A 57671-nucleotide genomic window follows, 5' to 3' on the forward strand; every position below is an offset into this window, starting at 1 on the left:
ATGTGAACACTTACCAGCGCGGTGAACAGGAGTCTGTTTGGGAAACGGTTCCGCACCCCTCTCAAGATAATCAGACGTTTGGAAAACCGAATGAAGGGTTTATGAGTCTGTTTACAAAAGAAAATCAGGCTCCTGCCCCGCAGTGGCGCTACACTAATGCGACCGACGCCGATGCGCGCGCTGTTCAGGCGATGTACTGGGCAAGGCAATGGGGCTACAGCAATACTAAGTATTTAGAAAAAGCTAAAAAAATGGGGGACTTTCTCCGTTACGGCATGTATGACAAATACTTTCAAGAGATTGGAAGCGCTGCTGACGGCTCGCCTTCCCGCGGAACTGGAAAAAATGCCTGTCATTATTTAATGGCATGGTACACTGCTTGGGGAGGCGGATTGGGACAGTATGCCAACTGGGCGTGGCGGATCGGTGCGAGTCATGTGCACCAAGGTTATCAAAACCCTGTCGCTTCTTATGCACTGTCAACAGCTGAAGGCGGATTGGTTCCAAATTCATCCACGGCGCGCAGCGATTGGGAACAGGCGCTGAAAAGGCAGCTTGAACTTTACACATGGCTGCTTTCTTCAGAAGGAGCTGTTGCAGGCGGCGCCACGAATAGCTGGAACGGCAGCTACAGCGCATATCCGCAGAATGTCAGCACATTTTACGGAATGGCATACACAGAAGCGCCTGTATATCACGATCCGCCTTCTAACAATTGGTTCGGGATGCAAGTCTGGCCGCTGGAAAGGGTGGCGGAACTGTATTACATTTTCGCAGAGAAAGGTGACAAATCGTCTGAAAACTTCCAAATGGCAAAGCATGTGATTGAAAAATGGATCGCGTATTCGCTTGATTATGTGTTTGTGGGCGAACGGCCTGTTACGGATGAAGAAGGCTATTATTTAAATGAAGCGGGAGAACGCGTCCTTGGCGGCCAAAACCCGCAGATCGCCGTACAATCCGATCCAGGCGAGTTTTGGATTCCGGCAAACCTTGAATGGAGCGGCCAGCCTGATCCGTGGAAGGGATTTGATTCATTTACCGGAAATCCGGGACTGCATGTCACGACGAAGAATCCTTCTCAAGATGTCGGTGTTCTCGGCAGCTATATTAAAACGCTTGTCTTCTTTGCAGCCGGAACAAAAGCCGAAACCGGCGGCTTTACCACTCTTGGAAACAAGGCCAAAAACGTGGCAAAAGAACTGCTTGATGCAGCATGGAATAAAAATGACGGAATCGGTATCGCAGCAGAGGAAGAACATGAAGATTATATCCGCTACTTTACGAAGGAAGTCTATTTTCCGAATGGCTGGAGCGGCAAAAACGGGCAGGGCAACACCATTCCTGGTTCCAACACTGTGCCGTCTGATCCGGCAAAGGGCGGTAACGGCGTCTATATCAGTCATGCCGACCTCCGTCCGAAAATTAAAAACGATCCGATGTGGCCTTATTTGGAAAATAAATATCAGACCTCGTGGAATCCGAATACAGGCAAATGGGAAAACGGTCTGCCGACTTTTGTGTATCACCGCTTCTGGTCTCAGGTCGATATGGCGACAGCTTACGCTGAGTATGACCGTTTAATCGGAAATGCATAACAATCTGTAAGAGAATGTCAGATTGATATGCGCTTGAACGTTTGGGAAAAGGCGGCGTTCAGCCGCCTTTTTTAAATTGAGGGATTTTAGCCAGTGTTTTGCACGATCATCTAATAAAAAAGGAGTTCAAAAGTTTGAGAGAAAAATGGTTAGCCTTGTGTTTAAAGTCGATCATTCTGTTCGTTTTGATCATGGGAACCGTTCTTTTATCCACAGTTCCGAAAGCTTCGGGAACAAGCGGGCCAGCAAAGCAAGAAAAGCAGAGCATCATCACCCCGGCAGACCTTTTGGAAAACATGAGTCCCGGATGGAACCTTGGCAACACGCTGGATGCTGTTCCGACAGAAGGCTCTTGGAACAATCCGCCGGTTCGCGAGCATACTTTTGATGATATTCGCGACGCGGGGTTTAAAAGCGTCCGGATTCCGGTGACATGGGACTCCCACATCGGCAGCGCTCCCGGGTATCTGATCGACACCGCTTGGATGAACCGGGTGGAAGAAGTGACGGATTGGGCGTTGGAAAGAGAATTTTATGTCGTGTTAAATATTCACCACGATTCTTGGCTATGGATCAGCCGCATGGGAAACAGCCAGCAGGAGACATTAGATAAGCTGGGGAAAGTCTGGAAGCAAATTGCCGAGCGTTTTAAAAACAAAAGTGAACGCCTCCTGTTTGAAATCGTCAATGAACCGACTGGAATGAACGCATATCAAATGAATCTGCTTAACCGCGAGATGCTGAACATCATCCGTTCGACCGGCGGAAACAACAGCCAGCGGCTCGTGATCGTCGGGGGGCTTGAAGATAACAAAGATGAATTGCTTCATTCATTTGAACCGCCTGATGATGACCGGATTGTCCTCACATATCACTACTATTCTCCGTGGGATTACGTATCAAACTGGTGGGGCCGGACGACTTGGGGATCGGCAGCCGAAATCTCCGAGATGGAGGAGGATATCAAACCGGTTTATGAAAAATTTGTAAGGGAAGGATACCCGGTTATCATCGGCGAATACGGTACCCTCGGCGCCAATGAAAATCATTCAAAGCGGCTCTATCATGATACGTTTGTCCGCCTTGCCCACAAATATCAAATGGTCCCGATGTGGTGGGACAACGGGAATGACCAGTTTGACCGGACTGAGAGACAGTGGCGCGATCCTGTTGTTAAAGAGATTGTCATTCAGGCGGGACGCGGCGTTCCCAATGCGATCATCAAACCGGCAGATCTTTTTATAAAAAAAGGTCAAAACCTCAGCGATCAGACGGTGGACATTCAGCTGACCGGCAATGTGCTGACCGGCATTTATCAGAAATCCGAACCATTAAAGGAAGGCAGTGATTATACAGTTGATAATGCCGGAAAAACGGTCTCTATTAAGGAATCCTGCTTGGCAAAGCTGCTGAACGGGTCCGGGCAGCCTGGGGTAAAAGCGCAGCTCACTTTTACGTTTCATAAAGGAGCCAGCCAGGTTATGGATATCATTCTTTATGATGACCCGAAGCTTGAAAAAAGCGAATTCACCGTCAGTCAATCGGCAATCAGCGGTGATCTCAAAATCCCGGCTTCACTGAACGGAACGAAGCTGGCTACGGTTAAAGGAGTCGTCGATTCTACAGGAAGGCCGGTTCTTGAAGAAGTATGGTCATGGACGCCCTACTTGAACTATGACGAGGATTTTTACGAAAAAGACGGGGATTTGTATTTGAGAGAGCGGGTTTTAAAGTATTTGAAAAGCGATTCCACCTTTACATTTGAACTGTGGCCGAAAGGCGTCGAGACGGTCGTGAAGATGAAAGTCACGCCTTGAACGGCCTGCTAATCTCTGAATGGTGCCGTCCATGGATCTTCTTTATGAAAGCAGGGAAAAATAATGATGACGAAAAAGTTTTTTTTGACACTGCTGATACCGTTTTTGCTTGCGCTTTCCGCCATTCAGTTTGGCAATCCCCGGCCGGCACTAGCTGCGTCTCCTTTTGTTGTGACATCCGGAACATCGTTCATTTTAAATGGAAAAGACTTTTATTTTGCCGGGACGAATAACTATTATTTCCATTATAAATCTAAAAAAATGGTCGACGATGTGTTCGAAGATATGAAAGCGATGAAATTGAAAGTGATCCGCATCTGGGGATTTCTTGACGGCCAGCCGCAGGAAAATACCGTCATGCAGCCAAGGCCGGGCATATATGATGAATCAGGCTTTTCAAAGCTTGACTATGCCATTTATAAAGCGGGACAGACAGGGATAAAACTAGTCATCCCTTTTGTGAACAACTGGGATGATTTCGGCGGAATGAATCAATATGTCAGGTGGTTTCAGGCGGATGGACATGACGCCTTTTATACTCATCCGGACATTAAAGAGGCGTATAAAAATTATGTATCCTATATGCTGAACCGAGTCAACACATATAGTGGCGTCAAATATAAAGATGATCCCGCGATTATGGCGTGGGAGCTTGCCAATGAACCAAGGGTCCAGTCTGACAGAACCGGAAATACACTTGTCGAATGGGCGGATGAGATGAGCGAATTTATTAAATCCATTGATCAGAACCATCTTGTAGCAGTTGGAGATGAAGGATTTTATCATATAGAAGGGCACCCTGATTGGCATTACAGCGGCGGAGAAGGTGTGGATTGGAAAAGGCTGACTGCTCTTAAGCATATTGATTACGGCACATATCACCTCTATCCGGATCATTGGGGCAAAACGGCCGAATGGGGAAATCAGTGGATCACAGACCATATTTGCGATGGAAAAGAAATCGGCAAGCCGGTCGTTTTAGAAGAGTACGGCTATCAGGATAAGTCCAGAAGGGACGACGTCTACAGAACATGGCTTGAACTCATAGAAAAGCAGGGCGGAGCGGGCAGCCAATTTTGGATTTTGACCGGTATTCAGGATGACGGGACCCTTTATCCGGATTATGACGGTTTTCGGATCGTTTATCCGAGCTCTGCCGCTTCTGTCATTTCAGAACATGCGAAGCGGATGAATGAGAAATCATCCGCTTCCGAAATGCGTCAGACTAAACGCTGTCATGATTTGCAATAAAAATATGGTTATGGTATAGTTTTATTGGAAATGCTAACGATAGCCGAGGCGAAGAGTGGGGAAACCCGCTCTTTTGTATTGAACAGGCAATTTTGTCTCGACATGTTCATCGTTTTTTCTAAATCCCCTGCTTTTGAAGCAGGGTTTTTACGAGGGAGCTGATGAATGGGAGCCTGCACAAGGAGGAAAAGTATGAGTAACAAAGTGATCGATACCGTCAGCGAAATGGTCCAGCCTATACTAGACAATCTTCAGCTTGAACTCGTTGACATCGAATTTGTCAAGGAAGGTCCGAGCTGGTTTCTTCGCGTGTTTATTGATTCAGATGACGGCGTGGACATCGAGGAATGTGCCAAGGTTAGCGAAGCTCTTAGTGAAAAGCTCGACGAGGCTGACCCGATCAAGCAAAACTATTTTCTTGAAGTATCGTCACCTGGAGCTGAGAGGCCTTTAAAGAAAGAAGCCGATTTCATGAAAGCGCTCGGAAAAAACGTATATATTAAAACGTACGAACCTATTGAAGGCAATAAAGAGTTTGAAGGCGAGCTTTCCGCATTTGACGGTGAAAACGTGGAAGTCGCGGTGATGATCAAAACGCGCCGGAAAACGATCAATATTCCATATGATAAAGTAGCCAAAGCAAGGCTGGCTGTTTCGTTCAATTAATTTTTGACTGTTTAAGGGGGAAACCATAAACATGAGTAGTGAGTTGTTAGATGCCCTGACTGTTCTTGAAAAAGAAAAGGGAATCAGTAAGGACATTATTATTGAAGCAATTGAAGCTGCGCTCATTTCCGCTTATAAGCGGAACTTCAACCAGGCGCAGAACGTCAGGGTAGATTTAAATCGCGACACCGGTTCAATCCGCGTTTTCGCCCGCAAAGATGTCGTGGATGAAGTGTATGATCCGCGCCTTGAAATCTCGATTGAAGATGCCGTAAACATCAATCCGAACTACATTGTCGGAGATGTCGTGGAAATCGAAGTGACGCCGAAGGATTTCGGCCGCATCGCTGCCCAGACGGCAAAGCAGGTCGTGACTCAGCGCGTCCGCGAAGCGGAGCGCGGCGTCATCTATTCTGAATTCATCGATCGCGAAGAAGATATCATGACAGGCATCGTTCAGCGGATCGACAATAAGTTCATCTATGTCTCTTTAGGAAAAATCGAGGCCCTTCTGCCGGTTTCAGAACAGATGCCGAATGAAGTCTACAAGCCCCATGACCGGATCAAAGTGTTCATTACAAAAGTCGAAAAAACGACGAAGGGTCCGCAGATTTACGTTTCAAGAACTCATCCAGGTTTATTAAAACGTCTCTTTGAAATCGAAGTCCCGGAAATTTACGATGGAACGGTCGAGCTCAAATCCGTGGCGAGAGAAGCGGGAGACCGCTCGAAGATTTCCGTGCGCACGGATAATCCCGACATCGATCCCGTCGGCGCCTGCGTCGGACCGAAGGGTCAGCGCGTTCAGGCGATCGTCAATGAATTGAAAGGCGAGAAAATTGATATTGTTCATTGGTCAAACGATCCGGTTGAATTCGTCGCCAATGCGCTGAGCCCTTCAAAAGTGCTCGACGTCATCGTCAATGAAGAGGATAAGGCGACAACGGTTGTCGTTCCTGACTACCAGCTGTCGCTCGCCATCGGAAAAAGAGGTCAAAACGCCCGCCTGGCAGCCAAGCTGACAAGCTGGAAGATCGATATTAAAAGCGAAACAGATGCAAGAGAGCTTGGAATTTATCCAAGGGAGCTTGAAGAAGAGGAGCCGGAAGAGCTTTTCTTTGAAAGCGAAACTCCAGAATCGGATGAATAAGAGGTGACCTTTGGTGAAAAGCCGAAAGAAGATCCCGCTTAGAAAATGCGTCGTAACAGGGGAAATGAAGCCTAAAAAGGAGCTCATCCGCGTCGTCCGTTCGAAAGAAGGGGAAGTTTCCGTAGACCCGACCGGCAAGAAAAACGGCCGGGGAGCCTACCTTACTCTTGATAAAGACGTCATTTTAACTGCAAAAAAGAAAAACAGCTTAGCAAATCAGCTTCAAGCACAGATTGATGATCAGATTTTTGATGAACTGCTGGAACTGGCGGAAAAGGAGAATTAGATAAATGTCGGAATCAGAATGGTTTTCCTTGCTGGGTCTGGCGAATCGAGCTCGAAAGGTCGTGTCCGGAGAAGACCTGGTTGTGAAAGAAATCAGGCATTCGCGCGCAAAGCTTGTTTTGCTTGCAGACGACGCATCGGCTAACACGGAGAAAAAAGTAACCGACAAATGCAGGCACTACGATGTACCGGTGAAAAAAGTCGGAGATCGTATGCTTTTGGGCCGTTCAATCGGCAAAGAATCCCGTGTGGTTGTTGCTGTCACTGATCAAGGTTTTGCGAATACGTTGCTCCGAAAGCTCGATTAATTTTTTTGGGGGTGAACGAATGGCTAAAATGAGAGTTTATGAATATGCAAAAGCCATAAATGTTTCAAGTAAGGATATTATCGCGGCATTGAAAGATATGAATATCGAAGTCAATAACCATATGGCGATGATCGAAGAAAATGCGATCAAACAGCTCGATCAAAAATTCAAGAAGAGCGCTAAACCTGCGGGAAATAAAAAGGATGCCGGTACAGGCGGACAAAAGCCGCAGCAAGAAGCCGCAAAACAGAATGCCGGAAGTAAGCCAAACAAAAATCGAGACGGAAAGAAGAATAACGTGCAGAATACTCAATTTAACAATAAAAACAAGAAGAAAAACAACAACAACAATAACAAAAAGAACAAGCGCGGTAAAAATCATCAATCTCCGCAGGAGAAGCAGTTCAAGCCGAAAAAAGAACTGCCTGAAAAAATCGAATTTACCAACTCAATGTCGGTCGGGCAGCTTGCCGAAGAGCTCGGAAAAGAACCGTCAGAAATCATTAAAAAATTAATGCTTCTCGGCACTATGGCAACGATCAACCAAGATCTTGACAAAGATACCGTTGAGCTGATCGCTTCAGAATACGGCGTCGACGTCGAAGAAGTGATCGTCCTTGAAGAAACCGAGCTCGAAAAATACGAAGAGCCGGATCAAGAAGAAGACCTTGAAATCCGTCCTCCTGTCGTAACAATCATGGGCCACGTCGACCACGGAAAAACAACGCTTCTTGACAGCATCAGAAAAACGAAGGTCGTCGAAGGCGAAGCCGGAGGCATCACACAGCATATTGGCGCTTATCAGATCGAGGAAAACGGCAAAAAAATCACCTTCCTTGACACTCCGGGCCACGCCGCATTCACAACGATGCGCGCACGCGGTGCGGAAGTTACGGATATTACGATTCTCGTCGTAGCTGCAGATGACGGGGTCATGCCGCAGACGGTCGAAGCGATCAACCATGCGAAAGCGGCTGAAGTGCCGATCATCGTCGCTGTCAACAAAATCGACAAACCGACGGCAAACCCTGACCGGGTGATGCAGGAGCTGACAGAGCACGGTCTTGTTCCTGAAGCATGGGGAGGCGAGACGATTTTCGTTCCTCTTTCAGCACTGTCAGGAGAGGGAATCGATGAGCTGATCGAAATGATCCTGCTCGTCAGCGAGGTCGAGGAGCTCAAAGCGAATCCGAACCGCAGAGCAAAAGGAACGGTCATCGAAGCCGAGCTTGATAAAGGAAAAGGTTCTGTCGCAACACTGCTCGTTCAAAACGGAACGCTTCACGTCGGAGATCCGATTGTCGTCGGGAACACATTTGGCCGCGTTCGCGCGATGGTCAATGATGTCGGCAGACGCGTTAAATCGGCGGGGCCGTCAACACCTGTTGAAATCACCGGATTGAACGAAGTTCCGAACGCAGGGGATCAGTTCCTTGTGTTCAAAGACGAAAAAACAGCCCGTTCAGTCGGCGAAGCCCGCGCTACCAAACAGCTTGAAGAACAGCGCAGCGATAAAGCGAAGCTCAGCCTTGATGACTTGTTTGAACAGATTAAACAAGGCGATGTCAAAGACATTAATCTCGTTGTCAAAGCTGATGTTCAAGGCTCTGCTGAAGCTCTCGTTGCAGCACTGCAAAAAATAGAAGTCGAAGGCGTCAGAGTCAAAATCATCCACACAGGCGTAGGTGCGATTACCGAATCAGACATTATTTTAGCTTCTGCTTCAAATGCAATCGTGATCGGGTTTAATGTCAGACCTGACGGAAATGCTAAGAGTACCGCCGAAGCCGAAAATGTGGATATCCGCCTTCACCGCATCATTTATAAAGTCATCGATGAGATCGAAGCAGCCATGAAAGGCATGCTTGATCCTGAGTATGAAGAAAAAGTGATCGGCATGGTTGAAGTCCGTCAAACATTCAAAGTCTCTAAAATCGGAACGATTGCCGGAGGCTATGTAACGGAAGGTACGATCACACGTGACAGCGGAATCCGCTTGATCCGCGACGGCGTCGTCATCTATGAAGGGGAAGTCGATGTGCTGAAACGCTTTAAAGATGATGTGAAAGAAGTTTCACAAGGATATGAATGTGGTATCACCATTAAGAAATACAACGACATTCGCGAAGGCGATATGATCGAAGCGTATGTCATGCAAGAAATTGAAAGAAAGTGATCGGTTTCGTTGAATGCGAATGCATCATTTACGATGCATCATCACTCAAGGAAAAACGGGCGGTGCTGAAGCGGGTGATCACAAGAATCCGCGCAAAGTTCAACGTTTCTGTTTCAGAAATTGACTACCAGGACACTTGGCAGCGCACAAGCTTTGGTATCGCCGCCGTTTCTTCCTCTCGCGTGCAAACGGAAAAAGAGCTGCAACGGGTTCTAAGCTTTATCGACTCTTTTCCGGAAATTGAACGGACGATCACGAGAACAGAGTGGTTTTAACGTAGAGGTGGTATGGTCATGACGATGAGAGCTACCCGTGTGGGTGAGCAGATGAAAAAAGAACTTGGTGACATTATCGGCAGAAAGCTGAAAGATCCGCGGATCGGATTTTTAACAGTCACTGATGTCAGGGTCTCAGGTGATTTGCAAATTGCCAAAGTGTATATTTCCGTTTTAGGCGATGAAAAGAAACGGGAAGAAACGCTCAAGGGCCTGGCAAAAGCAAAGGGCTTTATTCGTTCCGAACTTGGAAACCGAATCAGGCTTCGCAAAACACCTGAAATCCATTTTGAGTTCGATGAATCGATCGATTACGGAAACCGTATCGAAACATTGATTCACGAGCTGAACGCAAACAAAGAAGAATCATAAGCTGAAAAAGGATAGGCGGGTGACTGCCTGTCCTTTTTAGCTCCAAATGAGAAAGGGGCGAAGAAACACGAATGTATAACGGAGTCCTTCTGTTACATAAACCGGTCGGCATGACTTCGCACGACTGCGTCATGAAGATCCGCAAACTGTTGAAAACAAAAAAGGTCGGCCATACCGGCACATTGGATCCCGAGGTGTCGGGCGTTCTCCCGATCTGCGTCGGGAGAGCAACCAAAGTCGTCGAGTATTTGACGGAAAAGTCCAAAACATATGATGCAGAGGTCACGCTTGGCTGTTCCACGGAGACAGAAGACCAGACGGGGCAAGTCACGGAAAAGAAACCCGTCTTAGCGCCGCCTGATGAACAGGCCGTGCAGAGCGTCCTGAGATCTCTTGAAGGAACGATTGAGCAAGTCCCGCCGATGTATTCCGCTGTCAAGGTAGGCGGCAAAAAGCTGTATGAATACGCGCGGGCCGGTATCGAGGTTGAACGGCCGAAGCGAGCCATCACCATCCATCATATCGAACTGACATCCGAGATTCGCCATGAGCAGGATAAAGCCCGCTTCCGGTTTGTTGTGACATGTTCAAAAGGCACATATGTCAGGACCTTGGCGGTAACAATCGGGGAGAAGCTCGGATATCCCGCGCATATGTCCAACCTGGTCAGGACCGCATCAGGCCCTTTTACCCTTGATGAATGCTTGACCTTTGAAGACGTTGAAGGCTTGATTGCTGGCGGAACATTGTCTGAAAAGCTCGTCCCCATCGAACGTGCGCTTGATCATTTGCCGAAATGGATAATTAGTGATACATTAGCTAAGAAAGTGGAAAATGGAGCGGTGCTTGAAACGCCCGGCAGCTTTTCTCATTTGACGAGCGAAGACCGCATTGCGGTCTTTACGGAAGCAGGCCGGTGCACAGCCGTCTATTATCCGCATCCGACCAAAACCGGCCTGTTGAAGCCGGCAAAAGTACTCGTGCAAAAAAGCGAACAATAGAAAAGGTGACCGTTCTTGAAGACGATACATATTTCCCACCCACACGACTTGAAGCGTGAGGATTTTCCGACATCAGTTATGGCATTAGGCTATTTTGACGGTGTTCACCTGGGACATCAGCAAGTGATTCTTACAGCAAAAAACACCGCGGCAAGAGAAGGGGTCAAAACGGCGGTGATGACCTTTCATCCCCACCCTTCTGCCGTGCTCAAAAAAGGCCGGGAGCCAAAAGATTTAATCACGCCATTGCAGGACAAAATCAGCATCATTGAAGATTTAGGGGTCGATTTTTTATACGTTGTCACATTTACCCCTGAATTCGCTTCTCTATCGCCTGAAGAATTTATCGATCAATATATACTGGGCTTTCACGTTACTCATGTTGTAGCCGGATTTGACTTTACCTTCGGGAAATTCGGCAAAGGCACAATGGAAAACTTCCAGGAGTATGCGAAAGGCCGTGTCAAAAGCACGTCTGTCGCAAAATACTCCAATCAGGACCAAAAGGTGAGCTCCACGAGAATCCGCACCGTCCTGGGAGCCGGAGACGTCGAGTACGCCGCTGAACTGCTCGGCAGGCCGTACCATGTGAAAGGCTTTGTGATCCACGGCGATAAAAGGGGCCGAACGATCGGATTTCCGACCGCCAATATCGGCCTTAAAGACACATACATCGTCCCGCCGACAGGTGTGTATGCCGTTAAAGCCGAAATCGGCGGCGCTGTCTACAACGGCGTCTGCAATGTCGGATACAAGCCGACGTTTTACGAAAAACGGCCGGGGCAGCCATCAATCGAAGTCAACTTATTCGATTTTGACCGTGACATATACGGGTCCGAAATTAAGGTCGAATGGTATAAGCGGCTGAGGAGCGAAAAAAAATTCGGCAGCGTTGACGAGCTTGTCGAACAGATTTCTAGAGACAAAGAAGAAGCGATCCGCTTCTTCAGAGAGCGGAAGCCGGCCGAAATCTAGATGTATGGAAACGGCAATACGCGTCAACAATGGTGATAATAGCTAAACTTCATCATAAATGGTTGCATTAGGCCCGCATTTCTAGTATCATATTGTCTGTAGCTTTAAAACCGTTCACTTGGCAAATCGAATCACCGGCGTTTGCTAGGTAATCGGGGCTAATATTATATGGAGGTGAAACAGGATGGCAATTACTCAAGAGCGTAAAACACAACTCATCAATGAGTTCAAAACCCACGAATCTGACACGGGATCACCGGAAGTTCAGATCGCTATCCTAACAGATCAAATCAACAACTTGAACGAGCATTTACGCACTCACAAGAAAGACCATCACTCACGTCGCGGTCTTCTTAAAATGGTAGGTAAACGTCGTAATCTTCTTACGTATCTTCGTAACAAAGACGTAACTCGTTACCGTGAGTTGATCAACAAACTAGGATTACGTCGATAATCGTAAAAAGCGGGAGGATTCCCGCTTTTTTATCGTATAAGAACGAATATCCGGCAACTCTAAAACGCGTTGTTCATATAAATGATTTTAAATGACACCGATTCATTCTTTACATAGCACTTTGCCATTGATATGTTCAATTCATTTCGTTCATAATAGGAGTAACGTAAAAACTATCCGAAGAGAGGAGTTCATATAAGAATGGGACAAGAGAAACATGTCTTTTCCATAGATTGGGCCGGCCGCAAGCTGACGGTAGAAACCGGCCAGCTTGCAAAACAAGCAAACGGAGCTGTCATGGTGCGTTATGGAGACACCGCTGTGCTCAGCACCGCAACGGCTTCAAAAGAACCTAAAACCGTAGATTTCTTCCCGTTAACCGTGAATTATGAAGAAAGACTTTACGCCGTCGGAAAGATTCCGGGCGGGTTTATTAAAAGAGAGGGCAGACCGAGCGAAAAAGCGATTCTCGCCAGCCGGTTAATCGACCGGCCGATTCGTCCGCTGTTCGCAGACGGCTTCCGGAATGAAGTTCAAGTCGTCAGCATCGTCATGAGTGTTGACCAGGATTGTTCGTCGGAAATGGCGGCAATGTTCGGATCGTCTCTTGCGCTGTCCGTATCGGACATCCCGTTTGAAGGGCCGATCGCCGGAGTGACGGTAGGCCGGGTTGACAACGAATTCATTATTAATCCGACACTTGAACAGCTTGAAAAAAGCGACATTCACCTCGTCGTAGCGGGAACGAAAGATGCGATCAACATGGTTGAAGCAGGAGCAGACGAAGTTCCGGAAGAGATCATGCTTGAAGCGATCATGTTCGGTCACGAGGAGATCAAGCGGCTTATTGCGTTCCAGGAGGAAATCGTCGCCGCTGTCGGGAAAGAAAAATCAGAAATCACCCTGTATGAGATCGATTCCGATCTGAAAGAAAAAGTGCGGGGAATGGCCGAATCAAACCTCTTAAAAGCGATCCAGGTTCATGAAAAGCACGCGCGCGAGGACGCGATCAGCGAAGTGAAAAACGAGGTTTTGGCCAAGTTTGAAGAAGAGGAACACGATGAAGACACGCTGAAACAAGTGAAAGACATTTTGTCGCAACTTGTTAAAAATGAAGTGCGCCGTCTGATCACGGAGGAAAAAGTTCGTCCTGACGGCCGGGCAGTCGATGAGATCCGCCCGCTTTCTTCAGAAGTCGGACTCCTTCCGAGAACACACGGTTCAGGCCTTTTCACACGGGGGCAGACGCAGGCGCTCAGCATTTGTACGCTCGGTGCGCTTGGCGATGTACAAATTTTGGACGGTCTCGGTGTCGAGGAATCAAAACGCTTTATGCACCATTACAACTTCCCGCAGTTCAGCGTCGGGGAAACAGGGCCGATGCGCGGACCGGGACGCCGCGAAATCGGGCACGGAGCCCTCGGGGAACGTGCGCTTGAGCCGATTGTTCCGTCTGAAAAAGACTTCCCGTACACCATCCGCCTCGTCTCTGAAGTGCTTGAATCAAACGGTTCAACTTCCCAGGCGAGCATTTGTGCAAGCACGCTTGCTATGATGGATGCAGGGGTGCCGATTAAAGCTCCGGTGGCCGGAATCGCAATGGGTCTTGTTAAATCAGGTGACAACTACACGGTCCTAACCGATATTCAAGGTATGGAAGACCATCTCGGAGATATGGACTTTAAAGTAGCGGGAACGTCCAAAGGCGTCACAGCTCTGCAAATGGATATTAAAATTGAAGGCCTATCAAGAGAGATTTTGGAAGAGGCTCTTCAGCAGGCGAAAAAAGGCAGAATGGAAATTCTTGAAAGCATGCTGAGCACATTGGCTGAATCAAGAAAAGAGCTTTCTCCTTATGCGCCGAAAATCTTGACGATGTCGATCAATCCGGATAAAATCCGCGACGTCATCGGACCAAGCGGAAAACAAATCAATAAGATCATTGAAGATACAGGTGTTAAAATCGATATTGAACAAGACGGCACAATCTTCATCTCTTCCACCGATGAAAGCATGAACCAAAAAGCGAAGAAAATCATCGAAGACCTTGTCAGAGAAGTTGAGGTCGGACAGCTTTACTTAGGTAAAGTAAAGCGGATTGAAAAATTCGGAGCTTTCGTTGAACTGTTCAGCGGAAAAGACGGTTTGGTCCATATTTCAGAGCTTGCGCTCGAACGGGTAGGAAAAGTCGAAGATGTCGTCAAAATCGGCGACGAGCTCCTTGTTAAGGTTACCGAAATCGATAAACAAGGACGCGTCAACTTATCAAGAAAAGCTGTACTGCGTGAACAGAAGGAAAAAGAAGAACAAAAATCGTAAAAAACGGTGTTTTATCTTGCTTCTGTCTTCGTCTTCAAAGCAAAAGGAAGCCTGGGTAACCCGGCTTCTTTGTTTTAAGCCGTGAAAACGGTCCGGTTCTATCTTGTCCTTTTCTCACATATTTTGTGGGGAAGGGAGGAATACAATTGAAAAGAACGATTGTTCGTGTTTCCGTTTTTTTCTTTCTTTTGCTGATGTCCTATCAGATGATGAACCGTCCGTATTCACAACATTACATAGATGCGATGAAAAAAGATGCGGTCACGGTTGCCGCTCAGAAGGACGAATTGTACCAGGAGCTTTTGCAAAAAGCGCCTGAATATGAAGTAAAGGCCCAAAATGCGAAAATTGATCAAATATGGAAAGCGATTCCCGGCTACAACGGCTTAAAAGTAAACATCGAAAAATCGTACAAAAAAATGAAACGGGCCGGAGCATTTGATGAGAAGCTGCTCGTTTATGATCAAGTGAAACCTGATGTTCATTTAGAATCCTTAAAGCCTGAGCCGATCTACCGCGGACACCCGGATAAACCGATGGTATCGTTTATTATCAATGTCGCCTGGGGTAATGAATATTTGCAGGAGATGCTTCCCGTTTTAGAAAAGCATCGTGTCAAAGCCACCTTTTTTTTGGAGGGCAGATGGGTGAAACATCACTCCGAGCTCGCAAAAGCCATCCAAAACGGCGGACATGAAATCGGAAACCATTCATACAATCATCCGGATATGAGCAAACTGACGAGAGAACGTATTTCAGAACAGCTGCGGATGACAAATGAACAAATAGAGGAAACGCTCGGCGTCAAGCCGAAATGGTTCGCCCCGCCGAGCGGCAGCTTCCGCAAAGAGGTTGTGGATCAGGCTCACAAGATGGGGATGGGAACGATCATGTGGACAGTTGATACGATCGATTGGCAGAAACCGCAGCCGGCCGTCTTACAGCAACGGGTATTAAGCAAAGTACATAACGGCGCCATGATATTAATGCATCCGACAGATCCAACTGCAAAAAGTCTTGCCGTTTTGATACAGAACCTTCATGAAAAAGGCTATCAAATCGGAACTGTTTCACAGCTGATGAATGAAAAAAGGCTTGTTGAAGAATAGGATGTGCGGCCCGTTCTTTGAATAGGAGGAACAAATTTGATTAAACGGTATACTTGTCAAAATGGGGTAAGAATCGTATTCGAAAACAATCCCACTGTCCGGTCTGTGGCCATCGGAGTTTGGATTGGAACCGGATCAAGACATGAAACACCTGAAATTAACGGTATTTCGCACTTTCTTGAGCACATGTTTTTCAAAGGGACTAAAACGCGCACTGCAAGGGACATCGCAGAGTCTTTCGACAGAATCGGCGGACAGGTCAACGCGTTTACCTCAAAGGAATATACGTGCTATTACGCCAAAGTTCTCGATGAGCATGCAAGCTATGCTCTGGAAGTGCTTTCTGACATGTTCTTTCATTCATCATTTGACGAGGAAGAATTGAAAAAAGAAAAAAACGTCGTCTATGAAGAGATTAAAATGTATGAGGACACGCCTGACGACATCGTCCACGATCTCTTGAGCAAAGCGTCATTCGGCAGCCATTCCCTCGGTTATCCGATCCTCGGCACAGAGGAGACGCTTGCTGAATTTGACGGAGATTCGCTCAGAAAATATATGGACGAATATTACACGCCTGACCGCGTCGTCATTTCGATAGCCGGAAATGTGCCGGAAGCTTTTATAAAAGAAGCTGAAAAGCACTTTGGCTCATATGAAGCCAAAGGCAAAAGAACCGGCATGACAAAACCGGATTTTCATCATGAGAAAATGACGCGCAAAAAAGAAACCGAACAGGCTCACCTCTGTCTCGGCTTTAACGGGCTGGAAGCAGGTCACCCGGAAATCTACGATTTGATCGTTCTCAATAATATTTTGGGAGGGAGCATGAGCAGCCGCCTCTTTCAGGATGTCCGGGAAGATAAAGGTCTTGCATATTCCGTGTTCAGCTACCACACTTCCTATGAAGACAGCGGCATGATGACGATCTACGCCGGAACCGGCGCAAATCAGCTTCAGCTTCTGTCAGAAACGATTCATGAAACACTGCGTGTGCTGAAAAGCGACGGAATTACACCGAAAGAGCTTGAAAACAGCAAAGAGCAAATGAAAGGCAGCCTGATGCTCAGTCTCGAAAGCACAAACAGCAAAATGAGCCGCAACGGCAAAAATGAGCTTTTGCTCGGCAAACATCGGACGCTTGATGAAATCATCGAAAAGTTGAATGCCGTCAGCCTTGAGCGTGTGAACAATCTTGCCAACCGGATTTTCACCGATGATTACTCGTCTGCATTGATCAGCCCGTCGGGTGAGCTGCCGAAATAATACCTCGTTAAAACATGCTTGTCTTTTTAGGCAGGCATGTTTTTTGTTATCGGTTCATACATCATAACAAAAGGGGGTTTTTTTATGAGGCTGAGTGAGCTTTCGGGAAAAGAAATCGTCGATGTAAAGCGGGCTGAACGGCTTGGCGTACTGGGGCAGACGGATCTTGAGATCAATGAGCAGGACGGACAGATTACCGCTCTTATTATCCCTTCTGTAAAATGGTTCGGACTTGGCAGAAAACAGGGGAATGACATCAAGGTGCCCTGGTCGCAAATTCAAAAAATCGGATCGGATATGATCATTTTGGATGTGCCGGAAAGCAGCGTGACAAAAGAAGAATAAGCAAGCCTAGAACACCCGCCCGTCCCTTGGGGCGGGCTTTTTGTTTTTCTGGATTTCAATTCACCGCTATTTCCTTTTTGTCATATGATGAAATTAGCTTATGAATTAGATCCTTGTCAAAAAAGAAGGTGAATGTTAGAGCCATGTTAACCGGATTAACGATTGCAATCATCGGCGGCGATGCAAGGCAGCTCGAGATCATCCGCAAGCTGACGGAACAGGATGCAAAGGTCTTTTTAATCGGTTTTGACCAGCTTGATCACGGGTTTACCGGAGCTACAAAACTAAAGCTGAACGAACTCGACTTTGGCACAATAGACAGCATTATTCTGCCTGTATCAGGCACATCGATGGAAGGAACGGTTGCGACTGTTTTTTCCAATGAAAAAGTGGTGTTAAAACAGGAACATTTAGAAAAAACTCCGCCTCACTGTGCGATTTATTCAGGGATTTCAAACCAGTATTTAGACGGCATGGCCAAAGGGGCAAACCGCCGTCTTGTCAAGCTCTTTGAAAGAGACGATATTGCGATTTACAACTCGATACCTACAGTCGAAGGTGCCATTATGATGGCCATACAGCATACAGACTTTACGATTCACGGCTCGAATGTGATGGTTCTCGGGCTCGGGCGGACGGGAATGAGCATCAGCCGGTCGTTCTCGGCGCTCGGAGCACGCGTAAAAGTCGGAGCGCGCGACTCCGCCCACCTCGCCAGAATCTTGGAGATGGGCCTCACTCCTTTCCACACAAACGAACTTGCAGAGCATGTTGAAAATATCGACATTTGCATCAATACCATTCCAAGCCTGATTCTCGATAAACACGTCCTCTCACGAATGACACCCAGAACATTAATTCTCGATTTAGCAACCCGTCCCGGAGGCACCGATTTTGATTTTGCTGAAAAGCAAGGCATTAAAGCGCTGCTTGCTCCGGGACTCCCCGGGATCGTCGCGCCTAAAACGGCGGGACAGATTATTGCCAATGTTTTGTGCAACCTTTTGTCTGAATTAACAACCGACCGAAAGGGGCTGTCATAATGTCGATCAAAGGAAAAAGAATCGGATTTGGTCTGACGGGTTCACATTGCACGTATGATGCTGTATTTCCGCAAATCGAAGCGCTGATCAACAATGGAGCTGAAGTGAGACCGGTCGTCACACATACTGTCAAGTCGACGGACACACGCTTTGGAGAAGGAGAAGAATGGGTCAGGAGAATAGAGGAACTGACTGGATTTAAAGTCATTGATTCCATTCCGAAAGCGGAGCCTCTCGGACCGAAAACTCCGCTGGACTGCATGGTTGTTGCGCCACTGACGGGAAATTCGATGAGCAAGCTCGCAAACGCCCAGACGGACAGTCCGGTTCTCATGGCGGCCAAGGCGACGATGAGAAACTCCCGTCCCGTTGTCCTCGGTATTTCAACGAATGATGCGCTCGGCTTGAACGGTGTCAACTTGATGAGGCTGATGGCGGCAAAAAACGTTTACTTTATTCCGTTCGGCCAGGATGATCCTTATAAAAAGCCGAATTCGCTCGTCGCCAAAATGGATCTTTTAGTGCCGGCGGTCGAAGAAGCGCTCTCCCATAAACAAATGCAGCCTATCCTGGTCCACAGTGATCAATAAATCTTTTGAAAATAAAGTTGTAACAAAAAATATCAATCACCACGGCACACATCTATGTTAAAATAAAATGTAAAATGCATAGTCAACCAATCGTTTACGACGATTAAGGTGGAAGGAGTTTTACAATTGGGCAGAGGATTACATGTAGCAGTAGTTGGTGCGACAGGCGCTGTAGGACAGCAAATGTTAAAAACACTAGAAGACAGGAATTTTGAACTGGATAAACTGACTTTATTATCCTCAAAACGTTCAGCAGGTACGAAGCAGACTTTCAAAGGCGAAGAGTACACTGTAGAAGAAGCTCGTCCAGAGAGCTTTGAAGGCGTCAACATCGCGCTTTTCAGCGCTGGGGGAAGCGTTTCGCAGGCGCTTGCTCACGAGGCTGTCAAACGCGGGGCGATCGTTATTGATAATACGAGCGCGTTCCGAATGGACCAAAACACTCCGCTCGTCGTACCTGAGGTCAATGAGGCAGATTTGCACAAGCACAACGGCATTATTGCAAATCCGAACTGTTCAACAATCCAGATGGTTGTTGCGCTCGAACCGATCCGCAAGGCTTTCGGTTTAAACAAAATCATCGTGTCGACTTATCAGGCGGTGTCGGGAGCCGGAAATGAAGCGGTAAAAGAGCTCTACGGGCAAACCGAAGCCATTTTGAACGACAAACCGTTCGAGCCTGAGATCATGCCGGTGAAGAGTGATGAAAAACACTACCAAATCGCATTTAACGCTATTCCTCAAATCGATAAATTTCAGGAAAACGGCTTTACGTTTGAGGAAATGAAAATGATAAATGAAACGAAAAAAATCATGCACATGCCTGAGCTTCAAGTTTCAGCCACATGTGTCAGACTGCCGGTTGCAACAGGGCATTCAGAATCCGTCTACATCGAAACAGACCGTGATGATGTGACAGCAGAAGATATTAAAAATCTGTTAAAAGAAGCTCCAGGCGTCGTTCTGCAGGATGATCCGGCTGAACAGGTCTATCCGATGCCTGCAGATGCAGTAGGTAAAAGAGACGTGTTTGTCGGCCGGGTGAGAAAAGACCTTGACCGCCCGAACGGCTTCCATCTGTGGATCGTTTCCGACAACCTGCTGAAAGGCGCAGCATGGAATTCCGTACAAATCGCAGAAAGCCTAAAAGCTTTAAATTTAGTTTAAGATTTCTAACGGGATGTGAGAAGAGAGTGAGGCAAAAATGAAAGCCTGCTCTCTTCTGTTACGTCCGAAATCAACTTGGAGTGAAATAAAGTGAAAATCATCGTTCAAAAATTCGGCGGAACGTCTGTAAAAGATGACCGCGGCAGAAAGCTTGCCTTAAGCCATATTCAGGAAGCGGTCAATGAAGGATACAAAGCGGTTGTCGTCGTATCGGCCATGGGCCGGAAAGGCGATCCGTATGCGACTGATTCATTGCTTGATCTGCTTTACGGCGGACAGGATACGATTACCGAGCGCGAGCAGGATATGCTTTTATCATGCGGAGAAACGATTTCCTCTGTTGTGTTCGCCAGCATGCTTTTGGAAAACGGGATTAAAGCAGCTGCTTTAACCGGTGCGCAAGCGGGCTTTTTAACGGACAACAACCATACGAATGCAAAGATTCTCGAAATGAAGCCGGAGCGGCTTGTCAGCATGCTGGCCGACCATGATGCGGTTGTCGTCGCAGGCTTCCAAGGCGCGACTGCAAAAGGGGACATTACAACGATCGGCCGCGGCGGAAGCGATACATCGGCCGCTGCGCTCGGCGCGGCGCTGGACGCGGAATTTATCGATATTTATACAGATGTCGAAGGCGTCATGACCGCTGATCCGCGCATCGTTGAAAAAGCGAAGCCGCTGCCTGTGATTACCTATACGGAAATCTGTAATTTAGCCTATCAGGGGGCCAAGGTGATCCACCCGAGAGCCGTTGAAATCGCAATGCAGGCGAAAGTGCCGATCCGCGTGCGTTCAACCTATTCAAACGAGACGGGCACGCTCGTCACAAGCCATCACAACTCAAAAGCCGGAAGCGACGTTTTTGAGCGGCTTATCACTGGCATCGCCCATGTGAAAGACGTGACACAGTTTAAAGTCCCGGCAAAAGAAGGACAATATAACGTACAGACTGAAGTGTTTAAAGCGATGGCGAATGCCGGCATCAGCGTCGATTTCTTCAATATTACACCAAGTGAAATTGTCTACACGGTGGCTGGAAACATGACCGACCGCGCCTCTGGCATCCTGAAAGAATTGGGCTATGAACCGGCCGTGACAAGAAATTGCGCGAAAGTGTCAGCAGTTGGCGCGGGAATTATGGGCGTTCCGGGCGTTACCTCAAAAATCGTTACCGCTTTATCAGAAAAAGGCATTCCGATCTTGCAGTCTGCTGACAGCCATACGACGATATGGGTGCTCGTGCACGAGAAAAATATGGCGACGGCCGTGAATGCGTTGCATGAAGTGTTTGAACTGTCAAAATAAATATGATTGAATCATGATGAGGTGAAAAAAATGAATTTCGGAAATATCGCAACCGCAATGGTTACGCCCTTTGACAAAAATGAAAATATCGATTTTCAAAAACTGTCAAAGCTGATCGATTATTTAATAAACAATGGGACGGATTCCCTGGTGGTTGCCGGAACAACCGGAGAATCGCCGACGCTTTCCGAAGAAGAAAAGGTAGCGCTCATTCAATATTCCGTCAAGGAAGCGGCAGGCCGCGTCCCGATCATCGCCGGCACGGGAAGCAACAACACGAAAGCGTCGATCAAGCTGACGAAAAAAGCTGAAGAAGCCGGCGCTGACGCCGTCATGCTCGTCACTCCGTACTACAACAAGCCTTCTCAGGAAGGCATGTACCGCCATTTCAGAGCGATTGCGGAGGAAACATCACTGCCTGTCATGCTTTATAATGTACCGGGAAGAACGGCTGCTTCGCTCGCACCGGAAACGACGATCCGCCTTGCGGAGATCCCGAATATCATTGCGATTAAAGAAGCGAGCGGCGACTTAGATGCGATTACAAAAATCGTAGCTGAAACCCCTGAGGACTTTGCCGTTTATTCAGGAGATGACAGCCTGACACTGCCGGCCTTGTCCGTAGGAGCGAGAGGAATCGTTTCCGTTGCATCACATATCATCGGACCGGAAATGCAGGAAATGATCAAACATTATACAGAGGGGAACACGGCTCAGGCTGCTTTGATCCACCAAAAGCTGCTTCCGCTGATGAAAGGGCTTTTTGCCGCACCGAATCCGTCTCCATTAAAGACGGCTCTTCAGCTGAAGGGTCTTGATGTCGGGTCCGTCCGGCTCCCTTTGATTCCGCTAAATGAAGATGAACGACTCCGTTTAAGCAGCCTGATGAACGGCCTGTAAAAAACAATACGGACGAAAACGGTCATTCTCTTTTGGAGGGGATGACCGTTTGTCATATACATAATGGTTCTTGTTTTCTAAATTTAGATTCAGGTATAATAGGGACAAGTGATGATGGACGGGTACTTAGATTAGGAGGATTACAATTTGAAAAAAAATACAGAAAATATTAGAATTATCGCCTTAGGAGGCGTCGGAGAGATCGGAAAAAACCTTTATGTCATTGAAATTGATTCTGACATATTCGTGGTTGACGCCGGTCTCATGCATCCAGAAAATGAAATGCTGGGTATCGATGTGGTCATTCCTGACATTTCATATTTAATTGAACGATCTGACCGCGTAAAGGCGATTTTTCTCACACACGGGCATGAGGAAAACATCGGCGGCGTATTTTACTGCCTGAACAAACTTTCTGTGCCTGTTTACGGAACGAAGCTGACGCTCGCCCTTTTAAAGGAAACGCTGAAGCAGTACGGTGTAAACAAAAAGCCCGATTTAAGAGAAATTCATTCAAAATCTGTTATTACATTTGAATCGACAAAGGTGTCATTCTTTAAAACAAATCACAGCATTCCGGATTCCGTCGGTGTCAGCTTTAAAACATCCCTCGGGTCCATCGTGTGCACTGGCGATTTTAAATTTGACCAGACACCTGTTTTAAACCAGACAAGCGACATCGGCGAAATTGCCAAAATCGGCAACAGCGGTGTGCTGTGCCTGCTTTCCGACAGTGCCAATGCTGAGAAACCGGGCTATACGCCTTCAGAAGCAGTCGTCGGCGGAGAGATATCCGATGTAATGTACAATGCCGAAAACCGCGTCATTATTGCCGTGTTCGCGTCTAACTTTAACCGGATTCAGCAGGTCATTGATGCCGCGCTCCAAAACGGCAGGAAGCTTGCGGTTTCAGGAAAAAATATTTCGACGATACTCCAGCTGGCGATGAAGCTCGGGTATGTCACGGCAGATGAAGATCTGTTCATCCCTGTCCAAGAAGTTAAAAAGTATCCGAAAAGAGAAGTCGCGATTTTGACAGGGGACAACCATGGAGAGCCGCTCGCCGCATTGACCAGGATCGCAAAACAAGGGCATAAGCAGCTCGACATTGAGAAAGGGGATACCGTCCTGATCGCATCCTCCCCTATTCCGGGTCAGGAGCTTGTCTACTCCAAAGCGGTCGACCTCTTAACAAGAGCGGGCGCGCAGGTCGTTTTCGCCCAAAAACGCGTCCATGTATCAGGCCATGGCTGTCAGGAAGAACTGAAGCTGATGCTCAACCTGCTGAAGCCGAAGTATTTAATCCCCGTAAACGGTGAATACAGAATGCAAAAAGCGCATTCCAAGCTTGCCGAAGAAATCGGTATGAAACGGAGCGACATTTTCCTGATTGAAAAAGGAGACGTCGTGGAATTCCGCGGACAAAACGTGAAAATCGGCGATAAAGTGCATTCAGGCAATATTTTGATCGATGGACTCGGTGTCGGCGACATCGGTAATATCGTGCTCAGAGACCGCCGTCTTCTGTCCCAGGACGGAATCTTAATCGTTGTGATTACCCTTGATAAAAAGAAAAAACATCTTGTATCAGGACCCGAAATTATCACGAGAGGTTTTGTCTATGTCAGAGAATCTGAACAGCTGATCGTTGAAGCGACGGAACTTGTCAGGGAACTCGTCAACGAAAGCACAGAAAACGCCGTCGTCGAATGGTCCGCCTTAAAACAGGCGATGCGTGACGCACTAAACCAGTTCCTATACGAAAAAACGAAACGAAAACCAATGATCATTCCAATCATCATGGAAGTATAAAACCAAGAGATTTCTCTTGGTTTTTTTTCATGCCTTTTGCGTTGAATGAAAAAAACGCCATTGTCCATAATACAAAAGAAACTCGAGAAAGAGGTGAGCCAGATGGACTCAAACCGGATACAAAACGGGGACAGCCAGGGGGAGCAGCCGGCTAAGCCGGACGCAAAAGACAGTCTCGTCAACAAAATCCAGCAGCTCGGCGAAACGACACTCCCGCAAATGGGTCAGGATACCAACATTCACTGTCTGACCATTATCGGGCAAATTGAAGGTCACGTACAGCTTCCTCCCCAAAATAAAACAACAAAATATGAACACGTGATTCCCCAGATCGTTGCAGTAGAGCAGAATCCTAAAATCGAAGGGCTGCTCATCATCTTAAACACGGTCGGAGGAGACGTTGAAGCGGGTCTTGCGATTGCGGAAATGCTGGCGTCTCTGTCAAAGCCGACGGTCTCTATCGTGCTGGGCGGCGGACATTCAATCGGAGTTCCAATTGCGGTGTCCTGCGACCACAGCTATATCGCTGAAACAGCGACGATGACGATCCATCCGGTCAGACTGACAGGGCTTGTCATCGGTGTGCCGCAGACATTTGAGTATCTCGATAAAATGCAGGAAAGGGTCATCAATTTCGTGACAAGTCATTCGAACATATCGGAAGACAAATTTAAAGAACTGATGTTTTCAAAAGGCAATTTGACCCGCGATATCGGGACGAATGTCGTAGGAAACGATGCCGTGAAATACGGATTAATCGATGAAACCGGCGGAGTCGGACAGGCGATTCAAAAGCTGAATGAATTAATCGAACAAAACAAAGGCGCCCAGGAAGGGATGATCCAATGATTCTGTATACAACAATGCCGCAGGAAATCGTGTTCGCAGGGCAGGCGGAAAACTCGAACTTAAAACAGATCGATGTCAACGGCGTGCCCCTTTTAGTCGAAATGAACGGAGAGGAAGCAAGAGTCGTCCAAGTTCTCAGCACGAACCCGATGGATTTTTTAAAACAAGAAACAGCACCTGGGCAGACGCTTAAACTGACATTTTATAAATAGCTGAAGTGTCGCAAGGATAAATATGCTATAATAGGGGAATCCAGAGGAAAATCGCAGCCGAAAAAAGGCTGCTTTCTCTTTGTTTTTACATTTTTTAACACGCAGTAAGGTGATGGAACATGGCAAAAAGAAAACGAAAATCAACAAAGAAACAAAAACAAGGAAAAAAACGGATTCATCTTAAATTTGAATTGTACGGATTAATCTGTATCGCCATCTCGATTATTGCGGTTTTGCAGCTTGGCGTAGCAGGGCAAACGTTCATTTACATGTTCCGCTTTTTCGCCGGTGAATGGTTCATCCTTTGCTTTCTCGGCCTTTTTTTAACGGGTGTGTCTTTATTTTGGAAGAAGAAAACACCCAGTTTTTTAACAAGGAGAAAAGCGGGCCTTTACTGCATCATCGCAAGCATGCTGCTTCTTTCCCATGTCCAGCTGTTTCAGCATTTGACCGAAAGGGGAATCGTTCAGTCTCCGAGCGTAATCCAAAATACGTGGGAGCTGTTTCTGATGGATGTAAAAGGCGAGACAGGATCACCTGATCTTGGAGGCGGAATGATTGGAGCCGTTTTATTTGCGGCGTCATACTTTCTGTTTGCATCTGCAGGGTCTAAAATCATCGCCGTCTTCCTGATCTTGATCGGCCTTCTTTTGATTACGGACCGTTCGCTGCAGGAGACGCTGATCAAATGGATGACCCCGGTCGCGTCATTCATTAAAAACCAGTGGCAGGCCTTTTTAGCAGACATTAAACAATTGAAAAGCAGCTCGCCCAAAAAGAAATCAGGAAAAAAACAAAAGGCGCAGAGAAAACCGAAAGTGTCTGAAGAGCCTGTACAAGAAGCGGAGCTTGATCCAGATCCGGTGATTCAGTCAGAACCGATTATTTCAAGCTTTTCCGACCGTGATGAAAAACCCGAAGTTCAAGCGTACGAAGCTCAGGCGCCTGCCCCTGCCGAGCATTCTCCTGAGCCTGAAGCCGGTGAGGACATGCAGGCTACAGGCGCGCCCGAGATCACGTTCACAGAGCTTGAAAACAAGGATTATCAGCTTCCGTCGATTCAATTGCTGGATGAGCCGAAGCACACAGGGCAGCAGGCGGATAAAAAGAATATTTACGACAATGCCAGGAAGCTGGAAAAGACGTTTCAAAGCTTTGGAGTTAAGGCGAAAGTCACCCAGGTTCATCTCGGCCCGGCCGTAACGAAATATGAAGTCTATCCTGATGTGGGCGTCAAAGTCAGCAAAATTGTCAATTTAAGTGATGACTTGGCTCTTGCGCTCGCGGCCAAAGATATCCGCATCGAAGCCCCGATTCCCGGAAAATCGGCGATTGGAATCGAAGTCCCGAATGCGGAAGTCGCGATGGTTTCCTTGAAAGAAGTGCTCGAATCGAAACTGAATGACCGGCCGGATGCAAAGCTGATGATCGGACTCGGCCGGAACATTTCCGGAGAAGCTGTATTGGCAGAGCTGAACAAAATGCCCCATCTTCTTGTTGCAGGAGCGACAGGAAGCGGGAAAAGCGTCTGTGTCAACGGGATTATTACAAGCATTTTGATGAGGGCAAAGCCCCACGAAGTGAAGATGATGATGATCGACCCGAAAATGGTCGAGCTCAACGTCTACAACGGGATTCCGCATTTGCTCGCGCCCGTCGTGACAGATCCGAAAAAAGCATCGCAGGCTTTGAAGAAAGTCGTCAACGAAATGGAGCGGCGCTACGAATTGTTTTCTCACACGGGAACGAGAAATATCGAAGGGTATAACGACTATATTAAACGGATGAATGCCGCAGAAGAAGCAAAGCAGCCGGAGCTGCCATACATCATTGTGATCGTGGACGAGCTTGCCGACCTGATGATGGTCGCTTCCTCTGATGTGGAAGACTCGATCACAAGGCTTTCGCAAATGGCAAGGGCGGCGGGAATCCATCTGATCATCGCGACGCAGCGGCCTTCGGTCGATGTCATTACAGGGGTTATTAAAGCCAATATTCCGTCAAGGATCGCTTTCAGCGTATCGTCGCAGACCGACTCCAGAACGATTCTTGATATGGGAGGCGCTGAAAAACTTCTCGGCAGAGGGGACATGCTGTTCCTGCCTGTCGGCGCCAACAAACCGCTCCGCGTCCAAGGGGCCTTCCTGTCAGATGAAGAAGTTGAAAAAGTTGTCGATCACGTCATCACCCAGCAAAAAGCCCAATACCAAGAAGAAATGATTCCAGAAGAGACGCAGGAAACGGTCAGCGAAGTGACAGACGATCTTTACGACGAAGCGGTTGCGCTTGTCGTCAGCATGCAGACGGCGTCCGTGTCCATGCTGCAAAGGAGATTCCGCATCGGCTACACAAGAGCGGCGCGGCTTATCGATGCCATGGAAGAGCGGGGAATCGTCGGCCCTTATGAAGGTTCAAAGCCCCGTGAAGTCCTCTTGTCAAAAGAGCAATACGAAGAACTCTCTTCTTAAGAAGAGAGTTCTTGTTTTACATAATTTCATTATGTAAACTGGAAAACGTCTATTTATTTATTTGACAAAACATGATATAGTTATCCTCAATTAAAGGTAATTTGAATCTGATCTGTCAGACGGAGGGAAAACATGTCGATAAAAGCTGACAATCAACGGTTATGTTTAAAAGTGATTGATCGGATAAAAGATGATATTCAAAATGGGGTCTTTTGCGAGAATGAACGGCTCCCGTCTGAGTTTGAGCTGTCAAAGATGCTTGGTGTGAGCAGAACGGCTTTGCGTGAAGCGCTTAGAATGCTGGAAGAAGAAAACGTCATCATCAGAAGGCACGGAGTCGGATGCTTTGTAAATGCCAGGCCGTTATTTCTATCTGGTATTGAGCAGCTGAACAGCGTCACAAAAATGATCGAGCAGGCAAGCATGACGCCGGGAACCATTTTTATGTCTTCACAGGTTACCGCTCCTACCGAAGAAGATATGCTCCGGTTTCAATATGCGGAAGAAACCGAGATCTTTTTGCTTGAGCGGGTGAGAACGGCAAATGGAATGCCTGTTGTCTACTGTCTTGATAAAATACCTGTGGATATCCTCCCGGAAGGCTTTTCACACGAGCAGGAATCAATGTTTGAATGGCTTGAGGACAAATCCGGCGCCGTGATCAGCTATGCTGTTGCCGATATTGTGCCGATCGGGTATCACGACACCATTTCTCAAATTCTCGAATGCGATCCTGAAACATCTTTGCTGCTGCTCAAACAGACTCATTATGACCAAAACGATAAGCCCGTTTTATATTCTTTAAACTATTTTCGGGCCGATAAATTCAGATTTCACGTCGTCAGAAAACGTTTTTGATATACGGGCGCTCGATTAGGAGCGGCTGTTTTTTTTTGCCCATTAGCGCCCATACATAAATAAGCCCGCAACACGGAACAATAACAGATGGAAATACTGATGAATTGGGTGAAAAAAAGTTGAGCAGAAAAAAAGACATGAAAAGCATTGTTGCGCTGTCTTCGGTCCCGCTTGTGATGACGCTAGGCAATTCGATGCTGATTCCGGTTTTGCCGATGATCGAAAAAAAATTAAACATTTCTTCGTTCCAAGTGTCGCTGATCATCACGGTTTACTCTATCGTGGCGATTTTATGCATCCCGATTACCGGCTATATGTCAGACCGGTTCGGAAGAAAAAAGATCATGCTCCCATGTCTTGTAATCGCGGGAGCTGGAGGAGCTTTGGCAGGTTTGGCTTCAACTTTTTTCGAAGATCCGTTTGCGATGATTTTAGCCGGGCGCGTCCTTCAAGGTATCGGATCAGCCGGCGCAGCGCCGATCGTCATGCCGTTTATCGGCGATCTTTTTCAAAATGATGAAGAAATCAGCGCGGGACTCGGAGATATAGAGACGGCCAATACTGCCGGTAAAGTATTAAGCCCGATATTAGGGGCTTTTTTAGCATCTTGGGTTTGGTACATGCCATTTTGGTTTATTCCGGTCGTGTCTCTCGCCAGCTTTTTTCTCGTCTTGTTCTTTGTTCCCAAACCGAAGGACAAAGATGATGAAAAGCAAACATTAAAAAACTTCGCAAAAAACGTACAGGAGATATTTAAACGGGAAGGACGATGGCTTGTTTCCATTTTTGTCATCGGCGGGATCATTATGTTTCTTTTATTCGGAGTTCTCTTCTACCTGTCGGATACATTGGAGAAGCAGCATCAAATTGACGGGATTGCAAAAGGAGCGCTTCTCAGCATTCCGCTGCTTTTCCTTTCCGTCAGCTCCTACCTTGCCGGAAAGCTGATCGGAAACGACAAAATCAGAATGAAGGCCTGCGTACTGACCGGCATGGTCCTGCTGTCTCTGTCGTTTGCCGGTTTGTGGTGGAACCACAGCTTTTACCCGCTGTTTTTATTTATGTCCATCGGCGGCATCGGGATCGGGATTGCACTCCCTTCTTTGGATGCGCTCATTACCGAGGGAATTGAAAAAGAAGAACGCGGCACGATATCTTCGTTTTACAACAGTATGCGGTTTATCGGGGTTGCGCTCGGACCGCCGGTTTTCGCCTATATGATGACAAATGCGGATTGGCTGATATTCATCGTATCGCTTTTGTGCGGTTTAGCCGCCTTAGCGCTTGTGCTGTTTAATATCGACCCGAAAGAAGACGAAAGTGAAGCGGCAAAGACGGTGTAAATCTGCACCGTCTTTTTCATAAGGTTTTTAGTTTCCTTAAATCTCCTCCAGTTGATATAATTACAACCATACAGTCCAAGCGCATATGCTGAAATGTGGTCATAATACATAATATAAACAAGGACGAAGGAGGTTCTATATGACATACCTTAACGAAATAAAAAGAAAGCACCGCGGATTGACAAGCCACATCGTCAAAACGGAAAAATTCAAAACCGTCTCGATTATTTTTAAAATGCTTGCTCCTTTAACAAAGGAAGATGTGACAGAGAGGGCGCTTTTTCCGCATGTGCTTTTGCGGGGAACGGGCACCCGCCCCAAAACTTCAGAACTCAGAATGTATCTTGATGAACTTTACGGCACTTCCGTATCATGCGATCTCTCCAAAAAAGGGGAAATGCATGTCATTACATTCAGGCTCGATATCGCAAACGAAAAATTTTTAAAGGATCAGACACCGCTTCTGGAAAAAGGGCTCGAGCTTTTGTCAGAGATCATTTTTTCGCCGGCGCTTGAAGACGGAGCTTTTCTGCCGCTGTACGTGTCTCAGGAAAAACGCACACTAAAGCAAAGAATACAGGCGGTATATAACGACAAAATGCGCTATTCAAATTTGAGGCTGATTCAGGTGATGTGCAAAGATGAGCCATACGCGCTTCACGTCAACGGAGAGCTTGATGATGTGGACGGCATCACGCCTCAAAGCCTGTATGAAGCTTATCAAAAAGCGGTCACAGAAGACCAGCTCGACATTTACGTCGTTGGGGATGTGGATGAACAGCAGGTGGATTCGTACATTTCCAAATACTTCGAAGTAAACGAGCGGGAGCTGAGACCCGTTCCCAAGCTTGAGCAAATCCGCGCAAAGGAGCCTCAGGAAGTCGTCGAGGATGCGGATGTCAAGCAAGGCAAGCTGAACATGGGATTTCGGACGGGAACGCATTTTACGGATGATGATTATCCGGCGCTTCAGCTGTTTAACGGTTTGTTTGGCGGATTTTCACATTCAAAGCTGTTTATTAATGTCAGGGAAAAGGCCAGCCTTGCGTATTATGCGGCTTCCAGAATCGAAAGCTTTAAAGGGCTGATGATGGTGATGTCGGGGATTGAAGTCGGCAATTATCAAAAAGCCGTCGACATCATCAAGGAGCAGTTCCAGGAAATGAAAAAAGGCAGCTTTACAGAAGAAGCGATCGACCAGACGAAAGCGGTCATTAAAAACCAGATTCTTGAAACGCTTGATACACCGTACGGCTTAGTCGAATTTATTTATCAGCAGGCTGCCGCCCAAACCGAATTTTCTCTTGAAGACTGGCTTGGACGAATCGACAACGTCAGAAAAGCCGAGATTATCGAAGTCGGGAAGAAAATCGATTTGGATACAACGTACTTTCTCAAAGGGACGGAGGGAGCATCTTGACGAAAACGATCGAATTTAAACAGCTGAAGGAATCATTATATTACGAAAAAATGCCTGGCGGCCTCGATGTCTATGTTCTTCCGAAAGAAGGATTTAACAAGACATATGCGGTCTTTACAACAAAATACGGATCGATTGACAATCAATTTGTCCCGCTCGGAAAAGAAGAAATGGTCCGTGTGCCTGACGGAATCGCACACTTTTTGGAGCATAAGCTCTTCGAAAAAGAAGACGGCGATGTTTTTCAGCAATTCAGCAGGCAGGGAGCTTCGGCAAATGCGTTTACCTCCTTTACCAGAACGGCCTACCTGTTTTCGAGCACGTCCAACGTGGAAGAAAACTTGGAAACGCTCGTCGATTTTGTGCAGGACCCTTACTTTACGGAAAAAACGGTTGAGAAGGAAAAAGGCATCATCGGGCAGGAAATCAACATGTATGACGACAACCCAGACTGGCGTCTGTTTTTCGGCTTGATCGAAAACATGTACCAGGAGCATCCTGTCCGGATTGATATCGCAGGCACGATCGAAAGCATCTCGCATATTACAAAAGACCTTTTGTACGAATGCTATGAGACGTTCTATCACCCGAGCAATATGCTGCTGTTTGTCGTTGGTCCGGTCGATCCCGAAGCGATCATCCGCCAGGTCCGCGAAAATCAGCAGAAAAAGCCGTATACAGACCAGCCTGAAATCGTTCGCAAAGAAGTTGAAGAGCCTGGAGCAGTATTCAAAAAAGAACAGGAAATTAAAATGAATGTTCAAAGCTCAAAATGTCTCGTCGGTTTAAAAAGCGCTCATCCGATGAATACGGGAGAAGCCCTGCTGAAGCATGAGCTGACCATCAACCTCATTCTCGAGTGCCTGTTCGGCAAAAGCTCCAGCGATTATGAAAGAATTTATGAAAAAGGATATATCGATGAGACATTCAGCTATGACTATACTGAAGAACACGGATTTGGTTTCGTCTCTGTCGGCGGCGATACGCCTGAGCCCGACAAGCTTGCCGAGGAGCTGAAACAAGTGCTGTTCAAGGCGAAAGAAACGATCACAGCCGAAAAGCTGGAGCTGGCTAGAAAGAAAAAAATCGGCAATTTCTTAAAATCGATGAATTCGCCTGAGTATATCGCCAACCAGTTTACACGGTACGCTTTTCTGGAGACGAGTCTGTTTGATATCGTCACTGTACTCGAATCGATTACGCTTGAGGACGTTCACCGCGTCATCCAGGAAGAAATCGAAGAAGACAGAATCACCGTCTGCAAAGTCGTTCCAAAATCATAAAGCAAGGTCTGAAAGTTCAGCGTGTCAGGAGATTTTCCGATGCACGCTGAACCTTTCTTCTTTTGAACGGAAAGGTGGAAACATAGTATGACAAAACTCGCTCTTATCACCGGTGCAAGCGGCGGAATCGGGCAAAGCATCAGCGAAAAGCTGGCGCAAAACGGGTATGATCTTCTCCTCCATTACCATACAAATGAGCAGGCAGCCGCAGCACTTGCAGAAAGGCTGTCACATACATACGGCATTCACGCCGAAATCATTCACGGCGACCTATCCGACCCCGGCGGCGCAAAAGCCGTTTCCGCTTCCATCGGCGGGCGGGCGCTTGACGGCATCGTCTTAAACAGCGGTCAAAGCTTTCGCGGGCTTGTGACAGACATGACTGATGAGGCTGTGCAGGACATGGTGCAGCTTCATGTCTCAAGCCCGTTTCTGTTGACGAGGAATCTGCTGCCGGCGATGATCAGGAAAAAATCCGGTGCCATTGTAGCCGTCAGCTCCATTTGGGGTGAAACAGGGGCGTCGTGCGAAGTTTTATACAGCATGACAAAAGGCGCGCAAAATGTGTTTGTCAAAGCCCTCGCAAAAGAGCTTGCGCCAAGCGGCATCAGAGTCAACGCCGTTTCTCCGGGCGCTGTGAAAACAAGGATGATGGGCTCGTTTTCAAAAGAGGAAGAAGAGATGATCGCCGATGAGATTCCGATGGGAAGGCTCGCCGAAGCCGAAGAGGTTGCGGACGCCGTGCTGTTTCTGCTCTCGGCTAAGGCATCTTATATCACGGGTCAAATTTTGTCAGTTAATGGCGGCTGGCATTGTTAAAAACATGTATAGTTTGCGGTCCCCCAGAGAATAATAAGGCTGTAACTTCAAGAGAATGGAGGGGCCTGATATGTCCGTACTGGATAATTGGGATCAGTGGAAAAACTTTTTGGGCGACCGTTTGAACTATGCCCAAGAAAGAGGAATGTCAAACGAAACCATCTCAGATCTCGCATATGAGATCGGCGATTATTTGGCCGGTGAGGTTGATTCAAAAAACCATCAAGAACGAGTGCTCGCGGACCTTTGGAGCGTGGCTTCCGAAGAAGAGCAGCGCGCCATTGCGAATGTGATGGTTAAGCTTGTTGAAAACAACGGCTCGCATTAAGGAGAGAGTGTGTTCACTCTCTCTTTTTTATAGGCGCGGCTTTGTCAGCGGCACCGCTTTTGTTGTTTGCTTTCCGCCCCGATAGGGTAAACATCATCCAGGCGCCGTTACAGCGGGTTTTTCCCGATTATGGGAAACGGACGTTTTTCTTATTTAATCACAACATTCTGCTTTCTAATTGAGACAAAATGCTTTATGATAAAGGAAGGTAAATTTTTGCCACGATGATGGGTAGGGAGGTTATCATTTGGCAAAGCTCGAATGGTACTTAGAATATGAAATACAAGTCAACCGTCCCGGACTTCTGGGAGATATATCCTCTTTATTGGGGATGCTTTCAATTAATATTGTGACCATTAACGGCGTCGATACTCAAAGAAGAGGCCTCTTGTTAAAATGCCGTCATATAGATCAGATTAAGCGACTGGAATCGATTCTGAACACGATGGATACGATTAAAGTGACGAAGCTCCGCGAGCCGAAGCTTCGTGACCGTCTCGCTGTAAGGCACGGCCGCTATATCCAGCGGGATGCAGACGATAAAAAAACGTTCCGGTTTGAACGCGACGAGCTTGGCTTGCTTGTCGATTTTATGGCTGAGCTGTTTAAAAAAGACGGGCACAAGCTGATCGGGATCAGGGGAATGCCCCGCGTCGGCAAGACGGAATCAATTGTCGCTTCAAGTGTCTGTGCAAGCAAAAGGTGGCTTTTTGTTTCTTCGACACTGCTGAAGCAAACGATCAGAAGCCAGCTGATTGCCGATGAGTACAGTCCGGAGAATGTTTTCATTTTGGACGGCATTGTGTCGACGAGAAGAGGATCTGAACGCCATTTGCAGCTCGTCAGTGAGATCATGCGGCTGCCGGCGACCAAAGTTGTCGAGCATCCGGACATTTTCGTGCAAAATACGGAATATACGATGGACGATTTTGATTACATCATCGAATTGCGTAACAGCCCCGATGAGGTGATTACATATGAACATGCTGAAGAACCGCAGATGTTTGACCATTCAGGTTTTTCCGGCTTTGATTTTTAAAATGGAAGGTGTTTGTTGTGACTGAACTAGGAAATCGGCTGAAAGAAGCCAGAGAGGAAAAAGGGATGTCATTGGACGATCTTCAGGCGGCCACAAAGATCCAAAAAAGGTATTTAACGGCCCTTGAAGAAGGAAACTATGATATCATTCCGGGAAAATTTTATGTGCGGGCTTTTATCAAGCAGTACGCCGAAGCTGTCGGCCTCGACTCGGAGCTCTTGTTTGAAGAGTTTAAAAAAGATATCCCTAATTCTTACAATGATGAGGTTTCTGAGAAGCTTTCTTCAATCAAGCCGCAGAGAGAGCTGCCCAAGTCTGCCTCAAAAGCGCTTGAACTTTTGCCTACCCTGCTTGTGGCAGCCGGCGTTATCGTTGTGATCGCGATCATTTACGTCATCGTTCAGGCTGTAAACGGCGGAGGCAACCAGCAGGCTGAAGAGCCTAAGACAGAGGAATCGCAAAGCAAGTATGACGTCTCAAAAGATTCCCCGCTGACAAAGGGAAATCAACAGAACACGGATGCGCAGAAAGACAGCGCTGAAGGCGACAAAGAAAAAAAGGATCAGCAGTCTGATGAGAACGACAAGCTGACCATGAAAGCGACCGCAAGCGAAGGCTCTTCCACAACTTATGAAGTATCAGGATCCGACAAGCTGGAGCTTGAAGTAAAGGCAAACGCAAACTCATGGGTCAGGGTGCGCGACGAGAAAGGAAGCTCCCTTAAAGAAGGAATGATGAAAAAAGGAGAAACCTTTCAAAAGAATATTACCGATCAATCGCAAATTGATTTGCGGATCGGATATGCGCCGGGCGTTGAAATTAAAATCAACGGAGAAGTTCTTTCTTACAAGCTCGATCCTAAGACTGTGATGACACAAAACATAACGATTCAAAATAAAAAGGAGGAAAAGTCATCTTAATTGCACAGATGACTTTTTCTTGCGTTCATCATCATTAGGAAAACATACATATCTGGAGGAACCTTTATGTTTAATCTACCGAATAAAATCACGCTTTCTAGAATCGCATTAATTCCTGTTTTTATGGTCATCATGCTTGTGCCGTTTCAGTGGGGGGCTGTCTCCTTCGGCAGCGAGTCGATTCCGGTCACCCATTTGATCGGCGCACTGTTGTTTATTTTTGCTTCTGTCACCGATTGGGTTGACGGCTATTACGCGAGAAAGCTGAACCTTGTAACAAACTTTGGAAAATTTCTTGACCCGCTTGCAGACAAGCTGCTCGTGTCTTCCGCTTTAATTATTCTGGTGCATTACCATCTTGCTCCGGCCTGGATGGCCATTGTCATTATCAGCCGGGAATTTGCCGTAACGGGACTGCGGCTCGTCCTTGCGGGAACAGGGGAAGTCGTCGCGGCCAACATGCTTGGAAAAGTGAAAACATGGGCTCAGATCATCGCCATCTCTGCTCTTTTGCTTCACAATCTTCCATTTGAGCTTGTATCCTTCCCGTTCGGATCGCTTGCTTTATGGGTGGCTGTCTTTTTCACAGTCGTATCAGGATGGGATTATTTCGCTAAAAACTGGGATGCTTTAAAAACATCGAACTAAACGTGGGGAAGTGGAAACAATGAAGTTGGAAAGAAAAGCGGAAATTATCGCTGTCGGTTCTGAGCTTCTGCTCGGACAAATCGCTAATACAAATGCTCAGTTTATCAGCAGGCATTTGGCCGAAATCGGCATTAACGTCTTTTATCACACGGCGGTGGGAGATAACCCGGAACGCCTTAAACAAGTAATTCAGACAGCTCAGAAAAGGTCTGACTTCATCATTTTTTCGGGAGGCCTCGGACCGACGAAAGACGATTTGACAAAAGAAACGATCGCTGAAGTTGTCGGGCGCCCTCTTAAGCTCGACGATGAAGCCTTCGAATCGATTCAGGATTACTTCAGAAAAACGAACCGGGAGATGTCGCCGAACAACCGCAAACAGGCGTTGATCCTCGAAGGATCCGATGTTCTGCCGAACCGCTTCGGGATGGCTCCGGGAATGCTGCTTGAGCATGAATCGCGCTTTTATATGCTCTTGCCGGGACCTCCGAAAGAGCTGGAGCCGATGTTTGAAAACGAAGCGAAGCCGCTGATTTTGGAAAAGCTCGGCTCGAAGGAAAAGATCGTGTCAAGGGTGCTGCGGTTCTTCGGCATCGGAGAATCCCAGCTTGAAACCGATTTGGAAGATCTCATCGATGCGCAGACTAATCCGACAATCGCCCCGCTTGCGGCCGACGGGGAAGTCACGCTCAGGCTCACGGCAAAGCATGCGGATCCGAAGGAGACAAACCGCTTGTTAAAAGAAACGGAAGACCTCATCCTGGAGCGAGTCGGAGAGTTCTTTTACGGGTATGATGATACATCTCTTGCAGAAGAGCTTGCGAAAGCATGCAGGAGCAAGGGAATGACCTTGGCCGCTGCGGAAAGCTTTACAGGCGGGCTTTTTTCCACCTGGCTGACGGAAATGAGCGGCGCTTCCGAATATTTCAAAGGCGGTGCCGTCTGCTACACAAACGAATTGAAAGTTTCAGCGGCCGGCGTTGCTGAAGACACGCTGCAGCGCTACGGTGCGGTCAGCGCGCAATGCGCAAAAGAACTCGCCGCAGGCATCAGAGTCAAAACAGGAAGCGATATCGGCATCAGCTTTACTGGAGTAGCCGGGCCGAATACGCAAGAAGGCCATCCGGCAGGAAAGGTGTTTATCGGCATCTCCGTGAAGGACCAGGCTGAAGAAGCGTTCGAATTTCAGTTCGCCGGATCCAGATCTGCGGTGCGAAAGCGTTCTGCCAAATACGGCTGCCATCTGTTGCTGAAAATGATGGAAAAATAAGCGGAAACCGGATTTTCGGTATATCTTTCTTATGAAAAAAGTCATTCCATTTTAGGAGATCGATTTTTTCCTCTTAAAAAAATCGAATATGCGTTCGCTTTTTTCTTGGCAAATCCGCGCAAACAAGGTATAGTAGATATAGCGGAAGTGATAAAGGAGGAAAATAGAATGAGTGATCGTCAGGCAGCCTTAGATATGGCGCTTAAACAAATAGAAAAGCAGTTTGGTAAAGGTTCGATTATGAAACTCGGCGAACAAACTGAAACGAGAATTTCAACAGTTCCGAGCGGTTCTTTAGCGCTCGACACGGCTCTTGGAGTGGGCGGATACCCGCGCGGCCGGATTATTGAAGTATACGGGCCTGAAAGCTCCGGTAAAACGACGGTGGCGCTTCATGCGATTGCCGAAGTTCAGCAGCAGGGCGGACAGGCGGCGTTCATCGACGCCGAGCACGCGCTCGACCCCGTCTATGCACAAAAGCTGGGCGTCAACATTGATGAGCTTTTGCTGTCACAGCCTGATACGGGCGAGCAGGCGCTTGAAATCGCCGAAGCTCTTGTCAGAAGCGGAGCGGTGGATATCGTTGTCATCGACTCTGTGGCAGCGCTTGTGCCGAAAGCTGAAATCGAAGGAGATATGGGGGATTCCCACGTCGGTTTGCAGGCCAGACTGATGTCTCAAGCGCTTCGTAAGCTTTCCGGAGCGATCAATAAATCGAAGACCATCGCGATCTTTATTAACCAGATTCGTGAAAAAGTCGGCGTCATGTTTGGAAATCCTGAGACGACGCCAGGCGGAAGAGCGCTGAAATTCTACTCTTCTGTCCGCCTTGAAGTGCGCCGCGCAGAGCAGCTGAAACAAGGCAACGATGTCATGGGGAACAAGACGAAAATCAAAGTCGTGAAAAACAAAGTGGCCCCTCCATTCCGGACTGCCGAAGTGGACATTATGTACGGGGAAGGGATTTCAAAAGAAGGGGAAATCATCGATCTCGGAACAGAGCTTGACATCGTTCAGAAGAGCGGTGCATGGTACTCTTATCAGGAGGAACGTCTTGGACAAGGCCGTGAAAATGCCAAACAGTTCCTGAAAGAAAACAAGGACATCCTTTTGATGATTCAAGAACAGATCCGGGAGCACTACGGTTTGGACACTGGAGGCGTTGCTCCTGCTCAGGAAGACGAGGCCCAAGCTCAAGAAGAACTCGAATTTTAATCATGAAACATGTGAAAGGCTGCCGGCCCGATCGGCAGCCTTTTCCTTTCATCTGCGCATTCAGACGCAGCTCCTTTGTCCATCACCTTCATCCGCACCGTTTGAAAAGGCGTTTAATCCGGAAACGTTAAGACCGTAAGCTTGACAAGTATTTCCCACACAATTACAATGAAATTGTATCACTTGTTTTTCTTAACATGATTGATAAACATTTAAACTTGACAAGGGCTGTGAAGCCGCTTCACTCCCTGTGAAGGTTCTGTATGTTGAGAAGAAGTACAATGTACATGCCGACACTTACTTTTAGCAAGACAAGTTCATAGCAAGAGGAGGTGAAAGTTATGAATCCTTTAGCAATTCTCATCTCCATTTTGCTGAGCCTATTCTGTTTAGTTGTTGGCTACTATGTTCGTAAAATCATTGCCGAAGCAAAAATTTCAGGTGCGCGAAATGCAGCCGAACAAATTCTTGGAGACGCAAAGCGGGATGCTGAAGCGTTGAAAAAAGAAGCCCTTCTTGAAGCAAAGGACGAGATTCATACGCTTCGGATAGAAGCTGAACAAGAAGTTCGTGAAAGACGAAATGAGCTTCAAAAACAAGAAAACCGTTTACTTCAAAAGGAAGAGAACCTTGACCGAAAAGATGAATCATTAGATAAACGGGAAGCGATGTTGGAGAAGAAAGATCATTCTCTGAATGAACGACAACAACATATTGAAGAGATGGAAAGCAAAGTGGATGAAATGATTCGTATGCAGCAGTCAGAGTTGGAGCGTATTTCAAGTCTGACGCGAGATGAAGCGAAGCAAATCATTCTGGAACGGGTTGAAAACGAGCTTTCCCATGACATCGCGATCATGACGAAAGAAAGTGAAAATCGAGCGAAAGAAGAGGCTGATAAAAAAGCGAAAAATATTCTTTCATTGGCTTTACAGCGCTGTGCGGCAGATCATGTGGCCGAGACGACGGTTTCAGTTGTCAACCTTCCAAATGATGAGATGAAAGGCCGCATTATCGGACGTGAAGGACGTAATATCCGTACATTGGAAACATTGACGGGGATCGATCTGATCATCGACGATACGCCGGAAGCCGTTATCCTTTCAGGATTTGATCCGATCAGGCGTGAAACAGCCAGGATCGCTCTTGATAAACTCGTTCAGGATGGCCGCATTCATCCTGCCAGAATCGAAGAAATGGTTGAGAAATCCCGCCGTGAAGTGGATGATTACATCCGCGAAATGGGTGAACAGACGACGTTTGAAGTTGGAGTTCACGGTCTTCATCCCGATTTAATCAAAATCCTCGGCCGCTTGAAGTTCAGAACGAGCTACGGACAGAATGTACTGAAACATTCAATGGAAGTGGCGTTTCTGACAGGCCTGATGGCTTCAGAGCTCGGGGAAGACGTGACGCTCGCAAAAAGGGCAGGACTTCTTCATGATATCGGGAAAGCGATTGACCATGAGGTGGAAGGAAGCCACGTTGAAATCGGTGTGGAACTGGCCACCAAGTATAAAGAGCATCCAGTTGTCATCAACAGTATCGCATCTCATCACGGAGATCAGGAGCCGACTTCCATCATCGCCGTGCTCGTGGCCGCAGCCGATGCGCTGTCCGCCGCAAGACCAGGCGCAAGAAGCGAAACGCTTGAAAACTATATTCGCAGGCTTGAAAAGCTGGAAGAAATCTCTGAATCGTACGAAGGTGTTGAAAAATCATTCGCGATACAAGCGGGACGAGAGGTGCGGATCATGGTCAAACCTGACTCAATCAACGATCTTGAAGCCCATCGTTTGGCGCGTGATATTCGAAAACGAATCGAGGACGAGCTTGACTACCCTGGACACATCAAGGTAACCGTGATCAGGGAAACGAGAGCCGTTGAATACGCAAAATAAAGTGGTGCGAATGCGCCACTTTATTTTTTTGTTTCCTTGTGTAACACTATGATTAAAACCTATTTTAAAAAAGAAAGGGTCAAATTATGAGAATTTTATTTATTGGAGATGTTGTCGGTTCGCCCGGCAGAGACATGATCAAAACCTATTTGCCGAAGCTGAAGCTGAAATATAAACCGAACGCCGTCATCGTCAACGGAGAAAACGCCGCACACGGAAAAGGCATTACCGAAAAAATATACCACCAGCTCATTCAAGCGGGAGCCGACGTTCTCACAATGGGAAACCACACATGGGATAAAAGGGAAATATTTGATTTTATTGATGATGCGCCGCAGATCGTCAGACCCGCCAATTTTCCCGAAGGCACGCCTGGAAAAGGCATCACATACATAAAAACAAACGGTTCGAAGGAACTGGCTGTGATCAATTTGCAAGGCCGCACATTTCTGCCTGCGATCGATTGCCCTTTTCGAAAAGCTGATGAATTAATAGAAGAAGCGTCAAAAAGAACACCGTTCATTTTTATCGATTTTCATGCCGAAGCGACAAGCGAAAAGCAGGCGATCGGCTGGTATACGGACGGCCGCGTTTCAGCGGTTGTCGGAACGCATACGCATGTTCAGACAGCTGACAACCGCATTCTTTCGAAAGGCACGGCATATATAACAGACGTAGGGATGACAGGGCCTTACGACGGGATTCTCGGCGTCGACCGCGAGACGATTATCAAGCGATTTAAAACGAGCCTGCCCGTTCGTTTTGAGATTGCCGAAGGCCGCACAACACTGAGCGGAGTTGTCATTGACATTGACGAACAGAGCAAGAAAGCCGTTAAAATTGACCGGATATTAATTAATGATGACCACATGTTTTTTGAATGACTGAACAGAAAATCATTTTAGAAAAATATTAAAAGGAAAGCAGGAATATCCCGGTCCTATAGTGAATATAGTAAAAATGGAAGGTACCCTGCTATTTTTGAAAAGCAATTAAAAGGGGATGGCTTTGAAAATAGCAACATCTAATAATGATTGTTCTAATGAACACTCACTTATCCATTGTAAACTTAAGGGGGAGCAGGAATGGAAATATTAAAGGTTTCAGCAAAATCAAATCCAAACTCGGTCGCAGGTGCGCTCGCAGGAGTCTTGAGGGAACGAGGAGCTGCAGAAATTCAAGCAATCGGAGCCGGAGCATTAAATCAGGCTGTTAAAGCGGTAGCGATTGCACGGGGATTTGTAGCACCGAGCGGTGTCGATCTGATTTGCATTCCGGCGTTTACGGACATTCAAATTGACGGTGAAGAACGAACAGCGATTAAGCTAATCGTAGAGCCTCGCTGATAGAAAAATCACTCTTTTTCAAATGCTTCAACCTGCTTACTTTCACGTAAGCGGGTTGTTTTTGGTTTAGCCGTTTTTGAAAAATGCAGCCGGGAGAGGATGAACGTGAAAATTTTTGATGCCCATTCTGATTTGCTGCTGAAGCTCTGGAAAAATCCGAAGCTTAATGAGTACAGTGACCCGTCGCTTCAAACGCCGGTTCAGGCTCTGTTAAACGGAAAGGCGAAAGTGCAGTGTCTGGCGATTTTTCTGCCCGAAACCGTACCCGACACAATAAGGCTTGAAATGGCGCTCGTGCAGATCCGGCTGTTTCACGAAAAAATTGCAAAGTACAAGCGGATCAAACTGATCAAACATAAAGCCGATATCGACAAGCTCAAAAGCGATGAAACCGGCATCATTCTAACGATGGAAGGCTGTGAGCCGATCTCAAAAAACTTAAGGCTGTTTGACATCTTTTTTCAGCTCGGAGTCAGAAGTTTCGGCCTGACGTGGAACTGGGCCAATACGTTCGCAGACGGCGCTTTAGAAGAAAGAAACGCAGGTTTGACTTCTTACGGGGAAAGGCTGATTCGCAAGGCGAACAAAAACCGGGCATGGACCGATCTCTCCCATTTATCAGAGAAAAGCTTTTGGGGTGCGGTTGAAACGGCAGCGTATCCGATCGCCTCTCATTCGAATGCGCACAGCCTTTGCCCTCATCCGAGAAATTTAAAAGACGATCAAATCAAAGCGCTTATTGAAAAGAACGGCGTCATCGGTTTGACATTTGTCCCTGAATTCGTGAGAAACGGAAAAACGCCTGTGATCAAAGATATCCTCTCACATATTGACCATGTCTGCTCTTTGGGAGGCGAGCGGCATATCGGATTCGGATCTGATTTTGACGGCATCGACCGGGTCATTCCGGGTCTGGAAGCCCACAAAGATTACGGGAATCTGATCGAAGCTTTGCAGCGCTCATATACACCAAGTCAAGTCGACGGATTTCTCTTTCAAAATTTCTTCAGCCGCATCCCATTTTAAAAAAATATCATACATTTTTCAGAGGGTGTTCATCTGTTTTTATCAGGAGGACACAGGTGTTTACCAATATGAATTATCGTGCTACAATCCTTTTGTAAAGCGATTTTGCAAAGGGGGTCTGTTCATCTTGGACGGAAATATGAAGGCGCTTATCAAGAAGCCGGGGGAGCCAGGCGCCAGCTTCGAGCTCGTCCCGATACCGAAGATCGACAAACACGAGGTGCTGATCAAAGTCAAAGCCGCATCGATTTGCGGAACGGATGTCCATATTTATAATTGGGATGAATGGGCGAAAAGCAGGGTGAAACCGCCTTATGTGTTTGGCCACGAATTTTCCGGCGAGGTTGTACTAGTGGGGGAAAATGTGACTGCGGTACAAGAAGGGGAGTATGTTTCGGCAGAAACGCACATCGTTTGCGGAAAGTGCCTGCCGTGTTTGACCGGAAAAGAGCATGTCTGCAGAAAAACGCTGATTCTCGGTGTCGATACAGACGGCTGTTTTGCTGAATATGTCAAAGTGCCTGCCGCAAACATTTGGAAAAATCCGGACGGCATGCCTGAGGATCTCGCTTCTATTCAAGAACCGCTCGGAAACGCCGTGCATACGGTTCTGACGGGAATGACAGCTGGAGTGAAAGTCGCTGTCGTCGGCTGCGGACCGATCGGATTGATGGCCGTGGCAGTTGCAAAAGCGTCAGGCGCGTCACAAGTGATCGCCATCGATAAAAACGAATACAGGCTCGACCTTGCATTGCAAATGGGGGCAACCGATATCATCTCCGTTGAAAAAGAAGATCCGCTCAAAAATGTAAGCGCTTTAACAGGCGGTGAAGGGGCGGACTTGGTTTGCGAAATGTCAGGCCATCCGACGGCCATCCGCCAAAGTTTAAAAATGGCTGCGAACGGAGGGCGGGTGCATGTCTTAAGTCTGCCCGAGCATCCCGTATGCATCGATATGACAAATGATATCGTCTTTAAAGGATTGACGGTTCAGGGAATTACCGGCCGCAAAATGTTTGAAACGTGGAGGCAGGTCAGCGGTCTTCTCCAGTCCGGTACGATTCAAATCAAGCCTGTCATCACCCACCGTTTCCCGATGGAAGAGTTTGAAAAAGGCTTTGAACTGATGAGAAAAGGGCAATGCGGAAAAGTCGTATTGATACCGTGAAGGGAGAGATGGATATGAAAGAATTTAATTTTTTAGCTTCCGAGCTTGATACAATGAAAGAAAACGGAACTTTTCAGGAACTGCCGATCATCGAATCGCTGCAAGGATCAACTGTCAAAATGAAGGGAAAAGACATCATTCAGCTTTCATCCAATAACTATCTCGGGTTGACGTCACATCCGCGCCTCCAAAAAGCGGCCGAAGAGGCGGTAAAACGGTACGGAGCTGGAACGGGATCGGTCCGGACAATAGCCGGAACATTCACCATGCATGATGAGCTCGAAAAGAAGCTCGCTTCATTTAAAAATACTGAAGCTGCGCTCGTATTCCAGTCCGGTTTCACCGCAAATCAAGGCATTCTTTCAAGCATTCTTACCAAAGATGATATCGTCATCTCAGACGAATTAAACCATGCTTCCATCATTGACGGCATCAGACTTACCAAAGCGGGCAAAAAAGTATATCAGCATGCGGACATGGAAGATTTAGAAAAGATTTTAAAAAAATCAATGAATTACAGAATGCGGCTTATCGTTACAGACGGCGTGTTTTCGATGGACGGAGATATCGCGCCGCTTCCCGAAATCGTCCGGCTCGCTGAACAGTATGACGCATTTGTCATGGTCGACGACGCGCACGCGTCCGGCGTTCTCGGCGAGAACGGGCGCGGAACGGTTCACCATTTCGGGCTGGACGGGAAGGTTCACATTCAAGTCGGCACGCTCAGCAAGGCGATCGGTGTTTTAGGAGGCTATGCGGCCGGTTCCAAGGTGCTGATCGACTATTTAAAGCATAAAGGCAGACCGTTTCTCTTCAGTACTTCCCATCCGCCGGCCGTCACTGCGGCATGCATTGAAGCGGTCAATGTGCTGATGGAGGAACCTTCATTAATTAAAAAGCTTTGGGATAATACCTCGTACTTCAAAAAAGAGCTTGAAAAAATCGGCCTTCCGCTGATTAAGAGCGAAACGCCGATCACGCCGATTTTAATAGGTGATGAAACCGAGGCATGCCGCTTTTCAAGCACGCTTTTCGAGCTCGGTTTATTTGCCCAGGCCATTGTATTTCCGACCGTCCCGAAAGGCAAAGCGCGGATCAGAACGATCATGACCGCCCAGCATTCGAAAGAAGAACTTGATAAAGCCCTTGAAATCATTGAAACCGGCGCCAAAAAAGCGGGTCTGCTTTAAACTCATCGATTTCTTTTTAAACAAAGCAAATAACCATTGATAATCATTTTCAGTTAGTGTACAATGATAGGTTCTGGGTTGTGCTGACAACCGAGAACCTTTATACTGAAGAGTGGAGCTTTGTTTGAAAGGAGATCAAAAACATGAATGAGAAACAGCGCATTGAAAGCGGACAGGTCAATCCATCGGACAAAAAATCCGAGAAGGATTACAGCAAGTACTTCGAAGCTGTTTATGTTCCGCCTTCCTTAAAAGATGCGAAAAAACGCGGCAAAGAAGAGGTTAAATACCATAGCGATTTTAAAATTTCCGAGCAGTACAAAGGGATGGGTGAAGGACGGAAGTTCTACATCCGCACATACGGCTGCCAGATGAATGAACACGATACAGAAGTCATGGCCGGTATTTTCATGACCCTCGGCTATGAGCCGACCGATTCGACTGAAGACGCCAATGTGATTCTGTTAAACACATGCGCCATTCGCGAAAATGCGGAAAACAAAGTATTCGGTGAAATCGGCCATTTAAAAGCTTTGAAAAAAGACAATCCGGATTTGATCCTTGGCGTATGCGGATGTATGTCCCAGGAAGAATCAGTCGTCAACCGGATTTTAAAGAAACATCCGTTCGTCGATCTGATTTTCGGTACACACAATATCCACCGCTTGCCGGAACTTTTGTCAGAAGCTTATCTGTCAAAAGAAATGGTCATCGAAGTGTGGTCTAAAGAAGGCGATGTCATTGAAAACCTTCCGAAAGTCCGCACCGGCAAAATTAAAGGCTGGGTCAACATCATGTACGGCTGCGACAAGTTCTGTACGTACTGCATCGTACCGTACACAAGAGGAAAAGAACGAAGCAGACGTCCTGAAGAAATCATTCAGGAAGTGAGACGACTTGCGGCTGAAGGCTATAAAGAAATCACGCTTCTCGGACAGAACGTCAACGCTTACGGCAAAGATTTCGAGGATATGGAATACGGACTCGGACACTTGATGGATGAGCTCCGCAAAATCAATATTCCGCGAATCCGCTTCACGACAAGCCATCCGCGTGATTTTGACGATCATCTGATCGAGGTGCTCGCAAAAGGCGGGAACCTTCTGGACCACATCCACCTGCCTGTTCAGTCCGGAAGCTCGGATGTCTTGAAACTGATGGCGCGCAAATACGACCGCGAACGCTATCTCGAGCTTGTCGCCAAAATTAAAAAAGCGATGCCGAACGCGTCTTTAACAACAGACATTATCGTCGGCTTCCCGAACGAAACTGATGAGCAATTTGAAGAAACGCTTTCCTTATACAGAGAAGTTGAATTTGACAGCGCCTATACGTTCATCTACTCGCCTCGCGAAGGAACGCCAGCTGCAAAAATGAAAGACAATGTTCCGATGCGCGTGAAAAAAGAACGGCTTCAGCGATTAAATGAAGTGGTCAACGAAATTTCCGCGAAGAAAATGAAGGAATATGAGGGGCAGGTTGTCGAAGTGTTAGTAGAGGGTGAAAGTAAAAACAACCCTGATATCCTTGCCGGCTATACACGGAAAAACAAGCTTGTCAACTTCAAAGGACCAAAAGAAGCGATCGGCCAGCTTGTCAACGTGAAAATCCACCAGGCGAAAACTTGGTCGCTTGACGGAGAAATGGTAGGAGAAGCAATCGAGGTGAAATAAAGTGACGCTTTATACGAAAAAAGAGATTGTTGCAAAAGCGCGGGAGCTCGCAAAAATGATTGCCGAAACGGAAGAAGTCGACTTTTTCAAAAAAGCGGAGGCACAGATTAATGAGAATGCCAAAATAACTGGCATTATCAACCAAATCAAAGCCCTGCAAAAGCAAGCCGTCAACTTTAAACATTACGAAAAGCACGAAGCGCTTAAACAAACGGAAGCAAAGATTGACGCGCTTCAGGAAGAGCTTGACGAGATCCCGATCATTCAAGAGTTCAGAGACTCCCAAATGGAAGTCAACGACCTTCTTCAGCTCGTCGCGCATACAATATCAAACCAAGTGACAAACGAGATCATCACATCAACCGGTGGAGACCTGCTGAAAGGCGAGACCGGTTCAAGAGTAAAAAATTCATCACCGAGCTGTTCTCTATAATTTGGCGGCGCCTTTTAAAGGCGTCGTTTTTTTGAATGCAATTTCCCGCCGCGACGGCTAATTGAAAAGATTCGGTTTTCGGTCTGTCTTTTTCTTTTCTGATTTAAGTCAAGTTTATCCTTTTATCTGCATACACTTAAACAGATTCATTATATGGGATGTTATTTTGATTTCTCAAGGAACGCACATTAGACGAATGCCCAGCATAGGATAATACGAGGAAAAACAAGGAGGCATGACCGAATGTCTGAATACAGGGAAATTATTACTAAAGCGGTGGTCGCGAAAGGCCGGAAATTCACCCAGTCCACTCATACAATCTCCCCTTCGCAAAAGCCAACCAGTATTTTAGGCGGTTGGATTATCAATCATAAGTATGACGCCGAAAAAATCGGAAAAACCGTGGAAATTGAAGGGACATATGATATCAACGTCTGGTATTCATATGCGGACAACACCAAAACCGAAGTTGTGACAGAACGCGTTTCCTATGTTGATGTTATTAAGCTCCGGTATCGCGACAAAAATTACTTAGATGATGAACACGAAGTGATTGCGAAGGTGCTTCAGCAGCCGAACTGCCTTGAAGTGACCATTTCTCCGAACGGAAACAAAGTGGTTGTACAGGCGGAAAGGGAATTTTTATCAGAGGTTGTCGGCGAGACGAAGGTCGTCGTTGAGGTCAATTCTGATTGGACGGAAAGCGATGAGGAAGAAGCGTGGGAAGAAGAACTTGATGAAGAACTTGAGGACATCAATCCGGAGTTTTTGGTCGGAGATCCAGAAGAATAAAAGGAAGCTAGGGAAACACCACCCTAGTTTCTTTTTTTTAGCATGAATCTTTATGGTATAATGAGTGTTGGAATCAATAGAAACGTTTATACATAGTGAGGGATTAAATATGGCAGGCTACACGCCTATGATACAGCAATATTTAAAGATTAAGGCAGAGTATCAGGATGCCTTTTTATTTTTTCGTCTTGGAGACTTTTATGAAATGTTTTTTGAAGATGCCAAAAAGGCGTCTCAGGAACTCGAAATCACGCTGACGAGCAGAGACGGTGGATCGAGCGAAAGAATTCCGATGTGCGGGGTTCCTTATCATTCATGCTCTTCATATATCGAACAGCTCATTAAAAAAGGCTATAAAGTCGCGATCTGTGAGCAGGTGGAGGACCCTAAATCGGCCAAAGGAGTCGTCAAAAGGGAAGTCGTGCAGCTGATCACACCCGGCACCGTGATGGACGGAAAAGGAATTCATGAAAATGAAAACAACTTTATCGCCTCTGTCAGTGAATTTCAGCATACATACGGGCTCGCTTTTTCTGATTTGACGACGGGCGAGAACTTAGTGACGATTATCGAAAGGCTTGATGATGTCGTTTCCGAGATTTACTCTGTCGGAGCAAGGGAAATCGTCGTCAGCCGCAACTTTGACGAGAAAGATGTCGCGCTGCTGAAAGAGCGCTGCGGCGCCACGATCTCTTTCGAGGATGAACAAGCAGATGAATGGCCTGACATTGTGAACGGTCTGGCGTCCAAAGAGCTTGTCGATACGTTTATGAGGCTTTACGTCTACTTGAAGCGGACGCAGAAAAGAAGCCTTGACCACCTTCAAAACGTTCAGGCTTACGAGCTCGAAGAAGCGATGAAAATCGATTTGTATTCGAAACGCAATCTTGAACTGACGGAAACGATCCGTTCGAAAAACAAAAAAGGCTCGCTTCTTTGGCTTTTGGATGAAACGAAAACGGCAATGGGAGGGCGGCTGTTAAAGCAATGGATCGACAGGCCGCTGATCAGAAAGGGACAGATTGAAGAGCGCCAGGAAATCGTCGAAACGCTGATCGCCCATTTGTTTGAGCGGGAAGATTTGCGCGAACGGCTGAAGGAAGTATACGATCTCGAGCGGCTCGCCGGAAGGGTCGCTTACGGCAACGTCAATGCCCGAGATTTGATCCAGCTAAAGGAATCGCTGAAACAAGTGCCGGCCATCAAACAGCTTGTCGGCTCCCTCGACCATCCGAAAGCAAAAGCGCGCGCCGAGAAAATCGATCCGTGCGGCGATCTTTTGAATCTTTTGGAAGATGCGCTATACGAGAATCCGCCGCTTTCATTAAAAGAGGGGAACTTGATCAAAGACGGCTATCACGCGAAGCTGGATGAATACAGGGACGCAAGCAAGAACGGAAAGGACTGGATCGCAAGGCTTGAGCAGCAGGAACGCGAGTACACGGGAATCCGTTCTTTAAAAGTCGGCTTTAACAAGGTGTTCGGCTATTATATTGAAGTGACGAAAGCCAACATCCATCTGCTTGAAGAAGGCCGCTATGAACGGAAGCAGACGCTGACCAATGCAGAACGCTACATCACGCCGGAGCTGAAAGAAAAAGAAGCGCTGATTCTCGAAGCGGAAAACAATATTTGCGAGCTGGAGTATGAGCTGTTTTCCGAGCTTCGCAGCAAGGTGAAGGAATATATTCCGCGCCTGCAGCAGCTGGCAAAAATGATGAGCGAGCTTGATGTGCTCCAATGTTTTGCGACGATCAGCGAAAGCCGCCACTATGTTAAACCGGAGTTTTCCGAGGACGTCGTTCAGGTGATCGACGGACGGCATCCGGTCGTAGAAAAGGTGATGGACAGCCAGTCTTACGTTCCGAACAGCTGCGAAATGGGCAAAGGCAGACAGATGCTTTTAATCACCGGGCCGAATATGTCAGGGAAAAGCACGTATATGAGACAGATGGCGCTGATCTCCATTTTGGCGCAGATCGGCTGTTTTGTTCCTGCCAAAAAAGCGGTGCTGCCGATCTTTGATCAGATCTTTACAAGAATCGGTGCTGCGGATGATCTTATATCCGGGCAGAGCACGTTTATGGTGGAAATGCTTGAAGCCAAAAATGCGATCGTTCATGCGACGAAAAACAGCTTGATTCTATTTGACGAAATCGGCCGGGGTACGTCCACTTACGACGGAATGGCGCTTGCGCAGGCAATCATCGAGTACGTTCACGAGCACATCGGCGCGAAGACTTTATTTTCCACTCACTATCACGAGCTGACATCCCTTGAAGAAAAGCTTGCCGACTTGAAGAATGTTCACGTTCGTGCGGAAGAATACGAAGGAAAGGTCGTATTCCTTCACCAGATAAAAGAAGGTGCAGCAGATAAAAGCTACGGTATCCATGTCGCGCAGCTTGCCGAATTGCCCGACGGTTTGATCAGCAGGGCGAAAACGATCCTGAAAGAGCTTGAATCCGGCGCCAAAGAAGCGGTTCCATCAACGGCTCCGAATACGGTAAAAGAGGCGGCGGAAGAAGTCGCGGCAACTGTTGCAGATCAACCGGCCCAGCTGTCATTTTTTGAAACGGACAAGCCGAAAGAAAAAGAGACGAAGCTCTCCAAAAAAGAGCAGGCTGTTTTAGCCGAATTTAAATCGATGGATCTGCTCGATATGACGCCTATACAAGTCATGAATGAACTGTACAGGCTGCAAAAAAAATTAAAGTAATAAAGAGGTGACCCAACTTGGCAAAAATTGTTCAGCTGCCAGACGATTTATCGAATAAAATCGCGGCGGGTGAAGTAGTGGAAAGGCCTGCGTCGGTCGTCAAAGAGCTTGTCGAAAATGCAATCGATGCGAACAGCTCCGTGATTGAAATCGATGTTGAAGAAGCGGGTCTCGCCTCGATTAAAGTGCTTGACGACGGCGAAGGGATGGATGCAGAAGACTGCAGAACGGCTTTTTTGCGTCATGCCACAAGCAAAATCAAAGACGAAAACGATCTGTTTCGCGTCAGAACGCTCGGATTTCGCGGAGAAGCTTTGCCAAGTATCGCGTCTGTCTCACATCTAAGCATTAAAACGAGCACCGGAGAAGGAGCAGGCACCCATTTGACGCTTCAGGGGGGAAGAATCATTTCCGAGCAAAAAGCGTCAAGCCGCAGAGGAACCGAAATTACGGTTACCAATCTGTTTTTCAATACGCCGGCAAGGCTGAAATATATGAAAACGATCCATACGGAGCTTGGCAACATTACAGATGTGGTCAACAGAATCGCCCTTGCCCACCCGGAAGTTTCGATCAGGCTGCGTCATCAAGGGAAAACGCTTCTGCAGACAAACGGAAACGGCGATGTCCGCCACGTGCTTGCGGCGATTTACGGCACGGCGGTTGCCAAAAAAATGCTCCCGCTTGAAGCGAGATCTCTTGATTTTGAAGTGAAAGGCTATATCGCCCTTCCTGAAATTACGCGTGCATCGCGAAATTACATGTCATCTGTCGTCAACGGCAGATACATTAAAAATTTTCCGCTCGTGAAAGCGATCCACGAGGGCTACCATACGCTTCTTCCGATCGGCCGCCATCCGATCACGTTTATTGAAATCAACATGGACCCGCTGCTTGTGGATGTCAACGTGCATCCGTCAAAGCTGGAGGTCAGGCTGAGCAAAGAGACGGAGCTTCACGAACTGATTCGCGACGCCATCAAAGACGTCTTTAAACAGCAGCAGCTCATTCCAAGCGTGCAAGTTCCGAAAAAAACCGCACCTCTGATCAATAAACCGGAACAGCAAAAGCTTGTTTTCGACCAGGTACGAGAGCCGGCACCTCTATCTGATCCTGATATTGAAAGAGAATATAAGCCGGAGCCATCGTTTTCGGCGATGAAATTAAGCTCGGTAGTCAAAGACCCGCCTCCTCCCGCTCCCGCAGAGCGCGAAGAAAGCATTATGCAAGACACCGAACCTGAATGGCCTGGAGCGGAAGAGTATACGGCGGAAGCCGAACCGGCCGTACAAGCCGAACCGGAACAGGCAGGCGAAAACGCCCATGACGAAGAGACGCCAAAAGAAAGGGTACCGATCATGTATCCGATCGGCCAAATGCACGGCACCTACATTCTCGCCCAAAATGAAAACGGGCTGTACATCATCGATCAGCACGCCGCACAGGAGCGGATCAAATACGAATATTTCCGTGAAAAAGTCGGGGAAGTCGAATCGGAAGTCCAGGACCTGCTTGTGCCGCTGACATTCCATTATTCAAAAAATGAAGCGCTGACGATCGACCAGCACTTGGACGATTTAGCCAAAGTCGGCGTCTTTCTCGAATCGTTCGGCGCCGGCAGCTATATCGTCCGATGCCACCCGACTTGGTTTCCAAAAGGGGAAGAAACGACGATCATTGAAGACATCATTCAACAGGTCCTTGATGACCGCACGATCGACATCAAAAAACTGCGCGAAGAAGCCGCAATCATGATGAGCTGCAAAGGCTCCATCAAAGCCAACCATCATCTGCGGGACGACGAAATCATCGCCCTGCTCGATGAGCTGCGCAGAACATCCGACCCATTCACATGCCCGCACGGCCGGCCGATTATCATCCACTACTCGACATATGAGATGGAGAAGATGTTTAAGCGGGTCATGTAAATATCTAATCGCTCACAGCCCTTGCTACATCAACGGCTGAGAGCGATTTTCATTTTATTGGCCACATTTTGACCACTTTTAGACGGATTGTTTCAACACCCATTAAAAAGTTTAGTGTCCAGAACATCAGGAAGCGGCACGTATATCGTCCGGTTATTCTCAAGATAGGGAAAAAGGGCTTCATCTCATAGAGAGCCCTTTTTTAAGTGGAAACCCATAAGGCAGCCATTAGACAAATTTCGCAGTTGTTTTCATCTTTTGAGAAAATGTTATAATGAAAGGCTATGAAATGATTTGAAGGGGGAATTTGGATGCATTACATAACGGCATGCTTAAAAATTATCAGTGATAAAGACCTCAATGAAATAATGAAGGAATTCAAAATACTTGAGGAAGAAACGAACAAAGAAGAAGGATGCATTAAATTCCATGCGTATCCCCTTGAACCATCAGAACGCAAAATCATGCTCTGGGAGATTTGGGAAAACGAAGAAGCTCTTAAGGTCCATTTCACAAAAAAACACACAAAAGACGTTCAAAAACAAGAATTAACGGAAGTAGAATGGTTAATGAAAAGCAATGTGAAGGATTAAAAGGCTCCTTGAGATTTATATGGAGATGGCCTTAAAAGGATAAATACTATCAAATAAAACGGCGGGTCAATTTACAATCTCACGACAGCTCTCGGATAATCCCGAGGGCTGTTAAGAACAAAAAAGCAGACCCTTTAGGAGTCCGCTTCACCAATTAATCTGAAACACTGATTTAATTTTTAGCCGGTGATTGCTTTTTCGGCAACATGAAACTCTTGCTCTTCCCCAAAGTTACTCGCTTTTTCGAAAGTGCCAAAAGCAAAAGTGAGTGTAAGGATGCTTAATACGCCGATGATACTTAATTTTTTCATGCTAACGCCTCCGTTACTTTCAAAATTTGATTTTTTGCTTTTAATGCTCTTTTTAAATATTCAACAGCCTTGGATAAATTTCCTTGTTTTAAATAATATTCTGCAATTTGTTCTTCAAGTTCTGAAATATCTGGCCATAAATTTTTTTGTTCGAGGTATTGTAATGATTCGTTCACTGCAGCATCATTATGATGGTCATATAAAGAGTGAATTAATCTTAATTTTGCTTGGTATTCATCTTCGCCTGTTGAATCTACATGTTCAAGGCCTTTCTCATACCAGCTTCTGGCTTCTTTTGTTCTGTCATTTCTATACAACAGGCTTGCCATCATATAAAGGGTCCGGGCTCCATTTATTGACTCAATATGTTCTGTGATCTCGATCGCTTTTTTAAAATATTCTTCAGCTAACCCGCAAATGTTTTTCTTGTCATAAATTAATCCAAGGTTATGATATAATAAGCCAACCAATCTATAGTATTTTGCGCTTTTTGCTTCATTCAACGCTTTTTGGTAATGCTCTTCTGCTGCACTAAACCTGTACATGTCATATAAATTAGCGCCAAGGGTCATCTCACATTGAACAGATCTAAGTTTATAATCCGGGTATTCTTTGAAAATGCTTCTTGCTTTTTGGGCGTGGCTTATTGAAATAAGGTGTTGATCTATCTGGTAGTAAGCTTCAGCAATCTTATAATGAAATTCTGCATGCTCAATCTGGTCGGGTATATTGCGGAGATTGGCTTCGGCAAGCTGATAGAAGTTGATGGCTTCAACGTAATCTTTTTTATAGAATTCATAAACTCCTGAAAAAAACAAAGAATAATAGACAATCATATTATCTGTATTTTCCGCTCCGATCGTTTTTATACTTTGATAAAGCTTATTGGACTCCTCAATTTCTTCAGTCATCAACTTATATCTAAAGTCTAACAAATTAAAGTAAAGCAGCAGGTTTTGATCTTCACTCATGTGCTTGATGAGACTTTGAATTTCTTCTTTTAATGCTATGGCTTCTGTGATTTGATGGCGTTTAATCATCCCGTACCATTGATTAAGCATCTTTGCAACTTTTTCAGATGCGAGTTTAACTTCCAAGACCTTTACATCCTTTCTTTTGTCTATTTGAAATTTTCTAAAAAATGAGTATGTAGCCTTTTCTTTTTCTTCATATGGTTTATTTTACAGAATGGGTCACTTTTTGACAATCTTTTTCCTTTTTTATAAGTTTTTCGGAAGGGGAATTTTGATTTAGGCTTATCAGCGTGAATAAAATGATTCATTTTCACAGAGAGACAGAATTTATTCATCAATTCTTTTCCGTATAGGGGAAAACTTTCTATTGACTAAGACTATAAAGCGGCCAAGGAACATCAAAGCGCCTGAAATCAGTTTGTCAACCTGAAAAAGCGAGGACAACACATCAAAACGTATTGGCAGGTATCGTGGAGGGATGGCTTGATTTTAATTGGAAAAGGACATGTTTAGTGCTTTGATTGATGAAGATCACGACTTCCAGGAAGAACATTACGACGCAAAATGTTTAGATGAGGAAAATTGGTTTATAAGCGATAAGGACAGAACTAAAAAAGCTATTATTGCTTATCTACAGCTATAGCCCTGCTCGATTTCGCATCGATCGGATGGGGGCTTTCGGATCCTTTGCAGATGCCTCACGTAAGGGGGAGGAGAATGATGTCTAATAAAGTTAAAATATCTTATGGAAAACATCACTCGCAATACGGTGTATTACGGGTGCCTGAAAGGAAAAAGCCTTGCCCAGTAGTTGTTTTGATTCATGGGGGTTTTTGGCAGTCGAAATATGACTTAGAAGAAAATAATCTTATTGCTGAGGATTTAACTAGTAGGGGACATGCCACTTGGAACGTTGAGTACCGCAGAGTAGGGGAAGAAGGAGGAGGTTGGAAAGGGACATTTAACGATGTAATTGATGCTATAAATCATCTGTCACAGGTAAAGGAATCTTATCATTTAGACCTGTCAAATGTAATTGTTATGGGTCATTCGGCAGGAGCTCATTTAGCACTTTGGCTAGCCTCTCGAGCTGAAACAAAATCAGATCAAATGTTTAATAAGCTGTTAGTGTCTATCAAGAAAGTAATAAGTTTGGCTGGAGTAACAGACTTAAAAAAAATGTGGGAATTTCACGAAGAAAAAGGAATGAAAAGTCATGTATCCGCACTAATGGGTGGGTCACCACAAGAGGTAGCTGAACGCTATAAAGTTGTTTCTCCAATTGAGTTGTTGCCGATAAAAACCGATCATGTTTTAATTCATGGAGTGAAGGATCGTCATGTTCCAATAAAGTTAAGCAAGGACTACTATTTCAAGGCAACCGAACAAGGCAGTAATGTTAGATTAATTGTGCTTCCATATGTGGAACATTTTAAAATTATTGATCCTACCTCAACAGCATGGAATTCAGTAATTGATATAATATGTTCATCGCGGGCGCTGGGATAATTGCGGCTACTGATGCTTCAAGCTAGGTTAATGAGAATTCTACTGATGTGAAATGAAAAAAATAGTTGAAGACTGAAAGCCCATTGCTATTTTTCTTCATTTTTTCAATAGCTTCAGCACTCGATACTCGATTGAAGCCGACAAAATGATGGACTTTTTCTATTCCTTTGTCGGCCCTTTTCCCCTAATGATGCATGGTTTGAATGTGATTCTGATTCTACTTTAATGAAGCAAATTCTAACAATTAAGGCTCTATAGGTCGAACCATTCCCTGTAGCGCGGCGACAACCTGATCGACATGTCTTTTAGCCTCTTCATCAGTAGTACATTCAGCAAGAACGGTTTCCTCGTAACTTCTGCCCTCAAGGTGTTTATGATAAATCCAGATTTCACATAGCTCTTGGTAGGCTGTACCGGGTCTTTGGCCTGTAACTCCTAGATTATTAAATTGATCCACTCCAATTCTGACTAATACATACCCCATCCTGCCCAATAAACGAACAATATTTCTGCGAAGGTGGTCAAGATCTCTAAATGCTCGCATATTCCGAACATAGGTACTGGATTCAATTCCAAATGGCCGATGAAAAGATGGGAATGAAAACGGGTTTACAGGATATTGATCATAAAACAAGCCCTATCACTCCTTTTTATCTTACGATTTATAATAAAGAATTATATTCGACTATTTTCGGACTGGAAGTTTGTCTATACATAATTGTATATTTGCCTAGAAATCGGTGATGTAATCTTCAACGTTCAAAAAAGGCCATTATATAAAGTTTATGATTAGGTAGAAGTATATGAATTCCCAGCCTGTTGCTCTCAAAAAATAAAGGACATTGAGATTTATATGGAGATGGGGTTGAAAAAGGACAAATACTATCTGGTCAAACGGCGAGCCATTTACAATTTTTCGACAGCTCTTGGGATTATATAGCGCTCCCTTTTAAAAAGCCGCAATAGCATCTATCTTTAATCACCTAAAATCACCCCCATTAAATCAATAGTTCTTAACCCTTTCTCAAATTGCTGTTGCGGGGGGAACCGAAAATTTAATTGCGGTGGCCCGAACGTCTTTTTCGAATGATGAAATATTGTTAAAATTTACATCATTAGTATAGTTAAGGGAAGGGTGAAAAGGTTGGATAGAATCTCATCTGCAGAAGTGGGGATGAAAATTACTGAGTGGCACCAGCATATTCAAAAATTCAATGTGACAGACGCCGAAATGCTTAAAGCTGAAATTGAA

General features: G+C 46.4%; 54 protein-coding genes and 1 pseudogene (2 of these 55 only partly in view). 52 read left to right on the forward strand and 3 right to left on the reverse strand.

Going from position 1 to position 57671, the window contains the following annotated elements:
• The 49 genes from LQ247_RS11490 to LQ247_RS11730 form a co-directional block, all read left to right on the forward strand.
• A protein-coding gene (locus LQ247_RS11490; RefSeq protein ID WP_231006070.1) for a glycoside hydrolase family 48 protein crosses the window boundary here: on the forward strand, positions 1-1598 show its 3' portion. 517 nt of this gene lie to the left of the window's left edge; the window shows 1598 of its 2115 coding nt (coding positions 518-2115); its start codon lies off the left edge, out of view; the stop codon is at positions 1596-1598.
• Between the two features lie 134 nt (positions 1599-1732).
• Complete coding sequence (locus LQ247_RS11495; RefSeq protein ID WP_231006071.1) at positions 1733-3415, forward strand: cellulase family glycosylhydrolase; 1683 nt, start codon at positions 1733-1735, stop codon at positions 3413-3415.
• Positions 3416-3478: 63 nt separating this feature from the next.
• Positions 3479-4666, forward strand: coding sequence for a glycoside hydrolase 5 family protein (locus tag LQ247_RS11500; RefSeq protein ID WP_231006072.1), 1188 nt, complete (start codon positions 3479-3481; stop codon positions 4664-4666).
• Positions 4667-4858: 192 nt separating this feature from the next.
• Positions 4859-5332 (forward strand): ribosome maturation factor RimP, encoded by a 474-nt coding sequence (gene rimP / locus LQ247_RS11505; RefSeq protein WP_023857195.1) that lies wholly within the window; start codon positions 4859-4861, stop codon positions 5330-5332.
• 31 nt (positions 5333-5363) lie between these two features.
• Positions 5364-6482 carry a transcription termination factor NusA gene (gene nusA, locus LQ247_RS11510; RefSeq protein WP_020451429.1) on the forward strand — a complete coding sequence of 373 codons (1119 nt, stop codon included), beginning with the start codon at positions 5364-5366 and terminating at the stop codon, positions 6480-6482.
• 13 nt (positions 6483-6495) lie between these two features.
• Positions 6496-6768, forward strand: a complete 273-nt coding sequence (rnpM, locus tag LQ247_RS11515; RefSeq protein WP_020451430.1) for an RNase P modulator RnpM — start codon at positions 6496-6498, stop codon at positions 6766-6768.
• Between the two features lie 4 nt (positions 6769-6772).
• On the forward strand, positions 6773-7075 hold the full coding sequence (locus LQ247_RS11520; RefSeq protein ID WP_020451431.1) for a YlxQ family RNA-binding protein: 303 nt from the start codon (positions 6773-6775) through the stop codon (positions 7073-7075).
• 19 nt (positions 7076-7094) lie between these two features.
• The gene (infB, locus tag LQ247_RS11525; RefSeq protein WP_020451432.1) at positions 7095-9251 is read left to right on the forward strand and encodes a translation initiation factor IF-2; all 2157 of its coding nucleotides are present in this window, start codon (positions 7095-7097) and stop codon (positions 9249-9251) included.
• Positions 9248-9526 carry a DUF503 domain-containing protein gene (locus tag LQ247_RS11530; protein ID WP_020451433.1) on the forward strand — a complete coding sequence of 93 codons (279 nt, stop codon included), beginning with the start codon at positions 9248-9250 and terminating at the stop codon, positions 9524-9526. Before infB ends, LQ247_RS11530 begins: the two co-directional genes overlap by 4 nt.
• Positions 9527-9544: 18 nt before the next feature.
• Entirely contained in the window at positions 9545-9898 is a 354-nt protein-coding gene (rbfA, locus tag LQ247_RS11535) for a 30S ribosome-binding factor RbfA (RefSeq protein ID WP_003181873.1), read from the forward strand.
• Positions 9899-9969: 71 nt separating this feature from the next.
• Entirely contained in the window at positions 9970-10899 is a 930-nt protein-coding gene (gene truB, locus LQ247_RS11540) for a tRNA pseudouridine(55) synthase TruB (RefSeq protein WP_025811410.1), read from the forward strand.
• Positions 10900-10914: 15 nt separating this feature from the next.
• Positions 10915-11874, forward strand: a complete 960-nt coding sequence (gene ribF, locus LQ247_RS11545; RefSeq protein ID WP_020451435.1) for a bifunctional riboflavin kinase/FAD synthetase — start codon at positions 10915-10917, stop codon at positions 11872-11874.
• Between the two features lie 184 nt (positions 11875-12058).
• Positions 12059-12328 carry a 30S ribosomal protein S15 gene (rpsO, locus tag LQ247_RS11550; protein WP_003181879.1) on the forward strand — a complete coding sequence of 90 codons (270 nt, stop codon included), beginning with the start codon at positions 12059-12061 and terminating at the stop codon, positions 12326-12328.
• Positions 12329-12529: 201 nt separating this feature from the next.
• Positions 12530-14647 (forward strand): polyribonucleotide nucleotidyltransferase, encoded by a 2118-nt coding sequence (gene pnp, locus LQ247_RS11555; protein WP_020451436.1) that lies wholly within the window; start codon positions 12530-12532, stop codon positions 14645-14647.
• Positions 14648-14793: 146 nt separating this feature from the next.
• Complete coding sequence (locus LQ247_RS11560) at positions 14794-15756, forward strand: polysaccharide deacetylase family protein (RefSeq protein ID WP_026579722.1); 963 nt, start codon at positions 14794-14796, stop codon at positions 15754-15756.
• 36 nt (positions 15757-15792) lie between these two features.
• A complete protein-coding gene (locus LQ247_RS11565) occupies positions 15793-17022 on the forward strand; it encodes a M16 family metallopeptidase (RefSeq protein WP_025811414.1) in 1230 nt (409 codons plus the stop codon).
• 84 nt (positions 17023-17106) lie between these two features.
• A complete protein-coding gene (locus tag LQ247_RS11570; protein WP_003181887.1) occupies positions 17107-17367 on the forward strand; it encodes a YlmC/YmxH family sporulation protein in 261 nt (86 codons plus the stop codon).
• A 143-nt stretch (positions 17368-17510) separates the two neighbouring features.
• Complete coding sequence (gene dpaA / locus LQ247_RS11575) at positions 17511-18410, forward strand: dipicolinic acid synthetase subunit A (RefSeq protein ID WP_020451439.1); 900 nt, start codon at positions 17511-17513, stop codon at positions 18408-18410.
• Positions 18407-19000, forward strand: coding sequence for a dipicolinate synthase subunit B (gene dpaB / locus LQ247_RS11580; RefSeq protein WP_025811418.1), 594 nt, complete (start codon positions 18407-18409; stop codon positions 18998-19000). The genes dpaA and dpaB overlap by 4 nt, the downstream gene beginning before the upstream one ends.
• 126 nt (positions 19001-19126) lie before the next feature.
• Positions 19127-20167, forward strand: coding sequence for an aspartate-semialdehyde dehydrogenase (gene asd / locus LQ247_RS11585; protein WP_025811420.1), 1041 nt, complete (start codon positions 19127-19129; stop codon positions 20165-20167).
• A 90-nt stretch (positions 20168-20257) separates the two neighbouring features.
• A complete protein-coding gene (dapG, locus tag LQ247_RS11590) occupies positions 20258-21472 on the forward strand; it encodes an aspartate kinase (protein ID WP_020451442.1) in 1215 nt (404 codons plus the stop codon).
• A 30-nt stretch (positions 21473-21502) separates the two neighbouring features.
• Entirely contained in the window at positions 21503-22372 is an 870-nt protein-coding gene (gene dapA, locus LQ247_RS11595) for a 4-hydroxy-tetrahydrodipicolinate synthase (RefSeq protein ID WP_020451443.1), read from the forward strand.
• Between the two features lie 147 nt (positions 22373-22519).
• Positions 22520-24184 carry a ribonuclease J2 gene (rnjB, locus tag LQ247_RS11600; protein WP_020451444.1) on the forward strand — a complete coding sequence of 555 codons (1665 nt, stop codon included), beginning with the start codon at positions 22520-22522 and terminating at the stop codon, positions 24182-24184.
• A 102-nt stretch (positions 24185-24286) separates the two neighbouring features.
• The gene (locus LQ247_RS11605) at positions 24287-25033 is read left to right on the forward strand and encodes a ClpP family protease (RefSeq protein WP_020451445.1); all 747 of its coding nucleotides are present in this window, start codon (positions 24287-24289) and stop codon (positions 25031-25033) included.
• A complete protein-coding gene (locus LQ247_RS11610) occupies positions 25030-25245 on the forward strand; it encodes a YlzJ-like family protein (RefSeq protein WP_003181904.1) in 216 nt (71 codons plus the stop codon). The genes LQ247_RS11605 and LQ247_RS11610 overlap by 4 nt, the downstream gene beginning before the upstream one ends.
• A gap of 119 nt (positions 25246-25364) precedes the next feature.
• A complete protein-coding gene (locus LQ247_RS11615; protein ID WP_023857194.1) occupies positions 25365-27713 on the forward strand; it encodes a DNA translocase FtsK in 2349 nt (782 codons plus the stop codon).
• A gap of 132 nt (positions 27714-27845) precedes the next feature.
• Positions 27846-28571, forward strand: a complete 726-nt coding sequence (locus tag LQ247_RS11620; RefSeq protein WP_020451447.1) for a GntR family transcriptional regulator — start codon at positions 27846-27848, stop codon at positions 28569-28571.
• A 137-nt stretch (positions 28572-28708) separates the two neighbouring features.
• Entirely contained in the window at positions 28709-29914 is a 1206-nt protein-coding gene (locus LQ247_RS11625; RefSeq protein WP_231006104.1) for an MFS transporter, read from the forward strand.
• Between the two features lie 139 nt (positions 29915-30053).
• A complete protein-coding gene (gene yfmF / locus LQ247_RS11630; protein ID WP_020451449.1) occupies positions 30054-31334 on the forward strand; it encodes an EF-P 5-aminopentanol modification-associated protein YfmF in 1281 nt (426 codons plus the stop codon).
• Positions 31331-32617, forward strand: a complete 1287-nt coding sequence (yfmH, locus tag LQ247_RS11635; protein WP_020451450.1) for an EF-P 5-aminopentanol modification-associated protein YfmH — start codon at positions 31331-31333, stop codon at positions 32615-32617. Before yfmF ends, yfmH begins: the two co-directional genes overlap by 4 nt.
• An 87-nt stretch (positions 32618-32704) precedes the next feature.
• Positions 32705-33436: an elongation factor P 5-aminopentanone reductase gene (gene ymfI / locus LQ247_RS11640; RefSeq protein ID WP_020451451.1), complete on the forward strand. Its 732-nt coding sequence runs from the start codon at positions 32705-32707 to the stop codon at positions 33434-33436.
• A 70-nt stretch (positions 33437-33506) separates the two neighbouring features.
• Positions 33507-33764, forward strand: coding sequence for a DUF3243 domain-containing protein (locus tag LQ247_RS11645; RefSeq protein ID WP_020451452.1), 258 nt, complete (start codon positions 33507-33509; stop codon positions 33762-33764).
• 247 nt (positions 33765-34011) lie between these two features.
• The gene (locus LQ247_RS11650) at positions 34012-34803 is read left to right on the forward strand and encodes a YmfK family protein (RefSeq protein ID WP_003181917.1); all 792 of its coding nucleotides are present in this window, start codon (positions 34012-34014) and stop codon (positions 34801-34803) included.
• Positions 34804-34820: 17 nt separating this feature from the next.
• On the forward strand, positions 34821-35723 hold the full coding sequence (locus LQ247_RS11655) for a helix-turn-helix domain-containing protein (RefSeq protein ID WP_020451454.1): 903 nt from the start codon (positions 34821-34823) through the stop codon (positions 35721-35723).
• A 66-nt stretch (positions 35724-35789) separates the two neighbouring features.
• Positions 35790-36371 (forward strand): CDP-diacylglycerol--glycerol-3-phosphate 3-phosphatidyltransferase, encoded by a 582-nt coding sequence (pgsA, locus tag LQ247_RS11660; RefSeq protein WP_003181921.1) that lies wholly within the window; start codon positions 35790-35792, stop codon positions 36369-36371.
• Positions 36372-36390: 19 nt separating this feature from the next.
• Positions 36391-37641: a competence/damage-inducible protein A gene (locus LQ247_RS11665; protein WP_020451455.1), complete on the forward strand. Its 1251-nt coding sequence runs from the start codon at positions 36391-36393 to the stop codon at positions 37639-37641.
• Positions 37642-37809: 168 nt separating this feature from the next.
• The gene (recA, locus tag LQ247_RS11670) at positions 37810-38856 is read left to right on the forward strand and encodes a recombinase RecA (RefSeq protein WP_020451456.1); all 1047 of its coding nucleotides are present in this window, start codon (positions 37810-37812) and stop codon (positions 38854-38856) included.
• 341 nt (positions 38857-39197) lie between these two features.
• Positions 39198-40757: a ribonuclease Y gene (rny, locus tag LQ247_RS11675; RefSeq protein ID WP_020451457.1), complete on the forward strand. Its 1560-nt coding sequence runs from the start codon at positions 39198-39200 to the stop codon at positions 40755-40757.
• A gap of 86 nt (positions 40758-40843) precedes the next feature.
• Entirely contained in the window at positions 40844-41641 is a 798-nt protein-coding gene (locus tag LQ247_RS11680; protein WP_231006073.1) for a TIGR00282 family metallophosphoesterase, read from the forward strand.
• A 201-nt stretch (positions 41642-41842) separates the two neighbouring features.
• Entirely contained in the window at positions 41843-42103 is a 261-nt protein-coding gene (gene spoVS / locus LQ247_RS11685; protein ID WP_003181955.1) for a stage V sporulation protein SpoVS, read from the forward strand.
• 105 nt (positions 42104-42208) lie between these two features.
• Positions 42209-43129, forward strand: coding sequence for a dipeptidase (locus LQ247_RS11690; protein WP_020451459.1), 921 nt, complete (start codon positions 42209-42211; stop codon positions 43127-43129).
• Between the two features lie 124 nt (positions 43130-43253).
• A complete protein-coding gene (gene tdh, locus LQ247_RS11695; protein ID WP_095290538.1) occupies positions 43254-44297 on the forward strand; it encodes an L-threonine 3-dehydrogenase in 1044 nt (347 codons plus the stop codon).
• A 14-nt stretch (positions 44298-44311) separates the two neighbouring features.
• On the forward strand, positions 44312-45487 hold the full coding sequence (locus tag LQ247_RS11700) for a glycine C-acetyltransferase (protein WP_231006074.1): 1176 nt from the start codon (positions 44312-44314) through the stop codon (positions 45485-45487).
• A gap of 143 nt (positions 45488-45630) precedes the next feature.
• Positions 45631-47160 (forward strand): tRNA (N6-isopentenyl adenosine(37)-C2)-methylthiotransferase MiaB, encoded by a 1530-nt coding sequence (gene miaB / locus LQ247_RS11705; RefSeq protein ID WP_020451462.1) that lies wholly within the window; start codon positions 45631-45633, stop codon positions 47158-47160.
• Between the two features lies 1 nt (position 47161).
• Positions 47162-47593: a RicAFT regulatory complex protein RicA family protein gene (locus LQ247_RS11710; protein ID WP_020451463.1), complete on the forward strand. Its 432-nt coding sequence runs from the start codon at positions 47162-47164 to the stop codon at positions 47591-47593.
• A 243-nt stretch (positions 47594-47836) separates the two neighbouring features.
• On the forward strand, positions 47837-48385 hold the full coding sequence (gene cotE, locus LQ247_RS11715) for an outer spore coat protein CotE (RefSeq protein WP_020451464.1): 549 nt from the start codon (positions 47837-47839) through the stop codon (positions 48383-48385).
• A gap of 109 nt (positions 48386-48494) precedes the next feature.
• Positions 48495-51104, forward strand: a complete 2610-nt coding sequence (gene mutS, locus LQ247_RS11720) for a DNA mismatch repair protein MutS (RefSeq protein ID WP_216904282.1) — start codon at positions 48495-48497, stop codon at positions 51102-51104.
• Positions 51105-51121: 17 nt separating this feature from the next.
• Positions 51122-53032, forward strand: a complete 1911-nt coding sequence (gene mutL / locus LQ247_RS11725) for a DNA mismatch repair endonuclease MutL (protein WP_231006075.1) — start codon at positions 51122-51124, stop codon at positions 53030-53032.
• Positions 53033-53343: 311 nt separating this feature from the next.
• Positions 53344-53625, forward strand: coding sequence for a putative quinol monooxygenase (locus LQ247_RS11730; RefSeq protein ID WP_020451467.1), 282 nt, complete (start codon positions 53344-53346; stop codon positions 53623-53625).
• A gap of 179 nt (positions 53626-53804) precedes the next feature.
• Here the strand turns inward: LQ247_RS11730 and LQ247_RS22055 are convergent, their stop codons facing one another.
• Both LQ247_RS22055 and LQ247_RS11735 read right to left on the reverse strand, forming a co-directional pair.
• Complete coding sequence (locus LQ247_RS22055; protein WP_268509387.1) at positions 53805-53936, reverse strand: hypothetical protein; 132 nt, start codon at positions 53934-53936, stop codon at positions 53805-53807.
• Positions 53933-55033: a Rap family tetratricopeptide repeat protein gene (locus tag LQ247_RS11735; RefSeq protein WP_231006076.1), complete on the reverse strand. Its 1101-nt coding sequence runs from the start codon at positions 55031-55033 to the stop codon at positions 53933-53935. The genes LQ247_RS22055 and LQ247_RS11735 overlap by 4 nt, the downstream gene beginning before the upstream one ends.
• Positions 55034-55627: 594 nt before the next feature.
• Between LQ247_RS11735 and LQ247_RS11740 the strand changes: the two genes are divergently transcribed.
• Complete coding sequence (locus LQ247_RS11740) at positions 55628-56419, forward strand: alpha/beta hydrolase family protein (RefSeq protein ID WP_231006077.1); 792 nt, start codon at positions 55628-55630, stop codon at positions 56417-56419.
• A gap of 244 nt (positions 56420-56663) precedes the next feature.
• Here LQ247_RS11740 and LQ247_RS11745 read toward each other — a convergent pair whose 3' ends face one another.
• On the reverse strand, positions 56664-57053 hold the full coding sequence (locus LQ247_RS11745) for a hypothetical protein (RefSeq protein ID WP_020451469.1): 390 nt from the start codon (positions 57051-57053) through the stop codon (positions 56664-56666).
• A gap of 192 nt (positions 57054-57245) precedes the next feature.
• On the opposite strand from LQ247_RS11745, the pseudogene LQ247_RS11750 reads away from it, so the two are divergent.
• Both LQ247_RS11750 and LQ247_RS11755 read left to right on the forward strand, forming a co-directional pair.
• Positions 57246-57359, forward strand: a pseudogene (locus tag LQ247_RS11750) (ArpU family transcriptional regulator); the annotation flags it as partial.
• Between the two features lie 204 nt (positions 57360-57563).
• Positions 57564-57671 carry the 5' portion of a response regulator aspartate phosphatase gene (locus LQ247_RS11755; RefSeq protein ID WP_231006079.1) on the forward strand. Its footprint extends 1020 nt past the window's final position, so only the first 108 of its 1128 coding nucleotides appear in the window; it begins with the start codon at positions 57564-57566; the stop codon falls past the right edge of the window.

The organism is Bacillus sp. BS3(2021) (genome assembly GCF_021043345.1).
Taxonomy (GTDB): domain Bacteria; phylum Bacillota; class Bacilli; order Bacillales; family Bacillaceae; genus Bacillus; species Bacillus paralicheniformis.

Bases quoted from the DNA above. Each gene is read 5' to 3' on its own strand.
- pgsA (WP_003181921.1), top strand. From the start codon at position 35,790: ATGTTTAATCTACCGAATAAAATCACGCTTTCTAGAATCGCATTAATT.
- recA (WP_020451456.1), top strand. From the start codon at position 37,810: ATGAGTGATCGTCAGGCAGCCTTAGATATGGCGCTTAAACAAATAGAA.
- LQ247_RS22055 (WP_268509387.1), bottom strand. From the start codon at position 53,936: ATGAAAAAATTAAGTATCATCGGCGTATTAAGCATCCTTACACTCACT.
- LQ247_RS11740 (WP_231006077.1), top strand. From the start codon at position 55,628: ATGATGTCTAATAAAGTTAAAATATCTTATGGAAAACATCACTCGCAA.
- rbfA (WP_003181873.1), top strand. From the start codon at position 9,545: ATGACGATGAGAGCTACCCGTGTGGGTGAGCAGATGAAAAAAGAACTT.
- LQ247_RS11500 (WP_231006072.1), top strand. From the start codon at position 3,479: ATGATGACGAAAAAGTTTTTTTTGACACTGCTGATACCGTTTTTGCTT.
- LQ247_RS11605 (WP_020451445.1), top strand. From the start codon at position 24,287: ATGGACTCAAACCGGATACAAAACGGGGACAGCCAGGGGGAGCAGCCG.
- rpsO (WP_003181879.1), top strand. From the start codon at position 12,059: ATGGCAATTACTCAAGAGCGTAAAACACAACTCATCAATGAGTTCAAA.
- dpaA (WP_020451439.1), top strand. From the start codon at position 17,511: ATGTTAACCGGATTAACGATTGCAATCATCGGCGGCGATGCAAGGCAG.
- LQ247_RS11700 (WP_231006074.1), top strand. From the start codon at position 44,312: ATGAAAGAATTTAATTTTTTAGCTTCCGAGCTTGATACAATGAAAGAA.
- rimP (WP_023857195.1), top strand. From the start codon at position 4,859: ATGAGTAACAAAGTGATCGATACCGTCAGCGAAATGGTCCAGCCTATA.
- truB (WP_025811410.1), top strand. From the start codon at position 9,970: ATGTATAACGGAGTCCTTCTGTTACATAAACCGGTCGGCATGACTTCG.
- nusA (WP_020451429.1), top strand. From the start codon at position 5,364: ATGAGTAGTGAGTTGTTAGATGCCCTGACTGTTCTTGAAAAAGAAAAG.
- LQ247_RS11665 (WP_020451455.1), top strand. From the start codon at position 36,391: ATGAAGTTGGAAAGAAAAGCGGAAATTATCGCTGTCGGTTCTGAGCTT.
- LQ247_RS11625 (WP_231006104.1), top strand. From the start codon at position 28,709: ATGAAAAGCATTGTTGCGCTGTCTTCGGTCCCGCTTGTGATGACGCTA.
- ymfI (WP_020451451.1), top strand. From the start codon at position 32,705: ATGACAAAACTCGCTCTTATCACCGGTGCAAGCGGCGGAATCGGGCAA.
- LQ247_RS11730 (WP_020451467.1), top strand. From the start codon at position 53,344: ATGCATTACATAACGGCATGCTTAAAAATTATCAGTGATAAAGACCTC.
- LQ247_RS11610 (WP_003181904.1), top strand. From the start codon at position 25,030: ATGATTCTGTATACAACAATGCCGCAGGAAATCGTGTTCGCAGGGCAG.
- mutS (WP_216904282.1), top strand. From the start codon at position 48,495: ATGGCAGGCTACACGCCTATGATACAGCAATATTTAAAGATTAAGGCA.
- LQ247_RS11520 (WP_020451431.1), top strand. From the start codon at position 6,773: ATGTCGGAATCAGAATGGTTTTCCTTGCTGGGTCTGGCGAATCGAGCT.
- spoVS (WP_003181955.1), top strand. From the start codon at position 41,843: ATGGAAATATTAAAGGTTTCAGCAAAATCAAATCCAAACTCGGTCGCA.
- cotE (WP_020451464.1), top strand. From the start codon at position 47,837: ATGTCTGAATACAGGGAAATTATTACTAAAGCGGTGGTCGCGAAAGGC.
- yfmF (WP_020451449.1), top strand. From the start codon at position 30,054: ATGACATACCTTAACGAAATAAAAAGAAAGCACCGCGGATTGACAAGC.
- LQ247_RS11620 (WP_020451447.1), top strand. From the start codon at position 27,846: ATGTCGATAAAAGCTGACAATCAACGGTTATGTTTAAAAGTGATTGAT.
- infB (WP_020451432.1), top strand. From the start codon at position 7,095: ATGGCTAAAATGAGAGTTTATGAATATGCAAAAGCCATAAATGTTTCA.
- rny (WP_020451457.1), top strand. From the start codon at position 39,198: ATGAATCCTTTAGCAATTCTCATCTCCATTTTGCTGAGCCTATTCTGT.
- LQ247_RS11645 (WP_020451452.1), top strand. From the start codon at position 33,507: ATGTCCGTACTGGATAATTGGGATCAGTGGAAAAACTTTTTGGGCGAC.
- LQ247_RS11570 (WP_003181887.1), top strand. From the start codon at position 17,107: ATGAGGCTGAGTGAGCTTTCGGGAAAAGAAATCGTCGATGTAAAGCGG.
- pnp (WP_020451436.1), top strand. From the start codon at position 12,530: ATGGGACAAGAGAAACATGTCTTTTCCATAGATTGGGCCGGCCGCAAG.
- LQ247_RS11615 (WP_023857194.1), top strand. From the start codon at position 25,365: ATGGCAAAAAGAAAACGAAAATCAACAAAGAAACAAAAACAAGGAAAA.
- LQ247_RS11680 (WP_231006073.1), top strand. From the start codon at position 40,844: ATGAGAATTTTATTTATTGGAGATGTTGTCGGTTCGCCCGGCAGAGAC.
- miaB (WP_020451462.1), top strand. From the start codon at position 45,631: ATGAATGAGAAACAGCGCATTGAAAGCGGACAGGTCAATCCATCGGAC.
- dapA (WP_020451443.1), top strand. From the start codon at position 21,503: ATGAATTTCGGAAATATCGCAACCGCAATGGTTACGCCCTTTGACAAA.